Source organism: Acetobacter sicerae (assembly GCF_011516765.1).
GTDB lineage: Bacteria > Pseudomonadota > Alphaproteobacteria > Acetobacterales > Acetobacteraceae > Acetobacter > Acetobacter sicerae.
Genome location: NZ_JAAABN010000007.1, coordinates 1 through 56937, shown reverse-complemented (window position 1 = coordinate 56937; position 56937 = coordinate 1). Strand labels below are relative to the sequence as shown.

Sequence of the window (56937 nt, the reverse complement as noted above, 5' to 3'; positions counted from 1 at the left end):
CGGCACCACCAGAGCAGGCAGCACATCCTTCAGCAGTCCGGCAGCAACTGGCGCGGTCACGGCCAGAATGACAGCGTCGTCCTCGCCGATATCGATTCGTTCGTCAGGGAAGACCAGCGCCGTGACACGACCGTTCGTGGTTTCCAGACCGGTGACGCGGCGGCCCGTACGGACTTCGGCTTTCAGAATGGAAAGATGCGCCAGAGCCGGGTCCACCAGACTCTCGGACAAACCGATCTTCGGGAAACGCGGCAGGCAGGCGCGCCCCCCCCTGGCCAGCGATTCACTGATCACATGACCGAGCAAAGCCGCACTGGCCTCGTTGCTCGGAGTGTTCAGGGCAGCGATAGAGAACGGATCGAGCAGGCGACGTGAGAATTCACCCGGCAGCAGGCAGTCCGACACAACCTGATTTGGCTGCGCGTCAATCAGGCGCTTCAGACTGAGCAGTTCACTGAGCCGCATGCCCGGCACACGGCGGGTCGGACTGAACACCCACCACGGCACGCGGCCCATGGAGAGATCCAGCGTCCATACGCAGGGCTTCTGGAGATCGACAAACGGAAAAATCGGCTCGTCCGGTCCCTGCAACGTGTTCAGCGCGCCGATCAGCCCCATATAGCGGAAAACCGCCTCGTTCGCCGTCAGCAGCAGATGGTTGCCGTTATCGATCCGACAGCCGAGCTTCCTGTCTTCATAGGAACGCGCCCGGCCACCGCAGGCCGGACCGGCCTCATGCACAATGACATGCTGGCCGCTGCCCGCGACCTCCACGGCTGCCGAAAGTCCGGACAGACCACCACCGACGATATGAACCCGACGCGCCATCCCTGATCAGGCCGCGAAAGCCTGCACGACGCCGACCGCCTTGCTGACCTTGGAGACCGCCAGCGGCGTGCGGACATGCGCCCATCCCCGCTTCGTCAGCGCGTTCAGGATCGACAGATAGCAGCCACCCATCATGCGGGCCGGCACCATCGCCTTGCGGTCACATTTCTTCATAGCCCGGAAAGCCTGACGGAAGTGATCCTGCGCCCGGACTGACAAAATCTGCATCACACCGGCCAGACCGGGAACTGACAGTGCTTTCTGCGGGTCAGCAGGCACATCAAAACGGGCCAGCAGTTCCTTCGGCAGATACAGGCGACCGATCCGCGCATCCTCCGCCACGTCGCGCAGGATGTTGGTCAACTGGAGCGCACGGCCAAGGTGATAGGCCACCCGCTCGGCGTGTTTCGAACTGTCGCCGAACACATGCACGGACAGACGCCCGACAGCAGAAGCCACGCGATCACAGTAAAGATCCAGCGTTTCTTCGGTCGGAGCCACGATCGGCCCTGTGGCGTCCATGATCATGCCGTCGATCACGTCGTCAAAATCTTTCTGTTTCAGCGAGAAGAAGCGGATGGAGGCATGCAGCACCCGGTCCAGCGCATCCTGAGGCTTGTCGTCGTAAAGGCGGCCAATACGCTCACGCCATTCATTGAGGCGCGCTTCCCGCTCCTTTGCGTGCTCCGGCCCGCTCAGGGACGGCACATCACCATCCGCGATATCGTCCACCATCCGGCAGAACGCATAGATCGCATACATGCCATAGCGACGATAAGGCGGCAGAATGCGCATCCCCGCGGCGAATGACGTTCCCGCCTGCCGCACGATCGCCTCGACGCGCGCAAGATCGGTCGGGTCACAGCCGAGCGGCGTGGGTTCGTCATGCGTTCCGAGTACGTCAGTCATGGCATCCTTTCCCGGACGGTTCCGTACCGCCCAATAGTCCAGCGGGAGCAAACACCCCCCGTCTTGTCAGTCCTGCCCCCGGACCCGTCTTCCGGCAGGCATGTCAGTTCTTCCAGCTTCCCAGGGCCGCAACTGCCGCCCGTGCGAAATCCGCTTTCGTCAGCGCCACCCGCTCCGCCAGCGGATCTCCGGCGCGTAGACGGGCCGCCAGCAGATGCGCCAGTCTTACGACAGCGCCGCAATACATCCGCATCCGACGATCCCTTACCTGACGCAGCAGCCCAAGAGCCACCCCGTTCAGGCGATCTGTCTCGTCGAGCAATATGTCGAAAACGCGACGCAATGACGGGGAGGTCGTGTTTTCCAGAACAGCCTCTACACCGAGCCCCTGCGCCGCAAGAAGGTCCACGGGCACATAGCTCCGCTTCAGAACGCGAAGGTCGTTCTGACAATCCTGAAGATGGTTAAGAATCTGCAACGATGTGCAGAGCGCATCGGACGCCGGAAAAGTTTTTTCGCTTTCGCCATGCAGGCCCAGCAGAAACCGTCCGACCGGATTCGCAGAGTAATGGCAATAACGGTCGAGCTCAGCCTGAGACGCGTAGCGTGCTTTGACCGCATCCTCCCGGAAAGCAACCAGCAGATCGGTTGCAACCTCGAACGGTAATCCCGTGCGCAGCAGCATCTCCCGCACGCGCGCAGCGGAGCGGGCATCCTTGCGATCAGGCGCCTGCGCACGTCCATGCACGATGTCTTCCATCGCATCCAGACGCGCCACTTTTTCCTTGGGCGTCAGCTGATCGCTGTCCGTCACATCATCGCTGAACCGGGCGAAATCATAATATGCATGCACATGATTGCGCATGGCGCGCGCAAACAGCACCGAGCCGACCGGGAAATTCTCGTCTGACTGCCCCTTGCCGGAGGAGACATCAGGAGCGCGCCACGGGTCGATTTTGTCGCGGGCAACCGCAGCCCGTACGTCTTCAACTGACAGACTGTCTGACAGAAAGGCTGGCTCCGCCTGCGCGGCTTGTGAGGAATCCGGAAACATGGCGGGGTGGTTTACACGCTCCGAAGGCTGCTGCCTACACTTACCACCACGTTACTTCCGTCGGACGGAAGCAGACAACCAACCGGGGCATCCGGCAGGAACAGCTACAGGAGCCTTGCACCATGACCAACATCTCCCTGCCTCGCGTCGGCTGCGGCGTCGCAATCTTCCATAACGACCAACTCCTTCTCGTTAAAAGAAAGCGCAACCCCGGAGAAGGACACTGGGGACTGCCCGGTGGCAAGGTCGATCCTTATGAGAAAGTTGCCGACACAGCATCGCGTGAAATCGACGAGGAGCTGGGCATCCAGATCAAAGCGCCCGAACTGCTCTGCGTCGTGGATCAGATTGACCGGGCCGGTGGGCAGCACTGGGTCGCGCCGGTTTTTCTCGTGGAGACCTTCATCGGCGAACCCGCCATCCGTGAGCCCGACGCGCTGGCTGAAATGGGGTGGTTCGACCTCTCCGCCCTGCCCGCACCTCTGACCGAAGCGACGCAACAGGCGCTTCAGGCTCTTGAGGGACGGTCAGGGCATCTCTGAATGCGGACAGCCTTCGGTGAGCATGGGGCAAACCTCTCAAGCGAAGAGATTCAGCCTGCCAGAATCATCCGGCGTGTGTGGCTTCGGTATAAGCCCGATTTTTCCATCTCACTCCGCGACCGCGATGGTGATCCACTGCCGATCCGACCGTCGCAGCCGTATAGAAAATCGCAACGATTGGCAGCAGCAGCGCCCAGAAGGGCGACATGCGGAAACGTCGCAAGGTCGGCACGTAGGACGCCATCGACGCCATCCACGCCAGCGCCGCCAGCTTGCGAGCCTGTCCTTTTCCAAACAGCGCCAGAAAGACGGGAAGAATCCAGACAAGCAGCATCCCGAGCACGGTTCCGACAAGAAACAGCGGGGAATAATGCAGCTGGACGTAAGCCGTGCGGGCGATCATGCGCCAGATATCGCGTGGATGCGGATAGGGCCGGATCGAACGCGCCAGACAGGAATGCCCAAGATAGATTCGTCCACCCGAACGCTTGACGTGCGCCGCCAGCGTGCAGTCATCGATCAGAGCACCACGCAGGGCAGCAATACCGCCAATGCGGGACAGCGCGGAACGACGAATCAGGATCGTGCCGCCCGCCGCAGCCGCCGTCCGGCTTTTGGGATTAGCCACTTTGGCGAAAGGATAAAGCAGCGCGAAAAAGAACACGAAGGCAGGGACCAGCGCCTTTTCGGCGGAACTGACACAGTTCAGCTCCACCATCTCGGACACCATATCGAGCCCTTCACGCTCGGCTTTTTCAACCAGCGTGGAGACATGAGCCGGGTCGTGCTCAATATCGGCGTCCGTCAGAAGGATGTAGCCCTCATCTTCGGGACATTCCGCCCGGACATGCGCCACTCCCTGTTCGACGGCCCAGAGCTTGCCGCTCCAGGCTTCATCGGGACGATGCTGCCCGTTCAGAACCGTCAGTTTACCTTGTGGGTCCGGCAGCGAACGCGCCAGATCGCCCGTGCCGTCAGCACTGCGATCGTCGGTCAGCACAATACGATACTGTCCCGCGTAATCCTGCGTCAGAAGGGATGAGAGGCAGATTTTGATGGATTCGGCCTCGTCCCGTGCTGGGACAACCACACTGACGGGAGGCAGCGTCTTATGCTCCCTGCCGGGACGCAGAATGGGCCCCGACTGCCAGAATCGTCCATGAAAGCCGAGCAGGGCGGCCCAGATCAGCGCCGAGAGAGCGGCGAGATAAACCAGCATACGTCCCCGCTCTTATTTCAGCATACCAGCCTGACGGAACCAGTCTATCGCGTCCTTGACGGCGTCATACGCCGGACGAGGCGCGTAGCCGAGCTCATGAATGGCCTTGTCCGAGGAGAAGAACATCTTTTTCCGCGACATCGCCAGCATCTCCCGCGTCACACGGGGTTCGATACCGAATTTGCGGGACAGCCACTCCGAAGCGATCGCCACCGGCCAGATCACCTCCTGAGGCAGCACAATCCTCGGCGGCTTCACATGCGCGATTTCGGCAACCATGCGGAACAGGTCGCCCAGCAGGTAGTTCTGGCCGCCAAGGATATATTTCTCACCGACGACGCCCCGCTCCAGAGCGAGCGCATGACCTTCCGCCACGTCATCGACATGCACGATGTTCACGCCTGTATCGACGTAAGCGGGCATCCGGCCCGCAGCACAGTCGAGAATCATCTGACCCGTGGGCGTCGGCCGGATGTCGCGGGGGCCGACAGGCGTGGACGGATTGACGATAATGGCCTGCAGTCCCTGATCCCGCACCATGCGGAGCACTTCCTGCTCGGCGCGATATTTCGATTTCTTGTAAATGCCTATGACAGAGTGCTCGTTGACGGGCGTCTCTTCCGTCGAAATCGTGCCGTCACCGATCAGACCCAGCGCTGCGACGGAAGAACAGTAAACGACCTTTTCCACGCCGGCCGCCTGCGCAGCCTGCATGAGCAGACGGGTGCCCTCGACATTCGCCGCCATCATCGGAGCTGGATCGGGCACCCACAGACGGTAGTCCGCCGCGACATGAAACACATACCGACACCCTTCGACCGCCTTGGCGAAACTGGAGGGCGTGGACAGATCGCCTTCCACGAGTTCGGCCGGCATATCGGCGATATTGCGACGGTCGCTCCCGGCGCGGACCATCAGACGCAGGGCATGACCACGCGCCAGAAGCACGCGAGCCACAGCGGAGCCCACGAAACCGGTAGCACCTGTCACAAGAGTTGGCGCGGTCATGAAATCCTTTTCCCCTCAGGCATCATGGTCAAAATATGTCATTCTGCTTTATCCTGAGGAATATGGTTTAGGCCAGAGGGACACGATAAAAGCCCGCAACCCTGCCACACTGGCGTATCCCGGCTGGGTGGTGTAAGGACTTCGCCCTGTTTTGGAGAAGGGTCGCACATGCCGTGCCGGACCTCCTATTTCGATCTTTTCCGGACAGATTCGCCTCGCGTCCGGCCGAAGCCATGAGCTACAACCGACGGATGGTCTGATACTCTTGAAAAAACTTACCATCCTTCTCACCCTTCTCGGTCTCGCCGCGATCACCGCCGCCATGGCGTGGAATGGCTTCGACTCAGTCGTGGCGGCTGTCTCCCGGATCGGCATCGCGGGCTTCCTCCTGACGATTCTTGCGCAACTGGCCGTGGACGCCGTTCTCGGCTGCGCGTGGTATGCGGCGTTCCCTTCCATGACCTACAGGCACCTGATGGTCGCCCGCATGATCCGGGACGCCGCCTCGACCTGTCTCCCCTTTTCCCAGCTGGGAGGCATCGTGCTCGGGATCCGCGCCACCAGCCGTCATCACGCCGTGGAAACATCTTCCATCGAATGGCCGGAAGCCGCCTGCGCCAATGTGGTCGACATCACGACGGAAGTGCTGGGGCAGATCGTCTTCATCCTGCTGGCCGTGACGCTTCTGGCCGTCGGCAGCGCATCCAATCCGCTGGTCAAACCAGTGATCATCGGCGCTCTTCTCCTCACGGCGGGCGCTACAGGCTTCATCTGGACCCAGCAGCGCGGCGGAATGGCGGTGAAACGCACGGTGCGCCTGCTCGGCAAGCATATCGCCGGCCAGTGGCAGACGACGGTCATGGACGGCGCTGGAACCTTGCAGGACTGGATGGAGCGGGCCTGGTCGCGCCCCGGCCGGATTTCCGCCTCCGCCGCTATTCATCTGGTCGGATGGATCTGTAGCGCAGGCGTTCTCTGGCTCACCGTTTACCTGATGGGTGCGTCGTTGAGCTTCCCGGACGCCATCGCCATTGAAGGTGTCACCTGCGGCCTCATGTCGGCCTCCTTCCTCGTTCCCGCCGCGCTCGGCGTGCAGGAAGGCGCTTACATGACGCTGGGCCACGCTTTCGGACTGGACGCCTCCCTCTGCCTCGCCTTGTCCCTGCTACGTCGTGGTCGGGAAATCAGCATCGGCATCCCCATGCTGGTATGGTGGCAGTTTTCGGAGATGCGGGCGCTGAAAACCCGCACGGCGCAAACCAAGACACGCACTCTGCCGGACCGGCTGCCCGACGCCCTGACAGACACGACGGAAGGATGATGCCTGTGACCGATTCTTCCGATGCGCCTGTTCCCCTGTTCGACACGCTGGTCGTCATCGGTCCCGGCCTTATTGGCGCTTCCGTGCTGCATCGCGCCCGACGCGACAGGACAATTGCCCGACGACTGGTGGCCGTGGACATCAACCCGGCGTTTCGTGAGCGCGTGCGCGAACTCGGCATTGCCGACGAGGTCACGGGCGATGCGGCTGCCGCTGTCGCCGATGCCGACTGCGTCATGCTCTGCGTCCCGGTCGGCGCGATGGGAGAAGTCGCCGCCACAGTCATACCCGCGATGAAACCCGGTGCAATACTGACGGACACCGGCTCGACCAAGGTGGCGGTCATCGAAGCCATCCGCCCCTTCCTCCGCCCGGACATCCCCTATGTTCCGGCGCACCCGATGGCCGGCACTGAATATTCCGGCCCGGATGCCGGTTTCGCCACGCTGTTTGATAATCGCTGGTGCCTGCTGACACCGCTGCCAGACAGCGCGCCATCGGACAGTGTGGAAGCGGTCAGGACCCTCTGGCAGCTCTGCGGCGCCCGCACGCGGGATATGGCGCCGGAACATCATGACCGGGTGTGCGCCATCGTCAGCCATCTGCCGCATCTGCTGGCCTTCACCATCTGTGGCACAGCGGATGATCTGGCCGATGAAACCCGCTCCGAAGTGCTGGAGTTCGCAGCCAGCGGCTTCCGCGACTTCACGCGAATCGCCGCCTCAGACCCCATCATGTGGCGGGACATCTTCCTGTCCAACCGCGAAGCCATTCTGGAGATGCTGTCGCGCTTTCTGGAAGACGCTCAGGCCATGGCCCGGGCAATCCGCTGGGGCGATTCCGATTACATCGTGGACCGCATCGAACGCGGCCGCAGTATCCGACGCAGCCTGCTGGAAAACCGTCAGGCCTGAACGCCACCATTGTTCCGCGTGGCCACAGGCGCAGCATCAGGCTGTCTCCGGCTGAACCAGCCCGCCTTCTTCGACACGACAATCTGCTTGAGATGCAACCACATGTCCGGCGCGATGCGACGCGCCAGCACAAATAGCAGAGCCGCACAGATGAAGGGGGTTGGACCGACATGCGTCAGTTCAGCAAACAGCCTTGCCCCCAGCAGATAGATATAAGCCAGGAAGAGGACGAATTTCTCACCGGACCACCAACCGGTCCGCTGGGCCTGCAACAGCAGCCATCCCATAGGAAACGCCAGACAGGCGAGATCATAATCCAGAAGGAACGGTGAGCAGAATGGCATCGCGGCGATCATCACCGCCACCTGCCCGGATGCAGTCATCCCCTCACCAAGATCATTAGCACGCCTGCGCAGACGCGCCGCCAGCCACCCGGCAAGACTGAGAGCGAATGCCGCCGCCGTTATCTGCGCACCATAAGCCAGCCATGCAGGCGCATGCAGCAGATGCGCGGCGGCAAAGACACTCTGCATTTTCCATGACTGGACATAGCCGTGCGAGAATGCCCCCTGAGCCTCGTGGCTCATATGCAGGAAACCATCCCAACTGGTAGCGCCAAAAACGAACCATGACGCCGCTATCAGGCCCAGACCGGAGCATATTCCTCCGGCAACGGCCCGCCAGCGCCGGGCCCACAGCAGGACGACAGGCGCCGCCACCAGAAGTTGCGGCTTGATCACCAGCCCACCAAGGCACAGCCCCGCCACAAAAGGGCGCTCCGCCAGCAGCACCATGGCCCAGCCAAACAATGAACCGGTAAGAAGGCCGTTCTGTCCATTCGCCACTCCGACCACGAGCCCCGGAAAGGCCAGAATGGGCAGAAGCGCCCAACGCTGTGGCAGCAGTCGACGCAGCGCGCGCACAAACGCCGTTCCGGTCAGGATCAGAAACAGCGCGACGGAAAGACGATAGGGCGCCAGCGCGAGCGGCACGCAGACCAGAAGAAAGGTCGGGGGATAGTAGAAAGCAAAGTTCCCGAAGGAGAGACCGGGAAACGCGGAAAGCTCGACCAGATGGTGCTTTGCTCTGTCATATACGTCAGCCAGATGCCCATCCAGCACCTGTCGGGAGGCCGCCCAGAAGCTGACAAAATCGGCGCAGATCGGCTGTCCCTCGAAATCGGTGCCCCAGTGAGAAATCACGATGATGGAAAGAAACAGCCCCCATCCGTAGAAACCGAGAATGCGGCAGTAAGCCAGCGCCCGCCCACGGGTCAGCCATCCGGCCTGCAGAAAGGCTCGCCCGAGCGCCGCTTTCAGTCTCTTTGGCCGCCTGTCCATATCCTGCCTGATGCGATGATATTTTCCGGCACCATCCGGCAGAAAGGTTAACAAATCACTGCTTCCCGCAGACTACACCGCATCGGGTGATGATTTTTAATCCTGTCATCGCATCGCGGGATAAAAGAGGACACGTCCATGTGACATGCTGATGGCGCAGACATATGATGCATCATTCACAAAGACAGAACCCGACCTCTTCCGACATGACGAGGTCAAGGAGTCCCGGATCATGACTGTCGCCGCCCTGAATCTTGATTTTGCCGCCCTGACGGCCAAGCCGGTCGAAAAGACTCCCTTTCCGCATGTGGCCGTTGAGCATTTCATTCCGCAGGATGAACTGGCCGCCCTTCAGACATCCCTGCCGCAGATCGCTTCGGGAGGCTCCTTCCCTCCTGAAGCCCTGACGTTGACGCCGCTCATGCAGAATCTCATCACGCAGCTTGAAGGTCCGGAACTGCGAAAGATCATTGCCCGGAAGTTCAGCCTTGATCTCGACGACGCGCCCACCATGCTGACCATCCGTGGACGCACACGGGAGAAAGATGGTCGCATTCACTGCGATTCCACCGCCAAGCGCGTGACGGTTCTTCTCTATCTCAACCCGCCATCAGCGGCGTTCGAACGTCAGGAAGGCTGTCTGCGCCTGCTGAACGGCCCTGACGATGTCGAAGATTTCGCTGTGGAAGTGCCGCCGGTGAACGGCACGCTGCTCGTCTTCCCCAATGGTCCGACGACCTGGCACGGTCATCGGCAGTATGTGGGTCCGCGTTATACGATCCAGCTCAATTACATGGAAGCCGGCGCAAAAGCGCGTTCAGAACTGCGCCGTCATAAACTGTCCGCTCTGGCGAAGAAGTTTTCCTTCGCGGCCTGATGATCTGATGGGCGGCGGTGTTCGGGGAAGGTTGCGCGTGCTTCGTGGAACTTTTCCCGATCCTCATAAAAGGGACACGGTCCTTTTTGATCCCGTTTTTTGTGAGATCACACCACGCAATGTTGCAGACATATAAGCCCACAAGCTGAACAGCATCGTTCCGCCATCAGACAGACAGCTGAAAAACTCAAAATATTTCAAAAAAATGGTGGAAGGAGTTGGATTCGAACCAACGTAGGCGTACGCCAGCGGATTTACAGTCCGCCCCCTTTAGCCACTCGGGCACCCTTCCGTTGGGCCGAGGAATTAAGGGTGTTCACGCTGCCTGTCAACCGGTTTGGCAGTTTCTCTTTCATTCCTGTCGTCAGACCTGATGACGGCGGCACGCAACCCGTCGTATAGCAGCCCTCATGCGCACACCTCGACAGACCTCCCCTCACTCATCCCGACAGCCACAGTCCGATTCCCGTGATCATGGGGAAGCCCGTCGCGGCGGCCCACGCCATCACGGCAGAAACAGACAGAAGCCCGGCGGCCCCTACTGGATCGCGGGCGTGCACGCCTGTCAGGCTGCGCTGGAAAATCCCCACCGCACGGTTCAGCGTGTTCTGCTCTCCGCCGAAGCGCAGGAGGATTTCACGCGGCGTCTGTCGGTGCCCCTGCCCTCTTATGTGGAACGTGGCGACAAGGCCCGCTTCACCGCGCTCCTTGGCGCAGAGGCCGTGCATCAGGGCGTCGCCGTGCTGGTTGAGCCGCTGGAAGCCGTCGCCATCGAGGATGCACTTGAACGTCCGGGACCGGTCCTCGTGCTCGATCAGGTGACAGATCCCCGCAATGTCGGCGCGATTCTGCGTTCAGCAGCCGCTTTCGGCGCATCCTGCGTTGTGATGCAGGATCGTAACGCACCTGAAGAAGGCGCGGCTCTGGCCAAAGCCGCCTCAGGCGCTCTTGAAGTTGTGCCGTTGGTACGGGTGGTCAATCTTGCCCGCTGTCTGGAAACCCTGAAGCAGAATGACTGCTGGGTTGTCGGACTTGATGCGGGGGGTGGACGTCTTGAAGGCAGCAGTCTGCAAGGCCGTCGCGCCGCTCTGGTGCTTGGCTCGGAAGGTGATGGATTACGTCGTCTCACCCGCGAGAACTGCGACGAAATCGCGGGTCTCCACATGCCGGGCACGATGGAAAGCCTCAACGTCTCCGTGGCGGCGGCAATCGGTCTGTATGAGCTGGTGAGAGCGGGTTAAGGGAACGGCAGGAAGCGAATTCTGCTGCGGGGCTCTGCCCCGCCCCTACAGAGGGACGCAGTCCCTTTGATCCCGATTTATTCAAAAAAGACGGTCAGCCTCAGCCGCCTGACTGGTTTTTACAGGCGGATCAGCGCCACTACATAGACCACCAGCACCATCGCCAGCGTAAAGCCGACAAGGCTGATCACCCGGCCACGCTGGCGGCGGAGCAGTTCAGTCTGCTCAACTTCAGTCAGATCGGTCGGCACGGTCATCATGACATCCACCATGTCAGGGCGTGGTCAGCCAGCAGACCACAGAACAGCAGAAATAGATAAGCCAGCGAGAAACGGAACGAAATCCGCGCGGCCCTGTCTCCATTGAGGCTGACGCCATTTGCATCCTGCTTCTCCAGCAGCACGCGAACAGCGCAGGCAATGAATCCAAGCCCCAGCGCCAGCGCAGTCACCGTGTAGAGCATCCCGCTCAGATGCATGAAGGACGGCACCAGCGACACCGCCAGCAGGATGATGGTGTAAGCAAGGATGTTCCAGCGTGTATGGCGGGCTCCCTTCACCACTGGCAGCATGGGGATACCCGCCCGCCCATAGTCCTTGCAGGCATAGAGCGAGAGCGACCAGAAGTGCGGCGGCGTCCACAGGAACACGATGGAGAACATCACCACCGGCATCACATCCATCGAGCCGGTCGCCGCAGCCCAGCCGATCATCGGCGGGAAGGCGCCTGCCGCGCCACCAATGACGATATTCTGCGGCGTCGAACGCTTCAGCCACATCGTATAGATCACGGCATAGAAGAAGATGGAGAACGCCAGAATTCCGGCTGCCAGCGTATTCGTCGCCAGCCACATCAGGATCACCGAGAAAACCGACAGTCCCAGCCCATAAGCCAGCGTTTCATCAGCAGGAATACGCCCACCCGGAATCGGGCGTGTCGCTGTCCGCTGCATGATGATGTCGATATCGCGATCGTACCACATATTAATGGCGCCCGCCGCGCCGGAAGCGAGGCAGATGCACAGGATGCTGATCGCCGCCATCAGGGGATTCATATGGCCCGGAGCCATGTAAAGACCGGCAGCCCCCGTAAACACCACAAGCGAGATCACACGTGGTTTGAGAAGCTGAACCCAGTCCTTCGCGTTTGTCCCGACCCGCGCTGCGTCAAAGCGAACGCGAGCGGGGCGGACTTCCGCAGTTGCCCCGCTCATCGGCGAATCTCCTGCATGGCGACCTCACCCGCAGCAACCTTTCGGCCTGCGCTCAGCACGTCCAGCAGCACAAAAGCCAGCACGCCAAGCGAAACCGCCATTGCCGCGCCACCGAGAGCCTGCCCCAGTCCTGTATTGCTGTCGGAAACCAGCACACCGAAGAACATGAGACCGAACTGCACTCTGGCGGAATTCCGGGAATAATGTCCCTTCGTCAGGTCGTTCAGCCAGGCGTAGAACCCGCCGAACAGAACGAACACGGCGCCATTCAGAACCGCCGTATGCACGCCTGAGCCCATCCAGCCAGCAGCCAGCAACACAAAGAAGCCGGAAACCCACAACACCGGCACATCAATGGCCACTCGCAGCGTCACGGCCTGACGCCACAGAGCGCGAATCCAGATGCCGGTAAAAGCAATCGCTGCAACAGCAGCAAGAAATGTCCCAACTTTCTGCGCATAAGCAGGATCTGCATGCACAAACGCCAGACGATCCCACACAGCCGGGCCGCCAATCGCAACCACAGCGAGAACAGCAACAGCAACTGCCTTCAGTTTCTGTCCGACCGGAGCAATCCCATCAAATACTCTGGCAGCCAAACCGAACGCAGAAACCAGCACAATCAGGGTTGCGGGCATTTCAAAGCGCGGCATGACATCGGAAGCGCCGAGAAGCGCCCGTGTCGCTCCTGCCGCCAGCACTGGCGCAGCAAGAAGAAGCCCCAGAGCGGCGCAAAGCTGTGTCCAGACAAAAAGAGAGAAAGGCACAAGCCCACTCACCCTCTCCTGCCCTCGGGGGGCAACAATGCCTGCCCCAGCCCGCGAGTCACAAATGATCGCCAGCGTGGAGGCGGACATGAGGATGGCGCCAATGCTCCACAGCCCCATGCCGAACATATCAGCCTGCGAGGCTCCACTCAGAAACATCAGGAGGGCCATCAGCATGACTGCGAGAGCAGCGCCATCAAGGAAAGGAAGCTCCCTCACTCCGCCCGGCATCAGGTCACGTGCGAGAAAGAGGCGACCAAAGGCACCGAGAAAAGCGGGAATACCGACAAACAGCAGCATGGCGCTTGGGTGAAAATCCGCCATCCTCGCTTCGAGCCCGGCAGGCAGAACATGAAGCTGACTGGCAAGCGCGACCGCTCCGGCCAGTCCGCCTACCGTCACTGACAGAGCCAGATAACCGGCAGCGGCGGCATAGGGAGACAGCCCGCTACGACGGCTGACCGCTTGAGTTTGGGCAGAAGTCACAACGGCCATCAGCGTCCACGTCTCTCGTTCATCAGGGCTTTGGTCTTGGTTCGTGACGATCAGCCAGACCAATCGTCAACGCTACAAACCCGAGCAGACTAACGGAAATCACCGTCAATCAAAAGCGCTCTGTTACCCGCCGGGCAGCACGCAGACCTGCTTGCAGCGCGCGCCAGTTCCGGCGCGACACGCAGTCAGGCGACGACTTTTTCCTGACTCTTCGGCGCTTCTGCTGTCGCCACCTCGTGTTCGAGCGTGACCAGCGTGAACAGTCCGGCGGGAGGAACGGGTTCAATCCGCGCACGCGCCAGATCTTCCGGAGGAAGAAGGGCTTCCATGGCAAAATCAGGATGCCACCCAAGGGAATGGGACGCCCGGGCCATGCCGCGTTCGATCACGCCGCGCACACCGGTCGGGGCGAGGAAGTGATTCACAAACAGGATATATCCACCCGGACGAACCACGCGCTTCAGTTCGGCCAGCAACTTACGGGGGTGCGGCACGACCGACGCCACGAACATCGCCACGGCGATATCGAACGAATCATCGGCGAAGCGCGTGTCCTCGGCATCCATCTCCAGCAGGGCGTCAACATTGCTGAGATGGTCACGACGCACGCGTTCACGCGCACGGGCCAGCATATCGGACGAAAGGTCGATACCGGTGATCCGCTTGCTCGCCGTGTAATGCGGCAGAGCGAGACCCGTGCCGACCCCGACTTCCAGCACGCGGGAGCCCGGCAAACGATTTACCGCCGCGACAGCCCTTTTCCGCCCGAAGGCCGAAATACCACCGAACACGGTGTCATAGACACCGGCCCAACGCCGATATGCGGCCCTGACAGCATCAGCATCCAGCGCCACACGAGGCCCGTGATTTTCCTCCATATGGGAGACGCCTTCCGCCGTTTCGCTGCGGACATCCTGCAAAACTTCGCTCATTACGCCCTATCTGCTGCCCAATGGTTGAACATTGAGACACGACCAGGGCATCGTAAAAACACGGTCGTGCTCAGTATTGTCGCGGCACATTGCCACACGAGACGGAAACGACCAAGCCCACGGAAGAAAGATGTCGGGCTCCACTCCCCTGTCATCCCCTTACAAAAGCATTTTTTCTCAGAGTGGCCGCCGTATTCTGCATATGCTGTCCGGCCGCACATCGACAGAAAAATATGTCTCCGGATTCCGGCCACAGTTCAGGATTGTTTCCAACACCCTTTTTACAGCGCCTTCTTTCTCTTAATGTTATTGTGCCAAAGACGTTTATGCACGTGTCATGCAGGCTGCAGCTCAACAGATGGCAATACATGACGTTACCGGAGAGAAGAGTTGAATATTTTCCTTATCATCGCCTCAATAGTGATCTGGTCAATAATGCTCATATTTTACTGGCAGACCCCAATCTACCGATGGCTCGACAATAAACTTGATCTGGAACGCTTTCGTAAAACCGACAAAGAAGAGAATAACTCCTGAGACTCTACTGTCTTTTGCTCCGTCAATCGTCTGTATAACGAAGCAGACGTCCCTAGGCAGGTCTGTTGGACCTATGACGGATTTGTTCCGGCGAGCACGCGCTTCAACATTGCGCGGAGCAGCATGAATACCGCTCTCCCATCCAATATTTTACAAAGTATTTCCGTGCTCAGTTTTTACGTCTGAACACAGAATCCTTTGGATCAGGATACGCCGCCCATCAGGCGGACAGGCGGCTCTCAATGCAATCCCACAACAGTCCTGCGGGATTGATGCCGTCAAATCGCTCCAGTTCCTGAAGACCCGTCGGTGACGTCACGTTGATTTCCGTCAGCCAGTCACCGATCACATCAATCCCCACAAAGATCAGCCCGCGCTCTTTCAGCATCGGTCCGATGGCCTCGCAGATTTCGATATCGCGCGGGGTCAACTCCACACGCTGCGCCACACCACCTACATGCATGTTGGACCGCGCCTCGCCTTCCGCAGGCACGCGGTTAATCGCGCCGATGGGCTTGCCGTCCGCAAGAATGATCCGCTTGTCGCCTTTCCGCACAGCCGCTTCGTAGCGCTGGATCATGAGAGGCTCCCGCGAACGGGCAAAATGCATCTCAAGAAGTGCGTTGAGGTTCTGGTCGTCCTCACGAATGCGGAAAACGCCGCTACCGCCATTACCGAAGAGCGGCTTGACGATGATGTCTTTCCACTTCTGCCGGAAAGCGCGGATCTCGCCGACATCCCACGTCACCAGAGTCGGCGGCATGAGTTCAGGATAATGCGTGACAAGCAGCTTTTCAGGGGAGTCACGCACAGAACGCGGATCGTTGACCACCAGCGCCTTGCCCGGTCCGACTCCGTGAACGTGCTCAAGCAGATGGGTCGCCGTAATGTAGGCCATGTCAAATGGCGGATCCTGACGCATGAGGATCACGTCCATCTGCGACAGATCGATCCGCTCGGCTTCCCCGAATGTCGCGTGATTGCCTTTCTCGCGACGCACAGTGACAGGTCTTACGGAAGCAGTCAGACGGGTCTTCGTTCCCTGCCCCCCTTCCAGCAGCGCCAGAGACTCCACGCCATAGACAAACAGACGATACCCACGGGCCTGAGCTTCCAGCATCAGGGCGAATGTTGAATCACCATTGATATCGACCCCTTCGAGAGGGTCCATCTGCACAGCAACATCAAGCCCAGAACGCATCAGCCCAAACTCCTTTTTCAGAGCAAAACTCTTAAAGCACTTCCCTTCGCAAACAAAACGCTTACGGAGTCAGGATGCCGGTGGATATGTGATGGATATGATTTCGATCAACTCCGCACCTCGCGGAGTGTGCAGTGTGACCTCATCCCCGACAGCGCGACCGAGGAGCGCTCGCGAAACCGGAGCCAGCAAGGTGATTTCGTGTTTTTCAGACACCGCCTCATCCGCTCCGACAATAGTGACTGTTATTTCCCGGTCACCCTCATCGGCATATGTCACCGTCGCGCCAAAAAACACCCGGTCACGCCGGGCCTGCTGCGCAGGATCCACCTCAATGGCCGTTTCCACACGCTTCGTCAGAAAGCGGATACGCCGATCAATCTCACGCAGCCGCTTCTTGCCGTAAATATAGTCCCCGTTTTCAGAACGATCGCCGTTTCCGGCAGCCCAAGAAACGATTTCCACAACGGAAGGTCTCTCAACACGCATGAGATGCGAGAGCTCATCCCGCATCACACGCAGGCCGCCCGGTGTCACATAACGGGCGAGGTCTCCGTTCCGGTCAGTCTTTTCGTTTTGCGCCACGCGGTCCCAACCCTGTTCATCGGTCCTATCCGATGGAGAGTTCATTGATCGCGGTATCGATCTCCTGGAAACTCGGCATCAGATGCATTGGTATGTCTTTCCGGCCGATCTCGACACTGACCTGCGCAGGGTTCCCTTGCAGATAAGCGACCAGCACGGCCCGGATCAGGTCATAATAACGGGCGTCTTCTTCCACAACACTCTGGATACGACCAGCCAGTGGACCAACCATACCATAAGCCAGCAACACGCCGAGAAAGGTACCGACAAGCGCACCGGCAATCATTTCACCGAGAACCTCGGGCGGCTTGCTGATGGAACCCATGGTCTTGATGACGCCGAGCACGGCCGCAACGATGCCCAGCGCAGGCAGGGCGTCAGCGAGTGTCTGCAGACCGTGCGCCACATGGGAGTCTTCCTTGAGATTCTTCGTCAGTTCACGGGACATGACTTCGTCGAACTGAAAGGCGTCATCCATGTTCATGCTGATCATGCGCAGATAATCGCAGATCAGATTACGGACTCGGTCATTGTCGCGAATTTTGGGATAGGCGGCGAAAGCCGTGCTCTCCATAGGTGACTCGATATGGGACTCAAGCGCCATGACGCCCTGCGTCTGGGCCAGTCGCGCAAAGAAAAACAGTAACCCCAGAAGATCAATATAATCCTGACGACCAAAAGCTGGTCCCTTGATCGCCGTCTTCAGAGCCCCCGGCACATGCTTCAGGTCCGACATCGAATTGGCCATGGCGAACGTGCCGATGCCTGCCCCAAGAATCGTGATCAGCTCGAATGGCATGGACTTGATCAGCGGTCCGATTGCGCCGCCCGATGCTGCAAACGATCCGAACACACAGACCAGCAGAAACACCAGCCCACCGATTAACAACATCTAGTCTATCCTCGTCTCAAGGCCGGATAATTTTACCGCGCCGTATAATCGTCACTGTGTTTTTGGCGTCTGAGCTGCTGCACCCGCAGCAGGAGGCGACTGTTCGCCGTCTGCCGACTGAGCAGATGCGTCGTCTGGCAATTTCACTTCATGATCCCGGTGCAACACGAGAACCACGCGCCGGTTTACAGCCGCGGCCGGGTCATCCGGATCAGCCAGATCGTGAGCAGCGCGCCCCACGACTTCAGCGAGCCGCTGTTCGGGGAAACCTGCCGCCGACAGAACTTCCCGGGCGGAATCTGCCCGTGCCGCAGACAACGTCCAGTTTGAAGCGCCCTTTTTCTTGTACAGAGCACCGTCCGTGTAACCGTAGACGGACAAGTTCTGCGGCATGGCCGTCAGATACGGTGCGATCAGTTGCAGCAGGTGCGTCGCCCGCTCGTTCAGACGTGCCGATCCGGTGTCGAACATGGGGTTATGATTGCTCTCCGCGAGCTGGATACGCAGCCCGACCGGAAGCACATCGACCGAAATCTGCGACTTTAACTGGGCCGCAGCCGGATCCTGTGCCAGCGCCTGCTCAATCTGCTTCCTGTCCTGCTGAAGATCAGACTCTTCCTTCTCGGCGGCGGCGTTTCCGCCGTCACCAAGAGACGTGGTCGCACCGTTCTTTTCACCACCTACCGGCACGATACGGGGAAGAGCCGGCGTGATCGACACGACCTTACCAATACTGCGATCAGGGAAGGCCGGATTGGGCACCGCGAAAACACCGCGTGTGCGAACATCATTTCCCGCGCCGGAGGTTTCCTTACCGACTATGACGGAAACGCCGGACCCCACTCCACCCACTTCAGCTTCTTTACTTTTTTTGGCGTCACTGACCATGCCGGGCGGAAGAATGGCGTTTTTCTCGACGTGAGAAATCTGCACTTTCTGGGACATCTCCATCTGCTGGGCCGCCTGCTCTCCGGACATATCCGCCCCGGTCGCATGCCCTGCATCACTTGCATCTCCCTGCACGACAGAGGAGGATTTCCCCGGACCGCTTGGGGTCTGTGCAGCCGCGTCACCCGTTGTCGCCATGGGATTGAAGAAATTGGCGATGCCGCGACGGCGCTGTTCCGTGGTGGCGTTGATCAGCCACATCACAAGAAAGAACGCCATCATGGCGGTCACGAAATCTGCATAGGCGATCTTCCAGGCACCACCGTGATGCCCTGCACCGCCTCCACCACCGCGTTTGACGACGATGATTCGCGCTTTGTTGTCCCCGTTCTTACGTGGCATCTGCCTCTCCAACCGTCCGGCCATGCTGGCGGAAGGGGCTTAAAACACGCTTAACAAAAGAGTGAGGTCGTCGTCTTGCCGGTCTGGCTAGTGCGATGCAGCCGGGAGTTTCCGTAACCACGCCGCAGGAACAGCCGGGATGGGGCAAGCGATCCGGTAAAGATTGTATCGCTCCGCTTCGCGCCCTCCGCGAGACCGCACGATCATGCCTGCCGGTTTTCCAAGGGAAGCCCAGGGGCTGCCCTGTGGAAAGGACCTTCGTCCATTCCGTATCAATAACCCCCAGCCCGTCCTGCAGGACCATGTCGGCAGATCAAACAGCATCCAGCGCGGCTCGGCGCCCAGCACAATGCGGTCAGGCAGATGGAAAGCCAGTTCAGAAGCAAGAGCGTATTCATCAGAGGCAATGAAAGCCGCCCCCTCAGACTGTTGCGCAACATTTTCGGCGAAAATCGGCCAGCCGCCACCCTGTCGCAAAGCAACGTCAAAATGCCTGTTCAGCGGCAGAAATCCGGTTGTGGTCTGACACAGCAGGAGACCCCAGAGGACGTAACCGAGACCGGCAGCGACTTTCCAACGCCGGTCCGCCTGCAGGACGATCAGACACATCAGAGCCGGATAAATCAGAACGGGCCAGTTCGCCTGCACCCGGTCACCCAAAGCATGCTGAACGAAAACCACCGCTGGCACACAGATCAGGCACAGCAGCAGACGATCCACATCTGTGCGCCGACGAAATGCAGCAATCACTGCCACCACGGAGAGCAGGAAGATGCCCGGCGTCAGCAATCCAATCTGGCCACCGAGCAGTTCCCCAAGATATCCGGGGGCACGAGAGGGTTGCCAGTCGCCCGTGCGACCACCCTGCCGAATAAAACTGGCCCAGCCATGGGTGGCGTTCCACCAGACGACTGGGAATGTCAGAGACAGGCCGATTGCCGCACCCAGCCAGGGCCAGGGAGTGAGAAGCTGTTTCAGTCGCTGTGAGGACAGCAGACACCACAAACCCAGACCAGCAACTGGCAGAACCATGGTGTATTTACTGTCGAACCCGAGCCCGGCACTGACGCCAAGCAGCAGCCACCAGCGTAGATCGCCGGTCCGCACCAGCCGTCCTGCAGCCCAGAGAAGCAGGGCCATGAAAAAGAGCAGAGGCGTGTCCGGCGTCATGACCGTCGCGCCCACCGCCAGCGCCAACGTGGCGTTGAGCAGCACACCGACGACCCACGGATTCACCACCCGTGCAAACGGTCCGTCACGCAACAGGACGGCCTGAAAATCCCGACAGGCCAGAACAGTCAGAAGGGTCCCGAAGGCGGCAGCGAAAGGCGCTGTCAGCCTGACGCCAAGCCCGGTATCGCCGAAGAGCGCCGCTCCGATCCATATCCACCACGCCACCATCGGAGGATGATCAAGGTAGCTGGCCTGAAGGTTGCGCGACCACGTCCAGTAATAGGCTTCGTCCGGGGTGACTGGCAGACAGGCGGCCAGAATCAGACGCAGGACCGTGAGCACACCCAGACTGACGAACGGGTACGCCAGAACAGAGGCCGGAAGACGGGAAAACGCCTTCCGCACAGAATGCAGACTCACCGCAACATTCTGGGCGGAAGCCTCACTTCCTGCGCCAGATCAGCGTCGAGGACACCGCATAATTCCAGACGACACCGATCACTGCACCTGTGGCGCTTGCACGGTCGAAAGTCTGGCCGCCCTCGCGGAAAAGTTGGGCGATACCGATGTTGGCCCATGCGCCCGCCGAGCACACGACAAGGAACACGAACAGACCACCGTACAGACGGGCACCTTTCAGCCTGCGATCACGATAGGTCAGCGTATTGTCGAGCCAGAAATTGACCAGCATGGCGACGAAGGTGCCGCCTGTCTGGGCGATCGGAAAATCCACGCCGGACAGACGCAGCACATTCATGATGGCGATATTCACAACAATGCCGATCATGCCGACGAACGCAAAGACCAGAAAACGAATCGGCAGCCAGCCGCGAAACAGCTTGTCGAGCATCAGTCCGAGGAACTGGAGCATGACAAGCACGTCGAGCTTGCTCTCTCCGGCAAGGCGCGGCTTGAACGTGCAGGGAATCTCCTCCACGCGGACCTTTACCGGCGCGGAGAGAATCAGATCCATCAGGATCTTGAACCCCGCCCCTGACAAACGGGGAGCGGTGCGCACGAACAGATCCCGTCTCAGGGCGAAAAATCCGCTCATCGGATCGCCCACCCTGACTGGCAATATCATCTGCGCCAGCGTGATCCCGCCATTCGACAGGGCATGCCGCCACGCATTGGCCAGACCGCTGTTGTCACCGCCTTCAACGTGACGGCTTCCGATGGCAATATCGCACCGCCCACTCGCAAGCGCATCAAGCATCACGCCCAGACGGGTTTCGTCGTGCTGGAGGTCGCCATCCATCACTGCGATATACGTCGCGGAGGAAGATAGTGCGCCCTCGATCACGGCCGTGGACAGCCCACGCCGTCCAATGCGGGAAATGCCCCGCACACGCCAGTTGGTGCGGGCCAGTTCCCTGACAGCCTCAATCGTACCATCGGGCGAGTTGTCGTCGACAAAAACGACTTCCCAGTCCCGCCCGGCGAGAGCCTGTGTCAGCGCGTCGACAAGAGGTCCGACATTCGACACTTCACAATAACAGGGCACCACCACCGTGATGTCAGGACTTCCGGCGCGCATGTCTTCAACGGGAGAAGGAGGCATTTGTGAAAACTGTTCCTGCATGATCATAGAGTGGTCACGGCAACTCTCCATCCCTCATCCCATCCGGCGATGGAAAACGGGAGAGAGTCGTACGAATTGTCTGCAGAGTCTGCACGCGCACCACATGGGGAGCCTCTGTCAGGCGGCGGGTCATTTCATTCTCCTGCGTCGTGTTCCGGGCGACCAGCCGAACAAGAAAGTCGGTGCTGCCACGCATCATGTGGCACTCCAGCGCTTCCGGCCACGACGAGACCATCGCCTCGAACTGTGACAGAACTGTTTCCTTCTGACTGTCGAGACCGATCAGGGCGAAAAGCATGATGGGCCAGCCAAGCGCATTGGCGTCCACTTCAGCGTGATAGCCCTTGATGACGCCGCTTTCTTCAAGTCGACGCACACGACGGAGACAGGGAGGCGCGGAAATGCCCACCCGACGGGCCAGTTCCACATTCGTCATGCGTCCGTCCGCCTGCAGTTCGGCAATGATCAGCCGATCCACCGCATCCAGTTCCGCTTCCGTCACCAGCCTCTCCATCCGCGACCTCGCGTGCATATAGGACGAACCCCGCCTTCTGTCCAAACCCGTTTTGATCTGCCTTCGCTGCATCAAAACCTGCCGCCAAAGCTTGCCCCGAGCGAAAAACAGGACCATATCGCTCCACAATCAGCTCCATGAATGGAGACACAGGGCACCTTCCTCCAGACCGTGCCAGATGACAGGACGAGAGTGAAAGGCGTCGCACCGCATGACAATAAACACCGATCTCCTGATCATTGGCGCCGGACCGGCCGGTTACACCGCGGCCATCTACGCGGCGCGTGCGAATCTCAAACCCGTTCTCGTCGCGGGCATGCAGCCCGGTGGCCAGTTGATGATCACCACGGATGTGGAGAACTATCCCGGGTTCGCGACCGCCATTCAGGGGCCGTGGCTGATGGAGCAGATGGCGGCGCAGACTGAGCATGTCGGCACGCAGATCGTTCATGACCTTGTCACCAAAGTGGATTTCAGAAGCGGCTCGCCTTTCCGCATCACGCTGGACGGCGGCGATGTATATCTCGCCCGCAGCGTGATCATCGCGACAGGCGCGCAGGCGAAGTGGCTTGGCATACCTTCTGAAAAAGCGCTTCAGGGTGCGGGCGTCTCCGCCTGCGCCACCTGTGACGGTTTCTTCTTCCGCGGCAAGAAGGTCGCAGTTGTCGGCGGCGGCAATACGGCGGTCGAGGAAGCGCTCTATCTCACGCATCATGCGTCGCACGTCACGCTGATCCATCGGCGCGATTCGCTTCGGGCGGAAAAAATTCTTCAGGACCGGCTGAAAGCCAATCCGAAAATCTCCGTCGTATGGAATTCTGTTGTGGCCGACATTCTCGGCACGGGCACTCCGCCGACCGTCACCGGCGTGAAACTGCTCAACACGCTGAATGAAACCCTCAGCACGCTGGACGTCGAGGGGGTGTTCATCGCCATAGGTCATGCTCCGAACACAGGACTTTTCCATGACCAGCTGATGCTGGACGCGGAAGGCTACATCATGACTGAAGCAGGAACGACGCGCACATCGGTGCCCGGTGTTTTCGCGGCGGGTGATGTGCAGGACAAGATCTATCGTCAGGCCGTCACTGCGGCCGGAACGGGCTGTATGGCGGCGCTTGATGCGGAACGGCATCTGGGCGGGCTCGTTTCGGAATCATGACAGAATACTTGACCGTCTGAAGTATTTCCTTCACCAAAAACCATGTAGGTACATCGGGTCAGGATGTACCTCAAACCAGACAAGGGAGATCGGGGTGGACTGGGACAAACTCAGGATATTCCACGCTGTTGCGGAAGCCGGGTCGTTTACCCATGCGGGTGACGTGCTCAACCTCAGCCAGTCTGCTGTTTCGCGTCAGATTTCAGCCCTGGAGGATGTTCTCCAGGTTCCTCTTTTTCATCGTCACGCCCGTGGCCTTATCCTGACCGAACAGGGCGAGACGCTGAACCAGACAGTCAGGGAAGTCTTCTCCAAACTGGAAATGACGCAGACCCTGCTGACGGAAAGCAAGGAAAAGGCCGCCGGACGCCTGCGAGTCACGACGACCACAGGATTTGGCAGCTGCTGGCTGATGCCACGACTTCACCGCTTCATGGCGCAGAATTCGGACATTTCCATCACGCTGATCCTTGAGGACAATGACCTCGATCTGGGCATGCGTGAAGCCGATGTCGCCGTGCGCATGCACGCGCCGCGCCAGCCTGACCTTATCCAGCGACATCTTGCGGACTTCCCGCTCGCTGTGTTTGCTTCCCCGCGTTATATCGAGCAGTTCGGCCAGCCTTCCTCAGTCGAGGATCTCGCCAACCACAATCTCGTAGCATTCGGTGGCTACCATCCTCCGGTTCCGCATGTGAACTGGCTGCTGGAAGCCGGAATGCCCGAAGGCGCACGGCGGGCGGCACGGCTGGAAGTCAACAGCATGGTCGCCATGGCGGACGCCATTTCCGCCGGTCTCGGCATCGGCTCGGTTCCAGGCTACGCCGTCGCGGAATATCCTGACCTGATCAAGGTGCTTCCGAACGTCGAGCCCCCCAAGGTAGAGGCGTTCTTTGTCTACCCGGAAGAGCTGCGCAGTTCGAAGCGTGTTGCTGTATTCCGGGACTTCCTGACCAGCGAACTGGGTCTGCGCTCCTGAGAGCTGCTTTCAGTTTCGTATGTTTTTCAGGCGGGCGCTGTCATGGCGCCCGCCTGTTTTCTGTCCGGATTACTGCTTTCCAAACACCATAACGCCACAGGCGAACAGGCCCACCGGCGCAAGACAGATAGCGATAGTTTCCCCAGCTGGCGCGTAATGCGGAAAACCATACGAGACGACAGCGCACACGCCCCAAGAGACAAGACAGACGATCAGCATGGTCATGGAACAGACACTTTCATGAATGGTGCGCCGAAATACCGGCCATTATCTCGTCACCAGACGATTGATGAAGTCGTGTAATCCACCATCAATGGCCCTCTTGAAGGCCGCAAGTGTCTCATCTCCGACATAATGCTCGATCCCTTCGGCATCGACCAGCACACTTTCCTCGCTCACACCGAGGGCGCGCAGAAACGCCTCGACAATCCTGTGCCGGGCCCTCGCCTCTTCCGCCACTTTCTGTCCGGCCTCAGTAAGAAACACGCCACGATAGGGTTTCTGGACGACAAAACCGTCCGCCACCAGCCGCGCCAGCATTTTGGCGACGGTGGGCTGCGACACACCCAGACGCGCCGCAATATCGACCTGTCTGGCCTCCTGCGATTCCTCCAGAAGGTCAGAAATCAGCTCCACGTAATCTTCCACCAGAACCTTGCGCCGGGCCTCTCGGTTCGCCCGGAAGCTCTCTGACTGCGCGGTCGGATCCGGCAGGGACTGAGACGATTTCACTGTTCGTGGCGACTTCAAGATCACGACTTTCCCGGATGATTATTCGGTCACGAATAGATCATTCCCCAGGTTCGATCCAGTTTTCATTAAACCGCAATATAGCATATTGCATATATATTAGCAGTTTGTTTTAATAATAGAAGATACAGTATATCTGCTGCCAATCTCAGCCTCGCGCCTTATCCGGTAAAGCGTTCAATCCCCACCCCAGTTCAGACTTCCTCCCCCCTTAATTATAGCAATAGCTATATTATATTGCAGAGACCCCATCCATGTTGCACCGCAAGACGGTTCTGAAATCCGCCCTGATAGGCATCATCGTTTCGGTGTCGCCACGCAGCGCCTTCGCGGACGTTCCGGACCTTTCTCCTGCATCGGATCATAAAAAGACGGCGACTCACCCTCTTTCAACGGCACAAAAATCCGCCACCGAAAAACCCGTTTCTCCTTCAGAGCAGATCCACGTCATGGGTCATATGGATCAGGCGCGAGGACGTATTTTCCCGGCGCTGGGAGCGGTATCCTACGGCATCGACGAGAAGCAGATTCAGGCGACGCCACAGGGACAGAACGCGACCTTCAGCCAGATCATGCTGCGCCTGCCGGGTGTCGTGCAGGACAGTTATGGTGAGGTGCATGTCCGTGGTGAGCACGGCGGCCTGACCTACCGCGTGAACGGCGTGCTGTTACCCGAAGGCCTCAACGGCTTTGGTCAGGAACTCGACACCCGTATCATCCAGTCCATGAATCTTCTGACCGGCACCCTGCCCGCCCAGTTCGGCTTCCGCACCGCGGGCATTGTCGACGTCAACACGAAAAGCGGTTCACAGCTCAAACATAATCAGCTTTCGCTCTATGGTGGCAGCTATCAAACCTTCGCACCTTCTCTCCAGCTTGGCGGCCACAAGGGAAACTTCGAGTATTTCACAACTGTTTCCTACAACCGTAACGCCATCGGCATCGAAAATCCGACCAACTCTTTCCGCCCAGTGCATGATCTGACCGAGCAGGAAAAAGCGTTCGGTTATTTTTCATGGCATCCCGATGATGCAAACCGCCTATCGCTTCTGACCAGCGCTTCTTACAGCGACTTCGAAATTCCCAACACACCGGGACTACCGCAGCTTTACGCGATTGAAGACGCCGATCTCCAGAAGTCTGCCGTGCAGTCCCGTTTTCTCAGGGACAGTCAGACGGAACAGAATTATTACGCCGTCGTTTCCTGGCAGCACACGCAGGATGGACTGAATTTTCAGGCCTCGCCCTTTTTCCGCTACGGACGCATTGATTATACGCCCGATCCGATCAGAGATCTGGCGTTTCAGGGTGTCTCCGAACACGAGGTGAATGACTTCACGACAGGAGGCATGCAGTTCGATCTGTCATGGAGTATTGCGAGACATCATACGCTGCGTGCTGGTGTTCTCGGGCAATATACCTCCGAACGGCTTGATACGAACTCATTGGTTTTTCTGACCGGGAGCGAGGGGCAACAGTTATCGGCAACGCCACAGCGGATAATCGACAATAGCGGCAACTGGTCTGTCGAAGCCGGCGCCTATCTTCAGGATGAATACAAGATCACCCACTCTCTGACATTCAATTATGGTATCCGTTATGATCGGTTTGCGTCCTCCTTCGACAATGAGGGACAACTGAGTCCACGGGCCAATCTCGTCTGGAAGCCATTCAGGAACACGACTTTTCACATTGGCTACTCACGCTATTTCGCGCGCCCTCCCCGCAATACATCTATCCCTCGACACTCGCCCGTTTCGCCGGAACGACCAATGCTCCAGCATCGCCCGTTGGAGACGCCACGAAGGTTGAAAAATCACACTACGTCGACATTGGTATTCTTCAACGCATTACACCGGAGTTTCAGATCACTGTGGATGCGTTCTCCAAATGGGCGCATGACATGACCGATCTTGGTCAGTTCGGCCGCGCCGTCATTCTGGCGCCTTTCAGCTATCGCCGCGGCCATATTTATGGAACAGAGCTCGGCCTGTCCTGGCGCAAGGGACACTGGTCCGCGTTCGGCAATTTCTCATTCGTGAAAACTGGCGCACATGACATCAACTCGGCGCAGTATCAGTTTTCTGAGGAAGAGCTGGACTATATCCGGCACCAAGACATCCAGCTGGATCATCAAGGCAAATATACTGCCAGCAGCGGTGTATCATGGAGCAACACGCATCATCTGGCCTATGTCGATTTCATCTACGGAAACGGCTTGCGCAGCGGCTTCGCCAATATTGACAAGGAACCGCAATACGCCGTCTTCAACATCGGCTATCAATACACGATCGCCCCTGTTCCTCTCGGCCATGCAGTCAGGCTGCGTGCCGATGTGGTCAATCTTTTTGACAGAAAATACCAGCTACGGGACGGCAGCGGTGTCGGCGTATATCAGGCCCAGTATGGGCAGAGACGAGGTGTCTATTTCGCCGCCGTTGCAGATTTTTAGGATGCTTTCGTTCCGGCTGGATGCTGTGCAAACCGCAAATACAGCGATAAACACAATGAACGATTTCAATCTCATCATCACGTATCTGAGCTTACTGAAAAAATATTTAATTTTAATTGCACCGAACGCAACAGGTCGTAAATTGCTCAAGATGTTTGAAAATGCGTTCAGACAGAAACAGACTATCGAACAGCCATATTCTGCAGTACCTGGAATCCCGTGACCGATCTGGTTTTCATACCGAGAACATCCTCGTGCGCCACGATATGCTCGGTGACTGCATGAATCCGGCATTCCGGTCATAAAGACACGGGACAACAGCCCCTGAACGGTCATGCCTCCATTTCCTGGATGGGTCTCATGAGGCTTCTCTCTCATTCTCCGGCTGGTTTATGCGCCTCTATCGTGAGACCAAACGCTTCACCATCTTCCATCGAATATCATCAACAGGACAGCAGCCCCGTCCTCTTTCCTCGAACCACTTTTTATCGGCTCAGACAGAAAAACATTTCCTTAACGCCCGAAGGAAACTTCCTTTCTCCGCAACGGCTTTATGTCTCTGTCCGTATCCGCTTACATAGTGTTCCCGTCCCAACCCGGCTCTTCCTGCGGGAGTGATCAGGGTTGACGCAGAAAGCCAATACGGGATATCGCCACCCCCTCCTTACACACGGCGGCCTTCAGACAGCCCTGGCAGAGAAAGTCCTGGCCCAGAAATTTGCGCGTTACAGATACTTAACCAGTATGCGTCATAAAGCCCGACCAGGCACCAAAAGGGATAGACATTGCTATGAAAGAGCAATCCGTTCGTATTCCTGACAGCGATCCGGTAGAACAAAATATCAGATTTCTCTGGTCGGCAATCGACGAAGTACTCATTGTCGCCATTACGGACGTCAATGGCGTCATCACCCACGTCAATGAGCGTTTTTGCGAAATCAGCGGGTATTCCCGGCATGAACTGCTCGGTCATACCCACAGAATCCTGAACTCCGGTTATCACAGTCAGGATTTTTTCCGGCATCTTTACGCAACCATCAAGACAGGGAAGATCTGGAGAGGCAAGATCTGCAACCGTGCGAAGGACGGGTCGCTTTACTGGGTCGCCACCACCATCATCCCCCGCAAGGATGAGCACGGAAAAATCCTATCCTATGTCGCCTACCGCTTCGACGTCACGCCTCTGATCGAAGCCCGCAACAGAATGAAGCATCTCGCGCGGCAGGATCCTCTGGTGAACGCACTGAATCGCATCGGCTTCTCCGAAGGACTGGCGACGACGCTTGAACAGACCATGGAGGCGGACGAAACCCGTCTGATGGTGCGGATTGATCTCGATGGCTTCAAGGAAGTCAACGATATCTACGGTCATGACGCCGGTGATATGGTGCTGATCGAAGTCGCCCTGCGGCTGAGGACTTTTGCCGGACCCGATGCAATCGTCGGTCGTCTGGGTGGAGATGAATTCGCCATCATCATGGATATGTCCGAGACAGAGACATGCGTGGAGCATCACCTCCAGCAACTGCTCAGCGACATTGAGGCGCCGGTTGTCATTGAGGGAACCTGTGTGTCCGTGTCCGCCAGCATCGGCTACACGTTCCTCGACAGTACCATGACATCAGGTCAGCAGTTCCTGAAAGATGCAGACATCGCCCTGCTTCAGGCGAAACAGCGCGGCGGCCAGAGTGTCGTCGCCTTTACGCAGGCCATGGGCGTCAAGGCCAAGAACCATCAGTTGCTGATGAGCCAGATTCACCTCGCCGCCGACCGCGGTGAACTGGAAATGTACTATCAGCCCATCATCAACCTGGCCCTTGGTCGCGTCACCGCCTGCGAAGCGCTTCTGCGCTGGCATCACCCCGAGCTTGGCCTTCTCACTCCCGTTTCCTTCCCTGAAGTCTTCGGGGATTTCCGGACCGGGCTCGCAATCGGCAAATTCGTCAGACAGTCCGTTATCCGGGATCTGTCCAGATGGATCGAGACAGGTGATTACACCGGCAATATCACGCTGAACGTCAGTATGGCGGATTTCGGCACGGACGGTCTGACACAGGAATTCTGCGATCTGACCGCGGCAGCCGGAGTGCCACGCGACAAGGTCCGGATTGAAATCACGGAAACCATTTTTCTCGGAGCGACACGATCGGACCGGGTACGACGTGAGATATTCAGACTCTCACGGCATGGTTTCAAGATTGCTTTCGATGATTTCGGCACCGGCTACGCAGCGATCAGCCATCTGCGTGAACTGCCGCTGACCCATATCAAGATCGATCGCAGCTTCATTAAGAACATCGATCAGAGCGTCCGTGATCTGAAGATTACATCCGGGCTGATCCGTCTGGCACGCAGCATCGACATGGCGATCATCGCCGAAGGTGTTGAAACCATCGAACAGCTGCGCATTCTGAATGATCTGGGCTGCACCGCCTGTCAGGGTTATCTGTTCGCCACGCCGGTTCCTGTAACGGCACTGCCTGACGCAGTGGAAAATGCGGGGGTCATTCTGGATGATTTCAGGCGATCATCCCGCAGCAATTTTCTATCCGGGTCTGTCTGACAGTCCCGCATCCTGCGACCAGTGACCTGTTCTGGTCGCAGACCTGCCCCCACGGCAAAAAGATATCCGGAGGGCAGTTTTCAGACACAAAAGAACGGACGATCACCCCTCCACGGGCGACACGAGCGGTTTGCCTGCGGCCATCGCAGCGACATTGTCCAGCGCCAGCATACCCATCTCCGTACGCGTCTCGACCGTGGCGCTTCCGACATGCGGCGTCATGAACAGGTTGGGAAGTTCCAGCAGTCGCGGATCCGGATGCGGCTCATTCCGGCACACATCGAGCCCTGCTCCGGCAAGCTGACCGTTCCGCAGCGCCTCGATCAGGGCGTCCTCATTCACAAGACGACCACGCGCCGCGTTCACAAAGATCGCTCCCCTGGGGAGCCGTGACAGGAAGGCCTGATCCACCATGCCATCCGTCTCATCACTGCCCGGCAGATGCAGGGTGATGATCTGACAGCGAGGCAGCATGTCCTCGAGATTTTCCACCCACGTCGCGCCGTGTTCCAGTTCGGGAGCCAGTCGCCGCCGGTTGTTATACAGCACGGTCATCCCGAAACCCCGCGCCCTGCGCGCTACGGCCTGCCCGATGCGGCCCATGCCGACAATACCGAGCGTCTTATTGCTGATCCGCATGCCCAGCATCTCGTCCATGGCAAGATCACGGCCCCAGCCTTTACGGACCAGCGCCGTATATTCCGCAGCTCTGCGTGCAGCAGCCAGAATGAGCAGCAGGGCGAGGTCCGCGTTACATTCGGTCAGTACATCTGGCGTGTTGGAGACGGCAATGCCACGGGCACGGATGGCTTTTACATCCAGATGATCAAGCCCCACGCTGACGGTCGCGACCAGACGCACGGAGTCCGGAATTTTACTGACAGCATCGCCCTTGATCGCCGCATGGTGTGTCACCAGCAGGGCTTCCGCCTGCGTCTCCTCCGCCAGTCTGAACATAGTCTTCGTATCCAGCGGCTCTGCCGGAGGAGGCGGCGCATCGAATTCCTGCGCAATCCGCGCCTCCACAGCTTCAGGCAGACGAACGCTGCGAACGATACGGGGGCGAGAGGAAGACATGACAAACTCCATAAAACTGAGTGGCGGATGTTAAGCGGGTCTGGATCATGAAGCGAGTAAGCGGAACACGACAAGGGGCTGTCAGTTTCGTGATAAAACGGCGCCGGCGCGATGACAGGCATCCCACAGCCTCCCTCATGGTTATCAAGACCATGGAATATCTGGCTGAATCCCTCTGGGGACAGACGATCACAGCCTGCATCCGCTTTTTGAAGAAATCTGCAAAGGGAGGATCGGCACAGACTTCTTTCAGATGTCAGACGCGCCTTTTGCCGGTATTGAAGTCCCAACCTATTCCTTAAACAGAATTCCTTTGCCACATATCATCGTCCGACCAGATGAGAGTCGTCCGGACATAATGAAGAAGAGTGTTTTCACCGAACCGCCCGGTGGAAAGCGCCGGTGGAAATACCCAGTGGAAATAAATTGCATGAAATGGAGAACAGGATCGGCATGAACGACCAGCTCGAACTGACGCCGGAGCTGATGCTTGGAGCCTACTCTGTCGGACTGTTTCCCATGGGGAACAGTGAAAATCCTGACGTAATCGACTGGTATGATCCCGATCCGCGCGGTGTCATGCCGCTATATGGTTTTCATCTCCCCAAACGCCTGTGCCGGACCGCACTGAGCGATCGCTTCACCGTGACGGCCAACCGTGATTTCGAAGGCGTCATGCGCGCCTGCGCCGCTCCTGCGCCGGGACGCGAAACGACATGGATCAGCGAAACGATCGTCAGCCTGTTCTGCCATCTGCATGACATGGGCTACGGCCACAGCATCGAGACCTGGCGCGACGGCGAGATGGTCGGCGGCCTGTACGGCGTTGCACTGGGAAGCGCCTTTTTTGGCGAAAGCATGTTCAGTCGTGAAACCGATGCATCAAAGGTCGCGTTGGTGCATCTGGTCGCCCGACTGCGCCTTCTCGGCTTTGATCTGCTGGACACCCAGTTCGGCACGACCCATCTCTCGCAGTTTGGCGGCGTCGAGATTGATGCAAGCGACTACAAGACCCGTCTTCGCAATGCGGTAAGGTCAGATCAGCGCTGGACACCCCTCTCCACCGCTGAAATTGCCACCGAAATCCGGCAGATACGCGAAGAGACCCGTCTCGCAGGTGGTTGACTGACCGGTGCAGATGGGGTGCTGTCGGCAGGAATGTTCATGGAATGAGGACTGTTCGACGTATGCGACAGGTCACCGGTAAGTCTGATGCAGGAAACAAAGCTGGCGTGTGGAAGCGATGCCTCGCACTGGGACTGGCAGGAGGACTGGTGGTCGGCCTGATGCAGGGGGTTGCATTCGCCGCCGACGGTGATCACCCGCCCCTCACGCCGCTGAAAGACGCTGTCATCACCTACAGCGTCCAGCCGGACGGCGCGCCGCAACCGCAGCAGGTCAAGGTGTGGTTCACCGCCGAGGGTGCAAGAATGCGTATCGACGCCCCCGATGGCTCGGCGTCGACCATCCTCAACCGCACTGCCCAGACCGTGACGATCCTGCTGCACAAACAGCGGGTCTTCACCCAGCTTGAACAGCGCGGCAGCGTGCGGAATCCGTTCCTGCTCGACGTCTCCATGCAGTTCACACGCCACGGCAATCGCACGATTGCGGGCATCCCCTGCACGGAATGGGGCGTCGCCTCCGGACATGGCGACGCAACCGCCTGCGTGACGACGGACGGTCTGATTCTGGCTGAAAACGGTGTGGATGCGGATGGCGCCAAAGGGCATCTGTCCGCAGAGTCCGTTTCCTACGAAACCATCCCGGCATCCGCTTTTGCCGCTCCTTCCGACTATCAGGAAGTCCATCAGCATCGTGTCGCCGGTCAGGGTGGCGCGCCGGCTCTTTCGACCGGACCCGCGAACGGAACGGGATCTTCTCCCGCAGGAGACGCCGCCGCGACACCGGCTCCAGCCGCTCCATCCGGTGCACCGGATACTTCCGGGCAGCCCTGAGGCAGAGCCATGAAAAACCCGATAGTGCGGCGCGGCTCACACCTGCTGCTGTCCCTGGCTCTGGCCGCTTCGATTTACAGCCACAATGCCCGTGCGGAAGAGACTGATCCCTCCTCCGCAAGCGGGCCTTATGTCACGCCTTCCGTGGACGTGAGCGTGCATTATGAAATGGTGTCGCCGCAGAGCCCCCTGCCCGTGCATCAGGACATGCACTGGCAGGTCGCTTCGCTGCGCCAGCGGATCGATCCCGAAAACTCGGCCGTCTATATGGTGACCTCCTGGAGCGATCATACCCTGACCGTTGTGGATACGCTGGGCCACCGGCGGAGCGTTATGCCCGCACCCGGCGCGACGCTCACCCTGCCGGGACAGATCCCGCCCGGATCATTCAGGAAACTTGGAACCGACATGGTGAGTGGCCAGCTCTGCACGGTCTGGCGCACGACGGATCAGGACGGGCATGAAAGCGACGCCTGCTACACGCAGGATGGCATCCTGCTTCAGGTGAAGCAGCAGGGACGTATTCTGGTCAGGGCGCTCTCCGTTGACCGGACACCTCAGCCCGATGCGCTTTTCGCCATCCCGGAGAACTATTCAGCGGTCGCTCCGGCCCGCTGAGTGGATGGATAGGGCGACGGCACCCGTTCCGCCCCACCGACTTTTCTCTTCTCCGGCTTTCCGGGCGGCAGATCCCGTATCCTGCGGGCCGGCGATCCGACATACAGACCATTCGGCTCCGTGCTTGACGACACCAGAGCGCCTGCACCAACCACGCATCCCCTGCGGATGGTGACACCGGGCAGGATGGTGACATTGAGACCGATCCAGCAGCCATCCTCAATGACTACATCGCCCAGTACCGCCTCGATAGTGCAACGCTGTTCGGCGGGACCTATGTCATGCGTGGCGGTTACGATCGAAAGAAACTGTCCGATCCGCACATTGGAGCCGATCTTCAGTCGCGCCGCGCCATCAAAAAAGAAGCCGACATTGATGAAACTTTCGCGGCCCATCGCCAGGTTGGTCGAACGCAGATGACAGCCCGGCCAGATACAGGCTGAAGGATCAAGGCTGGCGCCCAGCGCATTCAACAGGCGGGTGCGCAGGAAGGCAGGGATCAGTTCACTACCGATACCGGCAAGACAGAGCCTGCGCAGATGACGCGTGAAGATATTATCAGAGAGGGTCATCAGAGACTTCGCTGTTTTAATGCCACAGGTAAAGGCAGCGCTCACCTGCAATCTGTTCTGAAATATGCATTACACAAAATAATATTGAAAACAATTTCATAATTCTATGGTGTATTTATAAAAATACTTCTGTTTATATTTTTAGATTCATTGTATTTATTGCGCACTTCTTTTTATTATGATCAGAATTATTAGAAACACGTCATAAAACAGCCCTTATCGCAAACCGTGCGCACCGCCTCCCGTCCACCCATAAATGAAGGCCGCCTTTTCAAAGCTCATGACGACGGTTACAGAGGGGCCTTCATCTGTCAGCGCACCAGTTATCCTTGAGTAGAATGATCAGAGACGTCAGGCCACTTACAAGATGGCCACATATGACGGCGGACAGGATGCTCTTCCTGAATTCAGCCGCCTCTGCCGAAGCGCCGTTCCGAAGCAAAGGATCATGATCCGGAGAGGACGCCGGTGAATCTGTGTGCCTTCTTTATCCGCCGTCCTGTCGCAACCATTCTTCTGGCTCTGGCGATGGTGTTCGCCGGGCTGCTGTCCTACCGCGTGATGCCGGTCGCCGATCTGCCGGACATCTCGGTTCCTGTCATCTACGTCATCGCCAGCCAGCAGGGCAGTTCTCCGCAGCAGATGGCCAGCGCCGTGACGACGCCTCTGGAACGTCGCCTCGGAAGTATCGCCGGACTGACACAGATGACATCCGACACCACGGACCGGTCATCCTTTATCCTTCTGTTCTTCGACGACAACCGGAATGTGGACGGCGCCGCACGTGACGTTCAGGCCGCTCTTCAGGCGGCGCGTCAGGACATGCCGAACACGCTGATCGACACGCCGCAATATTACAAGGCCAATCCCTCCGACAATCCGATCATGGTCGCGGTGCTGACGTCCGACACACGCCCGCTCAGCGAACTGCGCGATCTGTCGGAAACCAGACTGCTCCCGCAACTGGCTGGCATTCACGGCGTCGGGTGGGTGCAGCCGGAAGGCGCGGCCAAGCCCGCCGTGCGCGTCGAGATGAATCCCTACCTGCTCTATCATTACGGCATAGGGTTCGAGGACATCCGCTCCGCCCTGGCGTCCGCCAACGCCAACACCCCCAAGGGCTTTCTGGATATCGGCACACAGCGCGTGATGCTGACCACCAATGATCAGGCGCGGAAAGCCGAGCAGTATCGTGATCTCGTCATCGGCTATCGCAATGACCGTCCGGTCCGCCTGTCCAGCGTGGCGACGGTCCATGATGGTCCGCAGAATGAGCGCGAAGCCGCCTGGTTCAACGGCAAGCCCGCCGTGATGGCGATCATCCGGGCGCAACCCGGCGCGAATGTCATTGAAGTCACCGACGCCATCCGCGCACACGCTCCCCGGATCCAGAACGCGCTGCCCGGCGATGTCCAGCTGACTCTGGCTGATGACATGTCACGGTCAATCCGCGCGGCCCTGACGGACACGCAGCTCACGCTTCTGATTTCAGTCGTGCTCGTCGTGATCGTGGTGCTGGCGTTTCTTCGCTCATGGCGTTCGACCCTGATCCCTGCTGTCACGGTGCCCGTTTCACTGGCCGGTTCCCTCGCCGTGATGCACCAGCTTCATTTCTCGCTGGACACACTTTCCCTTATGGCCCTGACCATCGCCACGGGATTTGTGGTTGATGATGCGATTGTCGTTGTCGAGAACATCGCCCGTCACATGGAAGACGGCATAGAGCGGATGGAAGCGTCCCTGCTTGGTTCACGGGAAATCGGCTTTACCGTGGTGTCGATCACCATCTCGCTGATCGCGGTCTTCCTGCCGCTGCTTCTGCTGTCCGGAATTCCCGGAAAGATCTTTTTCGAATTTGCGATGACACTGACAACAGCGGTCACAATTTCGCTTTTCCTGTCCCTTTCCCTGACTCCCATGATGTGCGCATATCTGCTTGAGGTGCATCATGGCGACACGACAACCGGACATGGGGGATGGTCACGCCAGATACACCGGGTGTTCGATGGTGTTGAAACAGTCCTGAACAGCCTGCTGCATATTTACATGCGGTCACTGGATGTCGCGCTCCGTCATCGCTGGCTGGTGCTGGCGTCCCTGCCCGTCAGTCTGGTGGTCACTATCGCCGTTGTCGTTTTCATGCCCAAGACAATTCTGCCGCCGGAAGATATCGCTCTGGTGTCAGCCTATCTGAGCACGGATCAGACAAGTTCGTTCCAGGCGGTTTCCGACAAGACCCGGCGTGTCGTGGGCACGATGATGCAGGATCCGGAAGTAACATCCGTTGTGGCGTTTACGGGTGACGACGCGGCCAATGAATCGGCGGCTTTCGCCTCTCTCACGGACAAATCCACACGGCATGATACACCCGAAGTCATTGCTGCAAGAATACAGTCCCATGTGGCGAGTATCGCCGGTCTGGACGCACACATTTCCAATTCAGGCGATGTGAACGGTGGTGGCACGCGCCAGCAGACCGGCAACTACACATATGTATTCCGAAGCGACGTCGCAGACGATCTGACAACATGGGTGCCGCGTCTCAGCGAGGCCTTGCGCCACAGCACTGTCATTTCCGATGTCAGCACCAATATCCACAACAATGGCTCTTCATTGCATGTGGGCATTCGCCGCGACGTCGCCGCACGGTACCTGATCACGCCGCAACTGATCGGCAACGCCCTGTTTGACGCGTTCGGCCAGCGTACCGCATCGAATATCTCCACCTCTCTCACGACCTATTACGTCGTGATGGAAGCCGACCGGCTATACCGGGAAAACCCCGAAATGCTCAAAACGCTGTGGGTTTCAACAGCAGGCGGAACAGCGGGCGGTGGCACCGTCTCGAACTCGATCCGTGTTCCACGTTCAACGGATTCCAGAGAAGCTGCTTTAAACAGGCTGTCTTTCCGCAATCAGATTGCCAACCGCCTGGCCGGTGGCGCAGGCGCCTCCAACGGTTCAGCAGTGTCATCTTCTGCTGAGACCATGGTGCCGCTGATCTCGGTGGCTGACCTCGTGACACGACCCACATCCCTACAGGTCAGTCATGAAGACAATTTCGTCTCCGGTTCAATCTCGTTCAACCTTCCATCAGGAAAAGGACTGACGGATGCTGAGGCGGAAATAAAACGGATCAGTGAAGCCATTCACATGCCGGATACCATCCGTGGAAGTTTTACGGGACGTGCAGGTGACTTCAAGAAGGCTCTGGTCAACGAGCTTCTCGTATTCCTCGCTGCTCTCGTCACCATGTATGTCACTCTGGGCATACTGTACGAAAGCTACATTCATCCCCTGACCATTCTTTCCACACTCCCCTCTGCCGCCGTCGGGGCTGTTGTGGCGCTATGGCTGTCAGGACAATCCTTTTCGCTGATTGCGATGATCGGGGTGATCCTGCTGGTCGGCATCGTCAAGAAAAACGCAATCCTGATGATCGATTTTGCTCTGCATGCTGAACGGCAACAGGGGATGCTGCCTGCAGACGCCATCCATGCAGCCTGCGCGACCCGTTTCCGCCCTATCCTTATGACAACACTGGCGGCCGCATTAGGGGCTCTTCCGCTTATTTTCGGTAATGGTTATGGCGCTGAACTGCGCCGCCCGCTGGGAATTGCCGTCGTTGGCGGATTGGCGATGAGCCAACTGCTCACTCTTTATTCAACGCCTGCGGTTTATTTACTGATGATCGCAATTGGCAAATGGCTGAAGATTCCACTCTCTCTGCTACAAAGAGTTTTCAGAAAACATGCATTAAAATAGTATCTTTCTGATATAGCCTCGCATGAACTGTAGAAAACAGTTCATGCGGGCTTGCTGTCTGGCAGATTTTCTGGCTATCAGTCGTGCAAATATAACAAAAAATATTGTTTACGATCACCCTGCGGTTATAAATCATTGTGTAAAAATGGACTCTACCGATAGAGTCACGTCTCTGCACAGTTCCCGAAAGCCTTCTTCTCCATCCCTTACACGACATAAGCCTCCTCTCTTTTTCAGGAAGAGTGCAGACCAATCATCAGTTCTTTGAAAGATGCTTCTGACATCCAATCATTACAAAACAGTCATGCCCAGGCTGGTATTGCTTTTTTGACAGACATGCTAGATTTCAAGGATCGACTGTATTTACGAGTATCTATGGTCGATATCACATAGTTTACAACAGACGTTTCAGGGAATGGTTCGATGGCCAAAAATTGCTGCAAGACAGACGGATGCGCTCCGGCAAAGAAGGGCTGCTGCAGCCTGAAGAAAATTGTCGGCGTGATGATCGTCGCCGGGATCGCCGGTTTTCTGTGGAAAAAATTCAAGTAATCGCAGAACGCTGCGTTGCCCGAAATCCTTTCGGGCATTCCCGCTTTGACTGATCTCTTAATTGCGATGTAAAATATATTACAAACAATAAAAATATATCCCTCCCGCACACGTGTATATCATCGACCTAAAATCAGGATTTATTGTCTCTCCATGTTTCTGGAGATATGAATAGCGATCACGTAAACTCCGGCAGTAACTTCCTTCAGAAAACAGCCTTGAAAGAGCAAAAACATTACTGATGTTTGCAAAAGAAAAACAAATAAACTTCCTCAGATTTTCTGATTTTCAACACAACGATCTACACAATCACATATTTAACTAAAATTTAGAAATCTGCAGGTAACGTTAGAAAAACCCGAACCATTCCTCATTTTCCATACCTTTCTTTTCTACCTTTCCAAGAAATAGTGCGCCGGCATTTTCCATTTTCATTCAGGGAAACAGGGAAACTTGCTGTTTTTACCCTCGATCGAAAGAACTTATTGCACATAATATATCACGGAGGTCTTGCACCAAGAAGCATACTTCATTATTTGAACAGATAGAGCCGCATAGGCTCCTCTCGATTTTCTGTAAATGTGCGCTGAATTGTTTTAAAGTGTAACGGAGTTTTTTTGATGTCTGAAAATAAACCCATCTCACCTCTGCTCGAACTGACAGCGCAAATCGTTTCTGCTCATGTTTCAAACAACTCTGCATCTGCAGAGACGCTTCCCGGTCTGATCCGTGACGTTTTCACGGCTCTCGAGACAGCCGGACAGGCGGCCCCTGAGCCAGAGAAGCTGCAGCCTGCCGTTCCGGTGAAGCGCTCCGTCTTCCCTGACTACATCGTCTGCCTGGAAGATGGTAAAAAGCTGAAAATGCTGAAGCGTCATCTGCAGAGCGCCTATGGCATGACGCCTGAGCAGTATCGTGAGCGTTGGGGTCTGCCCACAGACTACCCCATGGTCGCTCCCAACTATGCCGAGCGTCGTTCAACGCTTGCCCGTGAAATCGGTCTCGGCCGCAAGATCAGCGCCTCCAGCGCTGCTTCCGAGAACGATGACACCACGCCGCGTCGTCGTGGTCGCAAAGCTCAGTAAAATCTATCACATCGGCATGACTTCATCTCCCCTGAAGTCATGCCGAAGATTTCTTCATGGAAACAGTTTTCCGTGAACCTTTAGTATTGTGCTGGAATAAACTGTAATGAGTTCAGGCGTTGACGAGACCGTGGCGTACTCTGTTCAGAAGCGGAGACTGCGTCGCTGGCGGATTGGCGCAATCGCAGCGGTTGCCGTGTCTGTCATGATTGCCGGACGATATGGCCAGCAATCCGGCAACGGGAGCTGGCGCAATGGCGCCGGGAAAAGCACGCCTCATCTTGTACAGTTAAAAGTCCACGGCATGATCGGCTCGGATGTCTCTCGCTGGACAAAAGCTCTGGCCGATGCTGACAAAGATCAAAACGTCAAAGGACTGCTGCTCGATATCGACAGCCCCGGCGGCGCTGTAACCGGCGGCGAAGAACTGCACGACGCAGTGGAACGGTTTGCGCACGACAAGCCTGTAGTCACCACAATGGGAGGCATGGGCGCTTCCGCAGGGTACATGATCGCTCTGCCATCCAAACGTATTTTTGCCGAACGCAGCACGTTGACCGGCTCCATTGGCGTCCTGATGGAAGCGCCGGAATTCTCCGGAATTCTGAGCAAGATCGGCGTCAATGTTCAGGAATTGGTGTCCGGACCGCTCAAGGGCCAGCCTTCCCTCACAAAACCGATTTCTCCTGAAGGTCATGTCATGCTTCAGGGCGTTGTCAGCAATCTTTACGATCAGTTTGTCGCGATGGTCGTTACCGGTCGCCATATGCCTGAAGATAAAGTACGCTCTCTGGCTGATGGCCGCCCCTATACAGGCGAGCAGGCGCTGAAAGTCGGACTGATCGACAGTATTGGTGGACAGGAAGACGCCCGGAACTGGCTGAGCAAAGCCTCCGGCCTGTCAGGTGAGCCGAAAATCGTGACGATTGGCGAGGAACGCAAGACGTTCACCCTGAAGCGCCGTATATTCGGATGGTTTGGGGGACAGGTCATGTCATGGCTCGGCCTTGATGCGGACATTTTTCTGCCTCAGACGCATGCAGCTATTGACGGCGCAGTTTCGATCTGGAAACCTTAGTTCTCGGCGGGGAGGCGAGATGACCAGATCCGAACTTGTCGCTGAGATAGCAGCGGCGAACCCTCATCTTTTACTCAAGGACGTTGAATTAATCGTTCATACGATTTTCGACGAACTGACAAGTGCGCTTGCACGCGGAGATCGTGTCGAACTCCGTGGCTTCGGGGCTTTTACCGTCAAGAAACGGGAAGCCAGAGCGGGACGCAATCCCCGCACTGGTGAGTCTGTTTCTGTGGACGAAAAGTTCGTGCCTTTTTTCAAGGCAGGAAAAGAGCTTCGCGAACGTGTCAATGGAGCAACGCCTGAGGACGAATAGCCGTCATCAGGCGATTGAGTGGGATTGATACCCTCATTTCACATGCCTTGTGCGTGCTTCTGATATACTGTTAGTAACTGATCTCATTCCACGGTCAGTTTCCGATGGCCGTTTTTTCGGGCGCTGTTATGGCTTTCGTGTACGGCTTGTCAGATTGTTGCTTGAAGCAGGCGAAAAACCTGAGGAGCAGCGCGTCGAAAGCCGCAGGCCTGCTGCTTCTGGCCTGCCTGACTGTTCCGGCAGATGCGCAGGCACGCACTGTATCGGTGCATCCCTCCTCACAGCGTGCTGCACCGCACAGCAAAACACATCATCACAAAAAATCGGCGTTACAGGGCTGTCTGTCTGGCGGTTCTGTTATTGTAACGCATGGCCGTACTCTGGGCGCGATCGGCTCTCATGGAAAACTGCTGGCTCCCGTAGGACGCGCCATCTACTACACGGATGGCAAGCACGGCTGCCTGCCGGGAAAACATATCCGCCGCCGCGGATAAAGCCTTCTTCACTTCATTATTTATGAGATTCTGCTCACCACACGGAAAAACTGCTCATTGCGATGCAGTATTTCCCTCTTCCCTCAGTCGAGATTTGTGATCGAACGGATTTCATCCCGATCTGTGTTAGGCTAGGTTCCCTGCATTAGCGGCCTGCGACAAAAATGTTTTCTCGACGCATCCATCAGACCGGGCGTCTGAAATGCAACAGGAAACAGGCTTCGCCATGAGCAGAACAGGGATCCAGATGGCAGACAAAAATGCTTCGACCGTCATACCCGTCATTCTTTCAGGGGGATCGGGAACCCGCTTGTGGCCAATGTCACGTGCGAGTTTTCCCAAGCAACTGTGGCCTTTACTAAGCGCCCAGTCCCTTTTGCAGGAAACTGCTCTGAGAGCACGGGGTGTTTCTCTCTCCGCACCCGTGATCGTCTGCAACGAGGAGCATCGCTTCCTGATTGCGGAACAACTGCGCGAGGCAGGAATAGAGTCACCTAAAATCCTGCTGGAACCGGTGGGCCGCAACTCTGCGCCCGCCATCGCCGCCGCCGCCCTGCTCGTCGCCCAGACGGACCCGCAGGCTGTGCTCTGGCTCATGGCCGCCGACGCCGCCATCACAAAACCGGAAGCCCTGAACGCCGCCATGCAGAATGCAATCGCCGGTGCTGAACAGGGGCTGGTCGTAACATTCGGCATGAAACCGACGCGACCTGAGACCGGATATGGCTACATCGAAGTCGGAGAGACAATCCCCGGACTTGAAGGCATCTCCACAGTGAAGGCTTTCCGGGAAAAACCCGATACGGAGCAGGCCGAATTCTTCCTCAAGTCTGGTGACTATCTGTGGAACTCCGGCATGTTCGTGTTCAAAGCGGACACCCTGATTCGCGAGATGGAAGAGCATGCCCCGGAAGTCATGACCGCCGTGCGGGCAGCCTTCGAAGCGCGGAAGGGCGATCTTTTCTTTGAACGTCTCGGCGTCGAGGAGTTCAAGACCGCACCGGACATTTCGATCGATTACGCCATCGCCGAACGCAGCAGCAGTGTCGCCGTGGTGCCAGCAGATCTTGGCTGGTCCGATGTCGGAAGCTGGGATGCGCTGTGGGATATCAGCCCGAAAGACGCATCAGGGAATGTCGCCGTCGGTGATGTCCTGATCGAAGATTCGAAAAACAGCTATGTGCGGTCAGAGAAATACCTCACAGCGGTCGCCGGGGTCGATGATCTGGTTGTCGTGACGACGGACGACGCCGTTCTGGTCACACATCGTGACCGGGCTCAGGACGTCAAGAAAATCGTCGATCGGCTGAAAAAGGCGAAACGTCCTGAAGCCGCGAGCCATAACCGTTGCTATCGCCCGTGGGGATTCTACGAGAGCCTGATCCAGAATGACCGGTTTCAGGTCAAACGGATTGTCGTTCAGCCGGGAGAGAAACTCTCTCTTCAGAAGCACTTCCACCGTGCCGAACACTGGATTGTGGTCGGTGGCGTCGCGCTGGTGACACGGGATGAGGACAAGGTGCTCGTAAGGGAGAACGAGAGCATCTATCTGCCGCAAGGTTGTATCCACCGCATGGAAAACCCCGGCAAGATTCCGCTGACCCTGATCGAAGTGCAGACGGGCGCCTATCTGGGTGAGGACGATATCGTGCGGCTTGAGGATACCTATAACCGCTCCTGACGCCTTTCCATCCATAAGCTGAACACAGGAGAGGGGGCTTTCCCGAAAGAAAGCCCCCTCTCTTGTTCTGGTGAAGATCGCAGCCGGACAGCGGCCCGAAAATCAGTCGTCCTGCGCACTCGCCAGATCGCGCAGCGCGACTGCGGTATCACGCACCGTCGGGCCGTGCTCACGCTCCAGACGACGGATGGTGAAGTGCGCACGCGCCAAAGCCTGATAATGGGCGAGGAAGGCGGCGTTCAGGGACGCCCCGCAAAGCGCGCCCGCAACAGGCATCAGTTGCAGGGAGATCTTCTGGCCCAGCGCCAGCCCGTAATGCGACGCGACCTCGGAAATCAGCATGACCACCGGACGGCCACGCAGTACTGTGCGGGCGGAGAAATATCCCAGCTCACTCTCCCGTCCCTCACCGATATTGGGGAACGCCCGCAGCGCAAAGACTTCGAGACAGGCGCGACGGGCATCAGGATCAGACAGATCCTCCCCTTCCTCGCGGGCGATGCGGGCGATCTCACGCATGATGGTCAGCGTGGTGAAGCTGATATCCGGCGCCAGTCCGGCGAGACCGGCGAAACCGCCGACAGCACCCGATACGGCGACAGCAGCCTGCAACGCCTTCTCCCGCACGCCCTTGCCCGCCGAACGATCGGCCGCTTCGCCGCTGGCGGCGGCGTCCAGCGTACCGGACATGCCCAGAATCGCCACATCGAATGACCGGGCGATGGCCGTCTCGGCAATACCCTTGAGCTTGTCCTGAACACGGGGCGTCATCCCCAGTCCACGCAGACCGAGTCGCGTGGCATGCCCGACCGCACCGCCCATCAGGTCGGCCATACGGACCAGAACGCCCCGTCCAGCCTCCACCTGCTTCAGCGCATTTTCAAGCTCCAGGATCTGCCCATCCGTGAGAGCTAATGGAGCAAGTTGTTGTCCTGTGCTTACGGTCATCGGAAGGTATCCTGTTCCAGCTGGCTCATGTGTTGCTACTTATAAATATAAGCGCTTTCGTTCGCGCAAGGTTGCGGAAACATTCATTGACCGCAAGCGCCATACGGTCGACTTTGGCGTTATCGCCGTGTCAGGAAGGCATCATGACCATGTTATCACCCACCGCCATGAGGTCACCTCTTGCTTTAAGGAGCCCGGTCAGAATGGCTCTGGAAAAAGCAGCCGCCGGGCTCGCTCTCGCCGCCCTTCTGGCCGCGCCAGTGCTGTGTCGTCCTGCGACGGCGGCGTCACACACGCCGCGTCACAAAGCAGCAGCGCAGCCTGCTGATCCGACTGACCTGTCATCCGGCAGGCTTGCGCCGGCGACGACAGCCCGCTCATTGGAATCGCAGGAAGGCGCTCCGCCGCCGCCGGACGGGTATGAGCCTGTCGAAGATATCGATGAAACCATAGAATCCCATTATTCCCTGGATATCCGCAAAACGCCGCATGGCGAGCCGCTGCCGTCCATCGAGGCGCAGCAGATTCCACGGGACGCCAACAACGGGGCCACGCAGTTCGATTTCTTTGGCGTGCCAGTCAAATTCATCGCGCCGGTCGCAGCGCCCTACAACGCGCCTTTCGCCTATCGCAACTATGCAGGTCGGGCTGGCCGGGGTGGAGATGCTGTCGGTAGCGCCGGAGCGGCCGGAGAACCTTAACGGCGACTGGCTTCAGATTGTCATTATCTATTTCTTATAACATTCCGCATTTAACAGCTAAGACGCCTGCGATCTGAAACCTTCTGATTATCAAGAGCCGTATGTCTGCCACAGAAGCCACACTCTCTGATGCTCCGGTCACGGATGCGCCCGTTCCTCCGGCCAATGCTTCTTCCGGAGGAGCTTCCGGCGCCAGTGACGGCAATACGGAAACAAAGCCCGAAAAGGGTGCTTTCATCGGTCCAGCCAAGCTTCCCACTCAGGTGGGGCCGGCAGGTATCCGCTACGATTTCAATCTCGGTTGCCGCGTCGCCCTGCCGGATGGCAAATGGACGATTCGCCTCAAGGATCTCGATACAGGGAATATTCTGTTCGAAACGACGACAGGCAGAGCCAACGTCAACAGCTCAAAACGTTTCTATGTCCGCTTCGGCATTCAGGTCCATGATGAAGCAGGCACCCTTGTCCTGTCCCATGAATATGACTGCCGGAATCAGTCGGTCCTGATTCAGCTTCCGGTCGGTACGCTGGGCGATACACTGGGTTGGTTTCCGTATGTCGCGCGTTTTGCGGAGGTGCATGACTGCAAGGTGACATGCGTGATGGCCGCCCCGATCATCCCGCTGTTCAAGAGCTCCTACCCGCATATCATTTTCGTCACCCCCGAAGAGATCGAAAACAGCGAGACGCTCAAGACCTTCTACGCGACCTATACAATCGGCCTGTTTTTCGACGATCAGGCCAATATCTGGCAGCCCACCGATTTCCGTCTTGTCGGCCTGCACCGGACTGCGGGCTACATCCTCGGGGTCGATCCGACGGAAGAGCCGCCAGTCATCGCCCCGGACGAGGACCCTACCCGTCCTATTGAAGAGCCTTACGTCTGTATCGCCGCCCAGAGCAGTTCACAGTGTAAATACTGGAACAATCCGAGCGGGTGGCTACAGCTTGTCGCGTATCTGAAAGACTGCGGTTACCGGGTGATCTGCATTGACCAGAAGCCTGTTCATGGCACTGGTATCGTCTGGAACCAGATTCCCTTTGGCGCAGAAGACCAGACGGGCGACCGGTCGCTGGCGGAGCGCGTCCGATGGCTGCGCCATGCCGAATTTTTCATCGGTCTCTCCAGCGGTCTGTCCTGGCTGGCATGGGCCGCACGCTGCAGGGTCGTGATGATTGCAGGGTTTACCCACCCCACCAATGAATTTCACACGCCGTGGCGCATTGTGAACTGGCATGCCTGCAATTCCTGCTGGAATGACCCGACACACCGCTTCGATCACAAGGATTTCCTGTGGTGTCCCCGTCATGCCGGCACGCCACGTCAGTTTGAATGCACGCGCCTGATCACGGTGGAGCATCTGAAGCGGGTTATCAAAACGATCCCGGGCTTTCCCGTGCGCGATCCTGACGCCGTTTCGGGCAAAAAGGTCAGCCATCCGGCCTGAGTGACTCACAGAGAGCCTCATCCGGTGAAAAGACTTGAAAAGCCGGGCGCTATTCTGTAAGAGCGCCTTTCCTTCACGCGTCCGGGCCTGTGGGGCATGCCCGGCCGTGCTTTGCTGTTTTGATCCTTCGGGAGGGAAACAGCCTTACGTCAAGGAGACTGAAATGCCCAAGATGAAGACGAAATCGTCGGTCAAGAAGCGGTTCAAGATCACCGCGACCGGCAAAGTGCTCTGCGGTCCTGGCAACAAGCGCCACGGCCTTATCAACCGTTCGCAGAAGATGAAGCGCACCAACCGTGGTCCTCAGACCATGACGGAAATGGACGCCAAGACTGTGAAGCAGTGGGCCCCCTACGGGCTGGCTTGAGGAGCACTTTATAAATGGCACGTGTTAAGCGGGGCGTAACGACGCACGCCCGTCACAAGAAGGTTCTCAAGCTCTCCAAGGGCTTCCGTGGACGTTCCTCCACGAACTATCGCATTGCGATCGAGCGTCTCGAAAAGTCGCTTCAGTACGCATACCGCGATCGTCGTAACAAGAAGCGCGAATTCCGCGCTCTGTGGATCCAGCGTATCAACGCTGCCGTTCGCGAGCATGGCCTGACCTACAGCCGTTTCATCAACGGTCTGGACAAGGCTGGCATCGAGATCGACCGTAAGGTTCTGGCCGCCATCGCATTCGATGACGCCGCCACCTTCGGTGAAATCGTGAAGAAGGCTCAGGCTGCTCTCGCCGCCTGATTGCTGTCCTCACGGATGCTATAAGAAAGCCGCCTCACCGGGCGGCTTTTTTTATTGGTGGATGAGCACCCGATGCGCATTCTCACAACTGTTTCAAGACATCACGTCTGTAAGCAACGTTATCTTCAAGCCTGCCGTGCCGGAAAAATTTCACATCAGTCACCAGACAGGTGAGGCGACAAAGCCTTCACCTGCCAAGCGAGAAGAGTGACATCAGGACGTTACGCGTTTCATCCGGTGATGAACGCCAGAATATCGGCATTGATGACGTCTGCATGGGTCGTGTGCATGCCATGCGGGTAACCGGGATAGATTTTCAACGTGCTGTTCTGAAGCAGTTTGTCCTGAAGAATTGCCGCATTTTTGTAAGGCACGACCTGATCATCGTCGCCCTGCAGCACAAGAACGGGCACTGTGATGGCCTTCAGGTCTTCGGTCTGGTCGGTTTCTGAGAAGGCCCTGATCCCTTCATAATGAGCCTTGGCACTGCCCATCATACCCTGACGCCACCAGTTACGGATCGTCCCTTCAGAAATGTCCGCTTCCGAACGGTTGAAACCGTAAAACGGGCCGCTCGCCACATCCAGAAAGAACTGTGCGCGGTTGGCCGCCAGTCCGGCACGCAGTCCGTCCAGTACTTCGATCGGTGCGCCTTCCGGGCTGCGATCCGTCTGGACCATCAGAGGCGGCACTGAACTGACGAGCACGGCTTTGGCAACACGTCCCTGCGGCTGACCATATTTCGCGACATAACGGGCAACCTGCCCTCCTCCTGTCGAATGGCCGACATGAATGGCGTTCTTCAGATCGAGATGTTCGACAACAGCCGATGCGTCGGCCGCGTAATGGTCCATGTCATGACCATCGCTCACCTGCGCCGAACGTCCGTGACCGCGACGGTCATGCGCAATGACGCGAAATCCCTTGCTCAGGAAGAACAGCATCTGCGTGTCCCAGTCATCGGCGCTGAGCGGCCAGCCATGATGGAAGACGATCGGCTGGGCATCCTTCGGTCCCCAGTCCTTGTAAAAAATCTCTGTGCCGTCGGATGTCGTGACGAATGGCATGATACTTCTCCTGAGCATTCAGAACTGATAGTACTCAGACGCTAACGTTGAACATAAGTTCAACGTCAAGATGAATTTGTAACAGAAGACAGATGATGAAGATTGGAGAACTGGCGCAGCAAACCGGTCTTACGACGTCCAAAATCCGGTTTTATGAGCGCATCGGACTGCTGAAAACGGTTGATCGTCGTTCCAACGGATACCGCACCTATCCGCCACAGGCCGTGCTGCTTCTGGGCCTCATCACAACGGCGCAACGGGCCGGATTTACGCTGGATGAAATCCGCACCCTGCTGCCCTCTGATCTGCAACACTGGGACCATGATGCGCTCATGGACGCACTGACACGCAAGATTGCGGATATCGAGGCGCTGCAGGCACGTCTCGCCCAAAGCAAAGCCCAGCTCCTTCGTCTGATGGAAGACATTCAGGCGCGCCCCGACGACATGGACTGTGCGGCCAACGCCCATCGTGTCCTGACGAATGTGCTTGCGGGACCTTCCGACAATCTGGACGTCACACCTGACGATGTGCGTCTTCTGGACAGGACGGATCATCGTCTGTCCGTGAGCAGGAAGCGCAGTAAAAAAGCTGTTTCGCCTTAAAGCCCTCCCAGAAGAGACGCGACTTTTCCTGCGGTCGCTCTGGCGGAAAAAGGGTTCTGGCCCGTCACCAGTTTTCCATCCGCCACGACATGGGACATGAACGGCAGAAGGGCTTTTTCGTAAAGCGCCCCCCGTGCCTTCACTTCAGCTTCCGCGTTGTAGGGTATTTCCCGGGAGACGCCCGCCAGCCTTTCCTCGACCCACGAAAATCCGGTGATTTTGCGCCCGGATATCAGAAAAGAACCGTCTGCAAGCCGGGTGTTCAGAAGTCCGCAATATCCATGACAGACAGCGGAAACAATGCCGCCCCTTTCCCACACTGCACGCGTGATGGCCTGAAGGTCTTCACTGTCCGGAAAGTCCCACATCACGCCATGACCGCCGGTAAAGTAGATCGCATCATAATCCTGCGGATTGATGTCTGCGGGACAGGCCGTTGCAGACAACAGAGCCATCTTCGCCGGATCGGCCAGCCAGACTCTGGAGGAGGCATCGCGCATCGGCCATTTCAACGCACGCGGATCAAGTGGAACCTTGCCACCCCTGGGACTGACAATGCGCTGCTCATAACCTCTGGCGGCAAACACGTCCCAAGCATGAGTGAGTTCCGACAGCCATAATCCGGCCGGATGCGCGGGATTGTCAAAATGCGCGATATTGGTGGCGACGTGAAGGATACGGCGGCTCATGGCTTGTCCCTTTCATACGGCAGGGTGCTCGGACGACCATTCTGTAACGTTCAAGGCCGGTTGAAGGTCAATCTGTCGTTTGACATTCAACCTGGCTTCAACGTTAGCGTTGTAAGGGCAAACCTGCTCGGCACCACGGAGGCAGCCCCACATGCAGACAATTCTGGGAGCAAATGGCCAGATCGCTACGGAACTGGCGCGGACATTGCATCAGCATCATACAGGCGGCCTGCGGCTCGTGAGCCGCAATCCCCGCAAGGTCAATGACGACGACATGCTCATGGCGGCGAACCTGCTTGATGCAGGGCAGACGGCTCAGGCGGTGAAAGGCAGCCGGATTGTCTATTTCACGGCCGGCCTCCCCCCTGACAGCACGCTCTGGGAAGAGCAGTTTCCGGTCATGCTGAAGAACGCCTTGCTAGCGTGCCGGGTGGCGAGGGCCAGTTTTGCCTATTTCGACAATACGTACATGTATCCTCAGAACAGCCAGATCCAGACTGAGGAAACGCGCTTCGCTCCGGTTGGTCGGAAAGGACGGGTACGCGCCGCAATGGCGTCCATGGTGCTGGAAGAAATGGCGCGGGGAGACATCCCGGTGCTCATCGCCCGCGCACCGGAATTCTACGGTCCGGGAAAAACGCAGAGCTTCACCAACGCCCTGATTATTGACAGGCTGAAAGCAGGCAGAAGACCTCTGGTCCCGGTCCGTGACGATACGCGCCGGACTCTCATCTGGACGCCGGATGCGAGCCGCGGACTGGCGACTCTGGGCAATACGCCGGATGCTTATGGCCAGACCTGGCATCTGCCATGCTGTGATGATCGACCGACCTATAAGACATTCGTCACCATGGCGAGCAGGATTTTCGGACGCACGCCTTCCTATTCGGTCATCGGCAGATGGCCACTGATCATCGCAGGCATTTTCTCAAAAAAGGTGCGGGAGATAAGGGAACTGCTGCCACGCTACGAGCAGGACAATCTCTTCGACTCAACGAAATTCAAACGCCGTTTCCCCGCGTTTTCCGTCACGACATATGAGGAGGGTCTGGAACTGATCAGGAAGGAGTGGAGAGATAAATAAAGCCTTGCTTCAGATCGTTATGGTCAGGGGCATTCAGAATAGAGACGTATCCTAACCTGCAGGAATCTCTACCGGCCGGTTATCCTCGCCCACAGCCACAAACACGAACTTGCCATGCGTCACCAGTTGCCGCTCATGTGACTGCCTGACCCGCCGCCAAGCCTGCACACCGATCGTCATGGAGGTGCGGCCGACCTTGAGAATATCCGTATAGACCGACAGTTCATCGCCAACCGCCATCGGCGCAAGGAAGGACACGCCGTCAATGGCAACTGTCACGGTCTTTGCGCCGGCGGCACGAATCCCCGCCGCCGAGCCTGCCGCCAGATCCATCTGGGACATGACCCAGCCGCCAAAGACATCGCCTGCGGCGTTCGTATTGCTCGGCATGGCGATGACCCGGATGGTCAGTTCACCCGACGGCTCTTTGATCTCATTTGACAGCATGAACGTCCTCACTTCACCTGGCGCAGCCGATCGAGAATGGGCGAAAAGGATGCCGTCGGCAACTGACGTCCTCGTTGGGTGCGTTCTGCTCAGTGACTGTAGAGCGCTTCCGGCGTGACAAGCGGGTCCGAAATCGTTTCCAGACCATCCGGTCCGAACTGCCGGTAGAAACAGCTACGCCGTCCGGTGTGACAGGCCACGCCTGTCTGATCCACGAGCAGCAGGACCGCATCGCCATCACAGTCGAGACGGGCTTCGACCAGCTTCTGCACCTGCCCGGACGTCTCGCCCTTGCGCCACAGGGACTGACGGCTGCGCGACCAGTAGCAGACCCGCCCCGTCAGCAGCGTTTCCCTGAGCGCGTCACGGTTCAGCCAGGCGACCATCAGGACTTCGCCACTGTCGTGCTGCTGGGCGATGCCACAGACCAGCCCGTTCGCATCAAAAGCGACGCGCTCCAGCTCACGATCGACGGCCTCGGCCGTTGGACGGACGGTTTCCTGACGAACGTTTTTCACGATGACGCTTCTCCCACACCAGCAGTCTGGCTGCTTTTTTCTGCCGCCAGTTCGGTCGTAAACCATGTCGGCACACGCGGCACAATCCGGTGGCCCGCTGCTTCCAGATGGAGGTCCACAGAGTCGGGCTTCAGAAACGCCAGCCCGCAATGATCGTGACTGGAACGGATCTGTCCGATCTCACGACCATCGGCGGTCACGGTGGTTCCCGGCGCAGGCAGCACGGCTTCGGATGCGACAGGCACCAGCCGACGCTTGACCAGACCGCGATAATGGGTCCGCGCCGTCAGTTCCTGCCCCATGTAACAGCCCTTGGTCCACGAAATGCCGTTGAGCAGATCGAAATTGGCTTCAAGCAGCAGGGTCTTTTCCGGCTCACAGTCACGGACACCGTCAGGCAATCCCAGCACGAGGCGGTGCAGGTCATACGTCCCGGCATCCGCTTTCGCTGCGGCGGACGGCTCCAGCATGAGAAGACGCCATCCCGCTTCCGGGAGGCGCGGGTCCGGCACGACAATCGCGTTTTCCACGGTCGCGACATCAGGCAGCCCGCCCCACGCCGCATGAACGACAAGACGCGTTTCCTGAATGCTCACATCCGAGCGGAGACGGAATTTCGACAGGGTTTCGACCAGCATCGCGCTTTGCGAGGCCGCGCAGTCGAGAAGAAGGCAGGGCTCGTCAGGATCAGCGATAATGAAGAAGTCGGCTTTCCAGCGTCCCTGCGGCGTGAGCAGAGCGGCCCAGACAGCTTTCCCCGGCTCCACGGTTTCCACATCGTTGGAAACCAGTCCCTGAAGAAACCTGACGCGGTCCTCACCTCTGACGGCAATCACCGCCCGGTCAGTCAGGTGAGCAAAATAAGTCATTTTCCAATCTCCCGGAGGTCTTTGACCTCGTCGTTCCTGCAGAGGCGTCCGGAAGATTGGTCTTCACCCCACTCCATACAAGTGACAAGTTCTACATTTTAAGGAAAGGAATCTCACTTTCCTATTAGCGACGCCTTATATCCCTTCCCGGACAGGGCGACTTCTTTCGCTGGCTGTCTTCAGCTGACCGCAGGCCGCCAGAATATCGCGTCCACGCGGCGTGCGGATCGGAGAGGCGAAACCAGCGTCCATGACGATCTGGGCAAACTTCGCCTGCTGTTCGCGCGTGGACGGTTTGTAGTCGCTGCCGGGCCAGACGTTGAACGGAATCAGGTTCACCTTGGCCGGAATACCGCGAATCAGGCGCACCAGTTCGCGGGCGTCGGCCTCGCTGTCGTTGATGCCCCGCAGCATGATGTATTCGAACGTGATCCGCCGCGCGTTGCTCGCCGCCGGGTAGCGGCGACAGGCTGCGATCACCTCTTCAATGGGGTATTTCCGGTTGAGCGGCACGATCTCGTCACGCAGGTCATTGCGCACGGCATGCAGCGACACCGCGAGATTGATGCCGAGTTCATCGCCGCAGCGGTCCATCAACGGCACGACGCCGGACGTGGACAGCGTGATGCGGCGGCGCGACAGGCCGATCCCCTCCCCATCCATGATGATCCGCATGGCTTTCGCCACGTTCTCGTAGTTATAGAGCGGCTCACCCATGCCCATCAGCACGATGGTGGACAGCAGACGCGGCGTATCGCCTTTCGGGCTGGGCCATTCGTTGTAGGAATCGCGCGCGGCCATGAACTGGCCGACGATTTCCGCCGCGCCAAGGTTACGCACCAGCTTCTGTGTGCCGGTGTGACAGAAGGTGCAGGACAGGGTGCAACCGACCTGTGAGGAAATACAGACAGCGCCACGGTCCTCGCGCCGGTCCGGGATATAGACGGTCTCGGCTTCCTGCCCGTCGCGGAAGCGGAACAGGAACTTGCGCGTCTCGTCCTGCGAGGTCTGCACAACAGCCGGATCGGGTCGCCCGACAATGAACCGCTCCATCAGCTTCTGCTGAAGCGGCTTGGCGATGCTGCTCATCTTCGTGAAGTCGGTTACGCCCTGATGGTAGATCCAGTGCCAGAGCTGCTTGGTGCGGAACGGTTTCTCGCCGATGGCGACCAGTTCCTCGGTCAGTTCCTCGCGGGACAGGCCCACAAGATCACGGCGACCATCCGCAAGCTGGATCGGTGGCGGGGAGAACAGCGCCGACTTCGCGAGAATCCGCTCCCGGTCGGCGGCGTCAAGCGCGAAGTCCGTGTCGCTCATAACCTTGTATCTTCCTGTTCAGTCGAAAAAGAGTCTGAAAGGCGGCCTCCTACCACGGACTGCGGGGAAAATGGAGAAAAATCGGCAGTCGATTCCCAACCACGCATTCTCTTCCGCATACTCGCCCATTACACAGCAGGCCCCTGCACCTTGATTTCTGCGCCTGACCCAGATGGAGACTTATATGGCCCTGCGCCCGATTGTGATGTTCCCTGATCAGAGGCTGCGGCTTGTCGCCGAACCCGTCACCTGCTTCGACGAGGCGCTTCGGTCTCTGGCCACGGACCTTCTCGACACCATGCGCGCCGCGCCCGGAATAGGGATCACCGCTCCCCATATCGGCATTGCGCAACGTGTCGTCGTTCTGGAGCTTCCTGATGCGCCCGAACCGCAGACCTACGTTAATCCTGAGATTGTCGAGACATCCAAGGAAACAGTTCGTCTGGAAGAAGGCAGCATTTCCATGCCGGGCGTCGTCGGCCCGATCGAACGGGCCGCCTGTGTCCGTGTGCGCTATCACGACCTTGAAGGCGCAGAGCATATCGAAGACGCTGAGGGACTGCGCGCTGCCTGTCATCAGCACGAGATCGACCAGCTGAACGGCCTGTTCTGGACCCTGCGACTGTCCCCTTTAAGGCGCGGGAAAGTCATGGCTCAGTTTGAGAAACTCCGCCGTCGATAGTCTGCATGCCGCCCCTCTTTTCCAGTGTTCTGCCCCACGCACCTCTATCTGCGACAGAAGACATCAGTTCCGAGATCATTCGTTACGCCCTTTCCGCCGCTGGCCTGATAAACCTGCCCATCATAGGATGACCTATCCCTGTCCCTCCCCATCAGGTGGCACTTCATGCGTTTCAGGCAGTTCCCTACAGGAGATATGTCTCCTGTCAGGCCGTGGACGCACTCGTTGCATGCGCAAACGGCAGACGGTTTCGGACTCTTCCCTCCTTCATGACATCTATCGCTGTGCCAACCGGCAGAGACCGCATTGGCGGTTATCTGACCGGACTCGCGTTCAACGGCGCCGTTGGCCTGATGCGCCTTCTCGGCATAGGGCTGTCTTCCGGCATTGGCGGCCATCTTGCTGGGGCCATCGGTCCGCTTCTGCCTGTCTCGCGGGTGGCCAGAGGCAATCTCACCCTCGCCTTTCCCGACATGGACAGACAGCAGCAGAAGAGAATTGTCCGGGGCGCATGGAACAATCTGGGGCGCGTGATCGGAGAGTTTTCCCATCTCCGAAAGATGGAATGCACTCCAGCAGGACCGGGCTGGGAGATTTCTGGTCGGGAACATATCGACGCAGCGCAGAAAAACGGCCTACCGCCCCTGTTCTTTTCGGCCCATCTGGGCAACTGGGAAATGATTCTGCCCATCGCCGGCGCACTCGGTTTGCCGGTTGGCGGTGTTTACCGGGCATCGTCAAATCCCGTTATCGAACGCCTGATCCAGCGCCTACGGAGTGAGGCGGGATCGGGCACGCGAATGTTTCCAAAAGGAGCTCGCGGCGCCAGGGACATCATCGGCCATCTGAGCGCAGGCGGCACGCTGGGACTGCTGGTGGACCAGAAGATGAATGACGGGATTGCTGTTCCCTTCTTCGGACAGACGGCGTGGACGGCCCCTGCCCTCGCCCAACTGGCGACGCGCTTTGAGCGTAACATTGTGCCGATCCATGTCGTGCGGATCGGCAAGGCCCGGTTCCGGCTTGTGTGTGAACCTGCTCTGGATTTCACCACGACAGGCGAGCGCACAGCCGATCAACTGTCGATCATGAAAGCCGTGAACGCGCATCTTGAAGGCTGGATCAGGGCTGAGCCCCAACAGTGGCTGTGGTTCCATCGTCGGTGGCCGAAAACGGTCGTGAGTTCGACAGTGCACCGGGAGATGGCCGCGTAGATGGTTCATTTCATGCGGCGAAAAGGTCACTCATTCGGCTGGAATGAAGCGACTCTTCGTTCGCTCTTCTCAGGTCATTCGGAAGGTTCAGAGACACCGCCTTTTTGAAAAAAGCGGCGGCGGCCAAAGCTTTTGATTTATATGATATTCTTTTGAAACTGTTACTGTTCAGGGCAAGGGAAGGCCTCTGTTCACCCGGTCCGACGTGCGCCGATCAGAAACTCACGGTTACCTTCTGGCCCGGTGATCGGGCTGGCTTCAACGCCCAGAACTTCCCATCCCGGCAGCGTTTTCCACCAGTCGGAGATCATGGCGCAGACCTGCTCATGAATGGCAGGATCACGCACGACACCTTTCGCGCCCACATGCTCACGTCCGGCTTCGAACTGAGGCTTGATGAGAGCGACCGCCCACGCGTCCGGTGTGGTGAGTGACAGAGCCGCAGGCAGCACCGTGCGCAGACCGATAAAGCTGGCGTCACACACGACCACACCGATGGGATCAGGGATAAGCGTGGCGTCCAGCGCCCGGGCGTTCTGCTTTTCCATCACCACGACACGGGGATCGGAGCGCAGTTTCCACGCCAACTGGCCATGCCCGACATCAACGGCATAAACCTTGCTCGCACCATTGGTCAGAAGGACATCGGTAAAGCCGCCAGTGGACGCGCCTACATCCAGACCGATCCGGCCTTCAGCAGAAAAACCGAAGAACGGCAGAGCGTGGGAGAGTTTCAGACCGCCCCGCGAAACCCACGGATGATCCTGCCCCTTGAGCGCCAGAGGAGCGTCTTCGGCAATCTGGTCGCCAGCCTTCGCGATACGGCGGTCACTTGTATAGACAAGCCCCGCCATGATGAGGGCCTGCGCCTTCGTGCGGCTTTCGACCAGCCCCCGATCAACGAGAAGCTGGTCTACGCGGCGTTTCGCCATGAATCAGGCGATCTGCTCGCTCGCACTCACCCCCAGCGCTGCGAGCGCTGTCTGGACGATGTATGGGGCGTTGAGGTGTGCGACGTTGTATTGCTCGAACTGGCTGTCATGGTCGATGAACATATCCGGGAGCGTCATG

At 58.1% G+C, this 56937-nt stretch carries 55 protein-coding genes, 1 tRNA gene and 1 pseudogene (1 of these 57 only partly in view); 28 read left to right on the top strand and 29 right to left on the bottom strand.

All coding sequences use genetic code 11. The annotated features are described in order from the left end of the window. The 3 genes from hpnE to GVI59_RS09465 all read right to left on the bottom strand — a co-directional run. On the bottom strand, positions 1-828 hold the 5' portion of the coding sequence (gene hpnE / locus GVI59_RS09475) for a hydroxysqualene dehydroxylase HpnE (RefSeq protein WP_173574044.1). The gene continues 477 nt to the left of window position 1, outside the view; 828 of the gene's 1305 nt are visible here — the first part of the coding sequence; it begins with the start codon at positions 826-828; the stop codon falls past the left edge of the window. Positions 829-834: 6 nt separating this feature from the next. Beyond that, the gene (gene hpnD, locus GVI59_RS09470; protein WP_173574043.1) at positions 835-1737 is read right to left on the bottom strand and encodes a presqualene diphosphate synthase HpnD; all 903 of its coding nucleotides are present in this window, start codon (positions 1735-1737) and stop codon (positions 835-837) included. Between the two features lie 103 nt (positions 1738-1840). Then, a complete protein-coding gene (locus tag GVI59_RS09465; RefSeq protein ID WP_194299090.1) occupies positions 1841-2791 on the bottom strand; it encodes a squalene/phytoene synthase family protein in 951 nt (316 codons plus the stop codon). Positions 2792-2913: 122 nt separating this feature from the next. Between GVI59_RS09465 and GVI59_RS09460 the strand changes: the two genes are divergently transcribed. Continuing rightward, a complete protein-coding gene (locus GVI59_RS09460) occupies positions 2914-3333 on the top strand; it encodes an NUDIX hydrolase (RefSeq protein ID WP_173574042.1) in 420 nt (139 codons plus the stop codon). A gap of 64 nt (positions 3334-3397) precedes the next feature. On the opposite strand, the gene GVI59_RS09455 is transcribed toward GVI59_RS09460, so the two are convergent. Together GVI59_RS09455 and hpnA are read right to left on the bottom strand one after the other, a co-directional pair. Further along, positions 3398-4552 (bottom strand): glycosyltransferase, encoded by a 1155-nt coding sequence (locus GVI59_RS09455; RefSeq protein WP_173574041.1) that lies wholly within the window; start codon positions 4550-4552, stop codon positions 3398-3400. 12 nt (positions 4553-4564) lie between these two features. Further along, positions 4565-5560, bottom strand: coding sequence for a hopanoid-associated sugar epimerase (gene hpnA, locus GVI59_RS09450; RefSeq protein WP_173574040.1), 996 nt, complete (start codon positions 5558-5560; stop codon positions 4565-4567). Between hpnA and GVI59_RS09445 the strand changes: the two genes are divergently transcribed. The 3 genes from GVI59_RS09445 (at position 5559) to GVI59_RS09435 (ending at position 7795) form a co-directional block, all read left to right on the top strand. After that, entirely contained in the window at positions 5559-5696 is a 138-nt protein-coding gene (locus tag GVI59_RS09445; protein WP_173574039.1) for a hypothetical protein, read from the top strand. The genes hpnA and GVI59_RS09445 overlap by 2 nt on opposite strands. Before the next feature lie 129 nt (positions 5697-5825). Beyond that, a complete protein-coding gene (locus GVI59_RS09440) occupies positions 5826-6881 on the top strand; it encodes a lysylphosphatidylglycerol synthase domain-containing protein (RefSeq protein ID WP_242013040.1) in 1056 nt (351 codons plus the stop codon). After that, positions 6881-7795 (top strand): prephenate dehydrogenase/arogenate dehydrogenase family protein, encoded by a 915-nt coding sequence (locus GVI59_RS09435; protein WP_242013052.1) that lies wholly within the window; start codon positions 6881-6883, stop codon positions 7793-7795. Before GVI59_RS09440 ends, GVI59_RS09435 begins: the two co-directional genes overlap by 1 nt. On the opposite strand, the gene GVI59_RS09430 is transcribed toward GVI59_RS09435, so the two are convergent. Further along, a complete protein-coding gene (locus GVI59_RS09430) occupies positions 7786-9189 on the bottom strand; it encodes a glycosyltransferase family 87 protein (protein ID WP_242013039.1) in 1404 nt (467 codons plus the stop codon). The two genes, GVI59_RS09435 and GVI59_RS09430, sit on opposite strands and share 10 nt — an antisense overlap. Before the next feature lie 178 nt (positions 9190-9367). Here GVI59_RS09430 and GVI59_RS09425 point away from each other — a divergent pair, with 178 nt between their 5' ends. Further along, positions 9368-10012 (top strand): 2OG-Fe(II) oxygenase family protein, encoded by a 645-nt coding sequence (locus GVI59_RS09425; protein WP_173574036.1) that lies wholly within the window; start codon positions 9368-9370, stop codon positions 10010-10012. 206 nt (positions 10013-10218) lie between these two features. Here GVI59_RS09425 and GVI59_RS09420 read toward each other — a convergent pair. Continuing rightward, positions 10219-10304 (bottom strand) — tRNA-Tyr (locus GVI59_RS09420). Between the two features lie 118 nt (positions 10305-10422). Here GVI59_RS09420 and rlmB point away from each other — a divergent pair. Then, positions 10423-11253: a 23S rRNA (guanosine(2251)-2'-O)-methyltransferase RlmB gene (gene rlmB, locus GVI59_RS09415; RefSeq protein ID WP_194299089.1), complete on the top strand. Its 831-nt coding sequence runs from the start codon at positions 10423-10425 to the stop codon at positions 11251-11253. Between the two features lie 119 nt (positions 11254-11372). On the opposite strand, the gene GVI59_RS09410 is transcribed toward rlmB, so the two are convergent. The 11 genes from GVI59_RS09410 to GVI59_RS09360 all read right to left on the bottom strand — a co-directional run bounded on the left by GVI59_RS09410 (position 11373) and on the right by GVI59_RS09360 (position 22434). Then, positions 11373-11513: a hypothetical protein gene (locus tag GVI59_RS09410; protein ID WP_173573997.1), complete on the bottom strand. Its 141-nt coding sequence runs from the start codon at positions 11511-11513 to the stop codon at positions 11373-11375. Continuing rightward, entirely contained in the window at positions 11510-12466 is a 957-nt protein-coding gene (locus tag GVI59_RS09405; protein ID WP_173574035.1) for a heme o synthase, read from the bottom strand. Before GVI59_RS09405 ends, GVI59_RS09410 begins: the two co-directional genes overlap by 4 nt. Further along, the gene (locus tag GVI59_RS09400) at positions 12463-13728 is read right to left on the bottom strand and encodes a hypothetical protein (RefSeq protein ID WP_173574034.1); all 1266 of its coding nucleotides are present in this window, start codon (positions 13726-13728) and stop codon (positions 12463-12465) included. The genes GVI59_RS09405 and GVI59_RS09400 overlap by 4 nt, the downstream gene beginning before the upstream one ends. A 185-nt stretch (positions 13729-13913) precedes the next feature. Then, a complete protein-coding gene (locus tag GVI59_RS09395) occupies positions 13914-14660 on the bottom strand; it encodes a class I SAM-dependent methyltransferase (RefSeq protein ID WP_173574033.1) in 747 nt (248 codons plus the stop codon). A 757-nt stretch (positions 14661-15417) separates the two neighbouring features. Further along, the gene (gshB, locus tag GVI59_RS09390; protein ID WP_173574032.1) at positions 15418-16398 is read right to left on the bottom strand and encodes a glutathione synthase; all 981 of its coding nucleotides are present in this window, start codon (positions 16396-16398) and stop codon (positions 15418-15420) included. A 69-nt stretch (positions 16399-16467) separates the two neighbouring features. Further along, entirely contained in the window at positions 16468-16983 is a 516-nt protein-coding gene (gene greB, locus GVI59_RS09385; protein ID WP_173574031.1) for a transcription elongation factor GreB, read from the bottom strand. Between the two features lie 25 nt (positions 16984-17008). Further along, a complete protein-coding gene (motA, locus tag GVI59_RS09380; protein ID WP_173574030.1) occupies positions 17009-17875 on the bottom strand; it encodes a flagellar motor stator protein MotA in 867 nt (288 codons plus the stop codon). A gap of 51 nt (positions 17876-17926) precedes the next feature. Next, positions 17927-19165, bottom strand: coding sequence for a flagellar motor protein MotB (locus GVI59_RS09375; protein WP_173574029.1), 1239 nt, complete (start codon positions 19163-19165; stop codon positions 17927-17929). An 87-nt stretch (positions 19166-19252) separates the two neighbouring features. Next, entirely contained in the window at positions 19253-20758 is a 1506-nt protein-coding gene (locus tag GVI59_RS09370; RefSeq protein ID WP_173574028.1) for a glycosyltransferase family 39 protein, read from the bottom strand. A 22-nt stretch (positions 20759-20780) separates the two neighbouring features. Next, positions 20781-21899, bottom strand: a complete 1119-nt coding sequence (locus GVI59_RS09365; protein WP_173574027.1) for a glycosyltransferase — start codon at positions 21897-21899, stop codon at positions 20781-20783. 34 nt (positions 21900-21933) lie between these two features. Then, positions 21934-22434 carry an Lrp/AsnC family transcriptional regulator gene (locus GVI59_RS09360; RefSeq protein WP_173574165.1) on the bottom strand — a complete coding sequence of 167 codons (501 nt, stop codon included), beginning with the start codon at positions 22432-22434 and terminating at the stop codon, positions 21934-21936. A 211-nt stretch (positions 22435-22645) separates the two neighbouring features. Between GVI59_RS09360 and trxB the strand changes: the two genes are divergently transcribed. Both trxB and GVI59_RS09350 read left to right on the top strand, forming a co-directional pair. After that, positions 22646-23596, top strand: a complete 951-nt coding sequence (gene trxB, locus GVI59_RS09355; protein ID WP_173574026.1) for a thioredoxin-disulfide reductase — start codon at positions 22646-22648, stop codon at positions 23594-23596. Between the two features lie 94 nt (positions 23597-23690). Continuing rightward, entirely contained in the window at positions 23691-24575 is an 885-nt protein-coding gene (locus tag GVI59_RS09350; RefSeq protein ID WP_173574025.1) for a LysR substrate-binding domain-containing protein, read from the top strand. Positions 24576-24842: 267 nt separating this feature from the next. Here the strand turns inward: GVI59_RS09350 and mntR are convergent, their stop codons facing one another. Then, entirely contained in the window at positions 24843-25325 is a 483-nt protein-coding gene (gene mntR / locus GVI59_RS09345; protein WP_173574024.1) for a manganese-binding transcriptional regulator MntR, read from the bottom strand. 434 nt (positions 25326-25759) lie between these two features. On the opposite strand from mntR, the pseudogene GVI59_RS19375 reads away from it, so the two are divergent. Both GVI59_RS19375 and GVI59_RS09335 read left to right on the top strand, forming a co-directional pair. Continuing rightward, positions 25760-27777, top strand: a pseudogene (locus GVI59_RS19375) (TonB-dependent receptor); the annotation flags it as partial. Positions 27778-28567: 790 nt separating this feature from the next. Beyond that, the gene (locus GVI59_RS09335; protein WP_173574023.1) at positions 28568-30340 is read left to right on the top strand and encodes a putative bifunctional diguanylate cyclase/phosphodiesterase; all 1773 of its coding nucleotides are present in this window, start codon (positions 28568-28570) and stop codon (positions 30338-30340) included. Positions 30341-30442: 102 nt separating this feature from the next. Here GVI59_RS09335 and GVI59_RS09330 read toward each other — a convergent pair whose 3' ends face one another. Beyond that, entirely contained in the window at positions 30443-31417 is a 975-nt protein-coding gene (locus GVI59_RS09330; RefSeq protein ID WP_173574022.1) for a 2-hydroxyacid dehydrogenase, read from the bottom strand. Positions 31418-31870: 453 nt separating this feature from the next. Between GVI59_RS09330 and aat the strand changes: the two genes are divergently transcribed. The 3 genes from aat to GVI59_RS09315 all read left to right on the top strand — a co-directional run bounded on the left by aat (position 31871) and on the right by GVI59_RS09315 (position 33993). Further along, positions 31871-32542, top strand: a complete 672-nt coding sequence (gene aat / locus GVI59_RS09325; protein WP_173574021.1) for a leucyl/phenylalanyl-tRNA--protein transferase — start codon at positions 31871-31873, stop codon at positions 32540-32542. Between the two features lie 62 nt (positions 32543-32604). Continuing rightward, positions 32605-33375, top strand: coding sequence for a DUF4412 domain-containing protein (locus GVI59_RS09320; protein ID WP_173574020.1), 771 nt, complete (start codon positions 32605-32607; stop codon positions 33373-33375). 9 nt (positions 33376-33384) lie between these two features. Then, entirely contained in the window at positions 33385-33993 is a 609-nt protein-coding gene (locus GVI59_RS09315) for a hypothetical protein (RefSeq protein ID WP_173574019.1), read from the top strand. Here the strand turns inward: GVI59_RS09315 and GVI59_RS09310 are convergent. Beyond that, the gene (locus tag GVI59_RS09310; RefSeq protein ID WP_173574018.1) at positions 33966-34565 is read right to left on the bottom strand and encodes an acyltransferase; all 600 of its coding nucleotides are present in this window, start codon (positions 34563-34565) and stop codon (positions 33966-33968) included. The two genes, GVI59_RS09315 and GVI59_RS09310, sit on opposite strands and share 28 nt — an antisense overlap. A gap of 468 nt (positions 34566-35033) precedes the next feature. Here GVI59_RS09310 and GVI59_RS09305 point away from each other — a divergent pair, with 468 nt between their 5' ends. The 7 genes from GVI59_RS09305 (at position 35034) to GVI59_RS09280 (ending at position 43536) form a co-directional block, all read left to right on the top strand. After that, a complete protein-coding gene (locus GVI59_RS09305) occupies positions 35034-38330 on the top strand; it encodes an efflux RND transporter permease subunit (protein WP_173574017.1) in 3297 nt (1098 codons plus the stop codon). Between the two features lie 423 nt (positions 38331-38753). Continuing rightward, the gene (locus tag GVI59_RS19305; protein WP_277876346.1) at positions 38754-38882 is read left to right on the top strand and encodes a hypothetical protein; all 129 of its coding nucleotides are present in this window, start codon (positions 38754-38756) and stop codon (positions 38880-38882) included. Positions 38883-39502: 620 nt separating this feature from the next. Beyond that, positions 39503-39967, top strand: coding sequence for a MucR family transcriptional regulator (locus GVI59_RS09300; protein ID WP_173574016.1), 465 nt, complete (start codon positions 39503-39505; stop codon positions 39965-39967). Between the two features lie 106 nt (positions 39968-40073). After that, positions 40074-41045, top strand: a complete 972-nt coding sequence (sppA, locus tag GVI59_RS09295; RefSeq protein ID WP_173574015.1) for a signal peptide peptidase SppA — start codon at positions 40074-40076, stop codon at positions 41043-41045. Between the two features lie 19 nt (positions 41046-41064). Beyond that, on the top strand, positions 41065-41361 hold the full coding sequence (ihfB, locus tag GVI59_RS09290; protein WP_173574014.1) for an integration host factor subunit beta: 297 nt from the start codon (positions 41065-41067) through the stop codon (positions 41359-41361). A gap of 161 nt (positions 41362-41522) precedes the next feature. Next, the gene (locus GVI59_RS09285) at positions 41523-41855 is read left to right on the top strand and encodes a hypothetical protein (protein WP_173574013.1); all 333 of its coding nucleotides are present in this window, start codon (positions 41523-41525) and stop codon (positions 41853-41855) included. A gap of 247 nt (positions 41856-42102) precedes the next feature. After that, entirely contained in the window at positions 42103-43536 is a 1434-nt protein-coding gene (locus GVI59_RS09280) for a mannose-1-phosphate guanylyltransferase/mannose-6-phosphate isomerase (RefSeq protein WP_242013038.1), read from the top strand. A 102-nt stretch (positions 43537-43638) separates the two neighbouring features. On the opposite strand, the gene GVI59_RS09275 is transcribed toward GVI59_RS09280, so the two are convergent. Further along, positions 43639-44484: an EcsC family protein gene (locus GVI59_RS09275; RefSeq protein ID WP_173574011.1), complete on the bottom strand. Its 846-nt coding sequence runs from the start codon at positions 44482-44484 to the stop codon at positions 43639-43641. Positions 44485-44687: 203 nt separating this feature from the next. On the opposite strand from GVI59_RS09275, the gene GVI59_RS09270 reads away from it, so the two are divergent. The 4 genes from GVI59_RS09270 (at position 44688) to rplT (ending at position 47374) form a co-directional block, all read left to right on the top strand. Beyond that, complete coding sequence (locus tag GVI59_RS09270; RefSeq protein WP_173574010.1) at positions 44688-45185, top strand: hypothetical protein; 498 nt, start codon at positions 44688-44690, stop codon at positions 45183-45185. Positions 45186-45286: 101 nt separating this feature from the next. Beyond that, complete coding sequence (locus GVI59_RS09265; RefSeq protein ID WP_173574009.1) at positions 45287-46633, top strand: autotransporter strand-loop-strand O-heptosyltransferase; 1347 nt, start codon at positions 45287-45289, stop codon at positions 46631-46633. Between the two features lie 163 nt (positions 46634-46796). Beyond that, the gene (gene rpmI, locus GVI59_RS09260; protein ID WP_010669172.1) at positions 46797-47000 is read left to right on the top strand and encodes a 50S ribosomal protein L35; all 204 of its coding nucleotides are present in this window, start codon (positions 46797-46799) and stop codon (positions 46998-47000) included. Positions 47001-47014: 14 nt separating this feature from the next. After that, on the top strand, positions 47015-47374 hold the full coding sequence (gene rplT / locus GVI59_RS09255; protein WP_173574008.1) for a 50S ribosomal protein L20: 360 nt from the start codon (positions 47015-47017) through the stop codon (positions 47372-47374). A 230-nt stretch (positions 47375-47604) separates the two neighbouring features. Here the strand turns inward: rplT and GVI59_RS09250 are convergent, their stop codons facing one another. Then, positions 47605-48441: an alpha/beta fold hydrolase gene (locus GVI59_RS09250; RefSeq protein WP_173574007.1), complete on the bottom strand. Its 837-nt coding sequence runs from the start codon at positions 48439-48441 to the stop codon at positions 47605-47607. A 92-nt stretch (positions 48442-48533) separates the two neighbouring features. On the opposite strand from GVI59_RS09250, the gene GVI59_RS09245 reads away from it, so the two are divergent. Then, positions 48534-49046, top strand: coding sequence for a MerR family transcriptional regulator (locus GVI59_RS09245; protein ID WP_242013037.1), 513 nt, complete (start codon positions 48534-48536; stop codon positions 49044-49046). Here the strand turns inward: GVI59_RS09245 and GVI59_RS09240 are convergent. Then, complete coding sequence (locus GVI59_RS09240) at positions 49043-49735, bottom strand: type 1 glutamine amidotransferase domain-containing protein (protein WP_173574006.1); 693 nt, start codon at positions 49733-49735, stop codon at positions 49043-49045. The two genes, GVI59_RS09245 and GVI59_RS09240, sit on opposite strands and share 4 nt — an antisense overlap. Positions 49736-49886: 151 nt before the next feature. Between GVI59_RS09240 and GVI59_RS09235 the strand changes: the two genes are divergently transcribed. After that, positions 49887-50819 carry an SDR family oxidoreductase gene (locus tag GVI59_RS09235; RefSeq protein WP_173574005.1) on the top strand — a complete coding sequence of 311 codons (933 nt, stop codon included), beginning with the start codon at positions 49887-49889 and terminating at the stop codon, positions 50817-50819. Between the two features lie 51 nt (positions 50820-50870). On the opposite strand, the gene GVI59_RS09230 is transcribed toward GVI59_RS09235, so the two are convergent. The 4 genes from GVI59_RS09230 to rlmN all read right to left on the bottom strand — a co-directional run bounded on the left by GVI59_RS09230 (position 50871) and on the right by rlmN (position 53970). Further along, on the bottom strand, positions 50871-51266 hold the full coding sequence (locus GVI59_RS09230; RefSeq protein WP_173574004.1) for an acyl-CoA thioesterase: 396 nt from the start codon (positions 51264-51266) through the stop codon (positions 50871-50873). 89 nt (positions 51267-51355) lie between these two features. Further along, complete coding sequence (hisI, locus tag GVI59_RS09225; protein ID WP_456304141.1) at positions 51356-51784, bottom strand: phosphoribosyl-AMP cyclohydrolase; 429 nt, start codon at positions 51782-51784, stop codon at positions 51356-51358. Then, on the bottom strand, positions 51781-52653 hold the full coding sequence (gene ygfZ, locus GVI59_RS09220; protein ID WP_173574003.1) for a CAF17-like 4Fe-4S cluster assembly/insertion protein YgfZ: 873 nt from the start codon (positions 52651-52653) through the stop codon (positions 51781-51783). The genes hisI and ygfZ overlap by 4 nt, the downstream gene beginning before the upstream one ends. A gap of 135 nt (positions 52654-52788) precedes the next feature. Continuing rightward, complete coding sequence (rlmN, locus tag GVI59_RS09215) at positions 52789-53970, bottom strand: 23S rRNA (adenine(2503)-C(2))-methyltransferase RlmN (protein WP_173574002.1); 1182 nt, start codon at positions 53968-53970, stop codon at positions 52789-52791. A gap of 184 nt (positions 53971-54154) precedes the next feature. Between rlmN and GVI59_RS09210 the strand changes: the two genes are divergently transcribed. After that, positions 54155-54652, top strand: coding sequence for a peptide deformylase (locus GVI59_RS09210; protein WP_173574001.1), 498 nt, complete (start codon positions 54155-54157; stop codon positions 54650-54652). A 269-nt stretch (positions 54653-54921) separates the two neighbouring features. Then, entirely contained in the window at positions 54922-55866 is a 945-nt protein-coding gene (locus tag GVI59_RS09205) for a lysophospholipid acyltransferase family protein (protein ID WP_194299087.1), read from the top strand. Positions 55867-56057: 191 nt separating this feature from the next. Here GVI59_RS09205 and GVI59_RS09200 read toward each other — a convergent pair whose 3' ends face one another. Next, positions 56058-56798: a TlyA family RNA methyltransferase gene (locus GVI59_RS09200; RefSeq protein ID WP_173573999.1), complete on the bottom strand. Its 741-nt coding sequence runs from the start codon at positions 56796-56798 to the stop codon at positions 56058-56060. Positions 56799-56937 lie beyond the last annotated feature (139 nt).

What these genes read in the sequence shown, in the direction of transcription:
- GVI59_RS09310 (WP_173574018.1), bottom strand. Translation starts at nt 34,565, where the DNA reads ATGACCCTCTCTGATAATATCTTCACGCGTCATCTGCGCAGGCTCTGT.
- GVI59_RS09235 (WP_173574005.1), top strand. Translation starts at nt 49,887, where the DNA reads ATGCAGACAATTCTGGGAGCAAATGGCCAGATCGCTACGGAACTGGCG.
- rplT (WP_173574008.1), top strand. Translation starts at nt 47,015, where the DNA reads ATGGCACGTGTTAAGCGGGGCGTAACGACGCACGCCCGTCACAAGAAG.
- GVI59_RS09395 (WP_173574033.1), bottom strand. Translation starts at nt 14,660, where the DNA reads ATGAGCGAAGTTTTGCAGGATGTCCGCAGCGAAACGGCGGAAGGCGTC.
- GVI59_RS09460 (WP_173574042.1), top strand. Translation starts at nt 2,914, where the DNA reads ATGACCAACATCTCCCTGCCTCGCGTCGGCTGCGGCGTCGCAATCTTC.
- GVI59_RS09435 (WP_242013052.1), top strand. Translation starts at nt 6,881, where the DNA reads ATGCCTGTGACCGATTCTTCCGATGCGCCTGTTCCCCTGTTCGACACG.
- GVI59_RS09205 (WP_194299087.1), top strand. Translation starts at nt 54,922, where the DNA reads ATGACATCTATCGCTGTGCCAACCGGCAGAGACCGCATTGGCGGTTAT.
- GVI59_RS09230 (WP_173574004.1), bottom strand. Translation starts at nt 51,266, where the DNA reads ATGCTGTCAAATGAGATCAAAGAGCCGTCGGGTGAACTGACCATCCGG.
- GVI59_RS09405 (WP_173574035.1), bottom strand. Translation starts at nt 12,466, where the DNA reads ATGAGCGGGGCAACTGCGGAAGTCCGCCCCGCTCGCGTTCGCTTTGAC.
- GVI59_RS09400 (WP_173574034.1), bottom strand. Translation starts at nt 13,728, where the DNA reads ATGGCCGTTGTGACTTCTGCCCAAACTCAAGCGGTCAGCCGTCGTAGC.
- GVI59_RS09365 (WP_173574027.1), bottom strand. Translation starts at nt 21,899, where the DNA reads ATGCCTCCTTCTCCCGTTGAAGACATGCGCGCCGGAAGTCCTGACATC.
- trxB (WP_173574026.1), top strand. Translation starts at nt 22,646, where the DNA reads ATGACAATAAACACCGATCTCCTGATCATTGGCGCCGGACCGGCCGGT.
- GVI59_RS09280 (WP_242013038.1), top strand. Translation starts at nt 42,103, where the DNA reads ATGGCAGACAAAAATGCTTCGACCGTCATACCCGTCATTCTTTCAGGG.
- GVI59_RS19305 (WP_277876346.1), top strand. Translation starts at nt 38,754, where the DNA reads ATGGCCAAAAATTGCTGCAAGACAGACGGATGCGCTCCGGCAAAGAAG.
- GVI59_RS09455 (WP_173574041.1), bottom strand. Translation starts at nt 4,552, where the DNA reads ATGCTGGTTTATCTCGCCGCTCTCTCGGCGCTGATCTGGGCCGCCCTG.
- rlmN (WP_173574002.1), bottom strand. Translation starts at nt 53,970, where the DNA reads ATGAGCGACACGGACTTCGCGCTTGACGCCGCCGACCGGGAGCGGATT.
- GVI59_RS09320 (WP_173574020.1), top strand. Translation starts at nt 32,605, where the DNA reads ATGCGACAGGTCACCGGTAAGTCTGATGCAGGAAACAAAGCTGGCGTG.
- GVI59_RS09315 (WP_173574019.1), top strand. Translation starts at nt 33,385, where the DNA reads ATGAAAAACCCGATAGTGCGGCGCGGCTCACACCTGCTGCTGTCCCTG.
- GVI59_RS09410 (WP_173573997.1), bottom strand. Translation starts at nt 11,513, where the DNA reads ATGATGACCGTGCCGACCGATCTGACTGAAGTTGAGCAGACTGAACTG.
- GVI59_RS09265 (WP_173574009.1), top strand. Translation starts at nt 45,287, where the DNA reads ATGTCTGCCACAGAAGCCACACTCTCTGATGCTCCGGTCACGGATGCG.
- GVI59_RS09250 (WP_173574007.1), bottom strand. Translation starts at nt 48,441, where the DNA reads ATGCCATTCGTCACGACATCCGACGGCACAGAGATTTTTTACAAGGAC.
- hpnD (WP_173574043.1), bottom strand. Translation starts at nt 1,737, where the DNA reads ATGACTGACGTACTCGGAACGCATGACGAACCCACGCCGCTCGGCTGT.
- ygfZ (WP_173574003.1), bottom strand. Translation starts at nt 52,653, where the DNA reads ATGACTTATTTTGCTCACCTGACTGACCGGGCGGTGATTGCCGTCAGA.
- GVI59_RS09445 (WP_173574039.1), top strand. Translation starts at nt 5,559, where the DNA reads ATGAAATCCTTTTCCCCTCAGGCATCATGGTCAAAATATGTCATTCTG.
- gshB (WP_173574032.1), bottom strand. Translation starts at nt 16,398, where the DNA reads ATGCGTTCTGGGCTTGATGTTGCTGTGCAGATGGACCCTCTCGAAGGG.
- GVI59_RS09330 (WP_173574022.1), bottom strand. Translation starts at nt 31,417, where the DNA reads ATGTCTTCCTCTCGCCCCCGTATCGTTCGCAGCGTTCGTCTGCCTGAA.
- motA (WP_173574030.1), bottom strand. Translation starts at nt 17,875, where the DNA reads ATGTTGTTAATCGGTGGGCTGGTGTTTCTGCTGGTCTGTGTGTTCGGA.
- ihfB (WP_173574014.1), top strand. Translation starts at nt 41,065, where the DNA reads ATGACCAGATCCGAACTTGTCGCTGAGATAGCAGCGGCGAACCCTCAT.
- GVI59_RS09275 (WP_173574011.1), bottom strand. Translation starts at nt 44,484, where the DNA reads ATGACCGTAAGCACAGGACAACAACTTGCTCCATTAGCTCTCACGGAT.
- hpnA (WP_173574040.1), bottom strand. Translation starts at nt 5,560, where the DNA reads ATGACCGCGCCAACTCTTGTGACAGGTGCTACCGGTTTCGTGGGCTCC.
- GVI59_RS09210 (WP_173574001.1), top strand. Translation starts at nt 54,155, where the DNA reads ATGGCCCTGCGCCCGATTGTGATGTTCCCTGATCAGAGGCTGCGGCTT.
- GVI59_RS09425 (WP_173574036.1), top strand. Translation starts at nt 9,368, where the DNA reads ATGACTGTCGCCGCCCTGAATCTTGATTTTGCCGCCCTGACGGCCAAG.
- GVI59_RS09270 (WP_173574010.1), top strand. Translation starts at nt 44,688, where the DNA reads ATGGCTCTGGAAAAAGCAGCCGCCGGGCTCGCTCTCGCCGCCCTTCTG.
- rpmI (WP_010669172.1), top strand. Translation starts at nt 46,797, where the DNA reads ATGCCCAAGATGAAGACGAAATCGTCGGTCAAGAAGCGGTTCAAGATC.
- GVI59_RS09375 (WP_173574029.1), bottom strand. Translation starts at nt 19,165, where the DNA reads ATGCCACGTAAGAACGGGGACAACAAAGCGCGAATCATCGTCGTCAAA.
- GVI59_RS09300 (WP_173574016.1), top strand. Translation starts at nt 39,503, where the DNA reads ATGTCTGAAAATAAACCCATCTCACCTCTGCTCGAACTGACAGCGCAA.
- GVI59_RS09335 (WP_173574023.1), top strand. Translation starts at nt 28,568, where the DNA reads ATGAAAGAGCAATCCGTTCGTATTCCTGACAGCGATCCGGTAGAACAA.
- aat (WP_173574021.1), top strand. Translation starts at nt 31,871, where the DNA reads ATGAACGACCAGCTCGAACTGACGCCGGAGCTGATGCTTGGAGCCTAC.
- GVI59_RS09360 (WP_173574165.1), bottom strand. Translation starts at nt 22,434, where the DNA reads ATGGAGAGGCTGGTGACGGAAGCGGAACTGGATGCGGTGGATCGGCTG.
- GVI59_RS09240 (WP_173574006.1), bottom strand. Translation starts at nt 49,735, where the DNA reads ATGAGCCGCCGTATCCTTCACGTCGCCACCAATATCGCGCATTTTGAC.
- GVI59_RS09200 (WP_173573999.1), bottom strand. Translation starts at nt 56,798, where the DNA reads ATGGCGAAACGCCGCGTAGACCAGCTTCTCGTTGATCGGGGGCTGGTC.
- sppA (WP_173574015.1), top strand. Translation starts at nt 40,074, where the DNA reads ATGAGTTCAGGCGTTGACGAGACCGTGGCGTACTCTGTTCAGAAGCGG.
- GVI59_RS09465 (WP_194299090.1), bottom strand. Translation starts at nt 2,791, where the DNA reads ATGTTTCCGGATTCCTCACAAGCCGCGCAGGCGGAGCCAGCCTTTCTG.
- rlmB (WP_194299089.1), top strand. Translation starts at nt 10,423, where the DNA reads ATGCGCACACCTCGACAGACCTCCCCTCACTCATCCCGACAGCCACAG.
- GVI59_RS09245 (WP_242013037.1), top strand. Translation starts at nt 48,534, where the DNA reads ATGATGAAGATTGGAGAACTGGCGCAGCAAACCGGTCTTACGACGTCC.